Raw genomic sequence first — 52,474 nt, forward strand, 5'->3', positions numbered from 1 at the left:
CCCTTGCCCCGTCCCGCGCCCATGCCCAATTCCCGAAGTTGAATGATGGTTCAACTTTCATTATAGCAGCTGAAATGCCGCGGCAACAGGGCTGTCGATCCCATGCCGCAACAGGGGAGGAAATCATCATGAATCGCATTGCATATCGCTCGGTCCTTCTGGCCGGCATCGCGGGCACCGCCCTGCTCGCGCAACCCGCCTTCGCACAGGACAGTGTCCAAGAGGTGATCGAGGAGACCGATGCCGCCGAAGCCATGGCCCAGCAGGATGGCGAAATCGTCGTCACCGCTCGCCGCCGCGTCGAACGGCTCCAGGACGTGCCCATCTCGCTCACTGCCTACTCGGGCGACCAGCTCGAACGCGAAGGCGCGATCGACATCACCGACATCGCCGACACCACCCCCAACGTCACGCTTGAAGTGTCGCGCGGCACCAACTCGACGCTCACCGCCTTCATCCGCGGCGTGGGGCAGCAGGATCCGGTCGCCGGGTTCGAACAGGGGGTCGGCATCTATCTCGACGATGTCTATCTCAACCGCCCGCAGGGCGCGGTCCTCGACATTTACGATGTCGAACGGATCGAGGTGCTACGCGGCCCGCAGGGCACGCTCTATGGTCGCAACACCATCGGCGGCGCAGTCAAATATGTCACGCGCCGCCTGCCTACCGACACCAGCTTCTCGGCCAAGGGGGTCGTGGGCACCTATGGCCAGACCGACCTCGTGGCCAAGGCTTCCACGCCGCTCGGTGACCTGGTGCGTGTCGGCGTGGGCGCGGCGCGCCTCCACCGCAACGGTTTTGGCGAGAACCTCACCACCGGCCAGGAAAATTACGATAAGGACATCTTCGCGGTCCGCGCCAGCCTCGAAGCCGGGGGCGGAGTGGACGAACCTTTCTTCCGCTTAAGCGGCGACTATACCGAGGACAATAGCAATCCGCGCGGTGGCCATCGCCTCATCCCGGGTCTCGCTTCGGGCGCGCCGGTGCTCGATAATGTCTTCGACACGCGCGGCGGGCTGGTCGATCCCGAACAGCAGGTGACCGCCAAGGGCGTCTCGGCCTATCTCGAATGGCCGCTCGGCGAAATGCTCACCTTCAAGTCGATCAGCGCCTGGCGCGCCGACGACAGCGCGACGCCGATCGACTTCGACACGCTTCCCGCGGTCGATCTCGACGTCCCCGCGCTCTATGCCAACGAACAGTTCAGCCAGGAATTCCAGCTCGGCTTCTCGTCGAGCCGTCTGAACGGCGTGCTCGGCGCCTATTTCCTCGACGCCGATGCCGAAACCGTGTTCGACGTGCGCCTCTTCACCCTGTTCAACGGCCTGACCGCGCTCACCCAGGGCGAGGTCGAAACCAACAGCTGGGCACTGTTCGGCGATTTCACCTACGACCTCACCGACCGGATCAGCGTCTCGCTCGGTGGCCGCTATACCAATGACCAGCGCAACAGCCGGGTGTTCCGCGAAACCTATCTGGGCGGGGGCTCGCCGATCTTCGGCGGCGCCGGGATCGTCTTCGCCACCACTTCGGATTTCGAAGGCTCGCGCACCGACAAGGATTTCACTCCGCGCGCCTCGATCAGCTTCAAGCCCAATGACGATCACCATCTCTACGCCAGCTATGCCGAGGGCTTCAAAGGCGGCGGCTTCGATCCGCGCGGCCAGACCACGGCGACGCCCGATTTCAACAATGACGGATCGGTCACCCCCGACGAAGTCTATGATTTCCTCGCCTTCGATCCCGAAACGGTCAAAAGCTACGAGATCGGCTGGAAGGGCAGCCTCGGCGACCGGGTGAATGCCAGCCTTGCACTGTTCAACGCCGATTATGAGGATGTGCAGATCCCGGGCTCGGTCGGCGTCACCGATGTCAACGGCAACCAGAATTTCATCGGCATCACCACCAATGCCGCCAAGGCACGCATCCGCGGCCTCGAATTCGAAGGCGTTGCGCGCCTCCTTGGCACCGCATCGCCCTCGCGGCTCGACTTCGGCTGGTCGCTCGGCCTGCTCGATGCCGAATATCTGCGCTATATCGACAATCGCGGCATCGACGTCTCGGACAGCCGCAAGGTCCAGAACACTCCCGAGGTCACGGCGTCGGGCTCGCTCACCTATGGCACCCCGATGGGTGGCGGCTATCTCACCGCCAACACCACCGTCAGCTATCGCGGCGACAGCCAGCAGTTCGAACTCGCCAGCCCGCTCGACCAGGAAGGCTTCGCGCTCGTCGATGCCGGCCTCACCTGGGAACTGCCGGGCGACCATTGGACCATCGGCGCCTATGCGAAGAATCTGTTCGACAAGGAATATATCGTCGCGGGCTATAACTTCCTCGCGCAGGATCCTGACAGCGGGGAACTGGTGATGGTCGGCGGCCGTCCGGTGCCCACGCTCGGCACCGAAGGCACGCTGACGGCCTATTATGGCAATCCGCGCCAGCTGTTCCTGTCGGTGGGCTACCGCTTCTGAGCCGAAGGGCGGCGGCACCTTCCTCAAAATGGGATGGCCAGCCGCCGCCCCGCCCGCTAGCAGGGGCGCCATATGAAGAGCGGGACCGACATGGATGCAGCGCAGCCGGCCAAGGGTGCGATCGGCGGGCGGGGCGTGATGATGCTGATGCTCGTTATCGCCTATACGCTCAACTTCATCGACCGGCAGATCATCGGCATCCTCGCCGAACCGATCAAGGAAGACCTGGGCCTCAGCGACGGTCAGCTCGGCTGGATGGGCGGCCTCGCCTTCGCGCTTTTCTACACCGCGCTCGCAATTCCCTTGGCGATGCTCGCCGACCGCAAGAACCGCAGCTGGATCATCGCCATCGGCCTCACCTTGTGGAGCGGCGCGACCGCGATCTGCGGCCTTGCGCAGAATTTCTGGCAACTCTTCCTCGCCCGCATGAGCGTCGGGGTCGGCGAAGCCGCGGGCGTTGCACCTGCCTATTCGCTCATCTCCGATCTCTTCCCGCCCGAACGGCGCGCGCGGGCGCTGGCGATCTTCTCGCTCGGCATTCCCATCGGTTCGGCGCTCGGCGTCCTGTTCGGCGGGCTGATCGCCGCCGAGGTCGACTGGCGCGCCGCCTTCATCGTGATCGGCCTCGTCGGCATCGGCTTCGCCCCCATCTTCAAATATTATGTCCGCGATCCCGGCCATGGCCGCCATGAAGACGGTCCGCGCGGCCAGGCGCCGCGCTTCATGACGGTCTTCCGCCTGATCGCCTCCAAACCCAGCTTCTGGTTTCTCTCCTTCGGCGCGGGCATGTCCTCGATGGCGGGCTATGGCTTCGCCTTCTGGATCCCCAGCTTCCTTGCCCGCAGCTTCGACCTGTCGCTGGTCGACCGCAGCTGGATCATGGCGGGTATTGCCTTTTTCGGCGGCGCGGCGGGAATCTGGTTCGGCGGCGTGCTCGGCGACAAGCTCGGCTCGGCGCGCGCGGGCGGCTATGCCAAGCTGTGTGCTATCGCCTTCGCGATCACCCTGCCCACCTATCTTCTCGCTTTCTCTTCCGAGATCCTGTGGCTGAGCTTCATCCTCTTCCTCATTCCCTCGGCGCTCGCGCTGATGTGGCTGGGGCCGGTGGTCACCGCGATCACCAAGCTGGTCCCGCCCGAAATGCGCGCCACCGCTTCGGCGCTCTTCCTGTTCATCAACAATCTCATCGGCCTCGGTCTCGGTTCGCCGATGATCGGGGAGATTTCGGACGCGCTCACGCCGCTCTACGGCGACGAGGCGCTGCGCTATTCGGCGATGCTCACCACCATGGTCTATGCCGGCGCGGCGATCCTCATGCTGCTCGCCGCTCGCCGTCTCGACCGCGACGTGGTGCAGCCCGCACCCGCTCCGCAGCCCGCCTGATCGCGAAAGGTTCCGGGGCAACTTCCTCCGTTTCGGACCTATCGGCCCTGCCTGACCCTGCGTAAAGCGCGACAAGCGGCCAGCATGGAACCGCTTCGCCTTCGGATCGGCCCCGGCATGCCCCATTCCACCAAAGCACTCGCCGCAAAAGTCGCCCCGCCTAAGGCTCTTTTCCCTAGCCCTTGGCGAGGCGCGCGTTATAGTGCCTCCAACTTCATTTTCACGGGGGCATGAAACGCAATGAAAGCGACCATTGAACGGGCGGTTCTTCTCAAAAGCCTAGGCCATGTCCAATCGGTGGTTGAACGGCGCAATACCATTCCCATCCTCTCGAACGTGCTTCTCGAGGCCAGCGAGGAAGGCTCGCTCCGCTTGATGGCGACCGACCTTGATCTGCAGGTCGACGAAAGCGTTTCGGCAGAGGTCAGCCAGGCCGGTGCCACCACCGTGCCCGCGCACACTTTCTTCGACATCGTCCGTAAGCTTCCCGAGGGCAGCCAGGTGGAATTGAGCGCCGCCGACGGCAAGATGCAGGTCAATGCGGGCCGCGCGCGCTTCAACCTCCAGACCCTCCCGCGCGACGATTTCCCGGTGATCGCCGAAGGCGACCTGCCGACCCGTTTCGAACTGCCCGCGGCGACGCTGCGCCAGATCATCGACAAGACGCGTTTCGCGATCTCGAACGAGGAAACCCGCTATTATCTGATGGGCATCTTCCTCCATGTCGCCGACGACAAGCTCAAGGCCGCGGCCACCGACGGTCACCGCCTCGCGCGCGTCACGGTCGAAAAGCCCGAGGGCGCCGACGGCATGCCCGACATCATCATTCCCAAAAAATGCGTTGGCGAATTGCGCAAGCTGCTCGACGAGGTCGAGGGCACGGTCGAGGTCTCGCTGTCGGGCTCGAAGGTCCGCTTCGGACTCGGCGCGGCGGTGCTCACTTCCAAGCTCATCGACGGGACCTTCCCCGACTATAACCGCGTCATCCCGACCGCCAATGACAAGCTGCTGCGGATCGACCCCAAGAGCTTCATGGCAGGCGTCGATCGCGTCGCCACCATCGCCAGCGAAAAGACCCGTGCGGTCAAGATGGCGGTCGACAGCGACAAGGTCACTCTCTCGGTGACCAGCCCCGAAAATGGCGTCGCGGTCGAGGAAGTCCCCGCCAGCTACGGCTCGGACGGGCTAGAGATCGGATTCAACGCCCGCTATCTCATGGACATTCTCCATGAAATCGAAGGCGATACGGTCGAGGTGCATCTTGCCGACGCCGCCGCGCCCACGCTGCTGCGCGAAAGCGACGACAGCCCGGCGCTCTACGTGCTGATGCCGATGCGCGTCTGATCGGACGCGCTTCGCTCACTCGCTTGACGGGGCGGCGCGTGCCGCCCCCATTTTGCATCCCCCCGGGGCGGAAAACTGTGGCAAGAGGCGGGGCATGATCAGCCGCCTCGCCCTTACTGATTTCCGCAATCATGAAGATACGGCGATCGCGCCGGGCGCGGGCTTCGTCATGCTCTCGGGCAACAATGGCGCGGGCAAGACCAACATGCTCGAAGCCGTCTCGCTTTTCTCGCCGGGCCGGGGAATGCGCCGCGCTCCGCTCCGCGAGATGGCGCGGCAGGGCGGGCCCGGCAATTTCTCGATCGCCGCTTCGCTCGGCGACGGAGTGACGCTCGGTACCGGCACGCTCCCCGCCACCCCCGACCGGAGGCAATTGCGCATCAACGGCGCCGCCGCGCCGGTCTCGCAGCTGGGCGAATGGCTCTCGGTGCTCTGGCTCACTCCCGCGATGGACCGGCTGTTCACCGACAGCGCAGGGGGGCGCCGCCGCTTCCTCGACCGGCTGGTGCTCGCGCTCGAACCTTCGCACGCCCGCCACGCCAGCCGCTACGAAGCCGCGATGCGCGCGCGCAACAAGCTGCTGGCCGAACCGCAAGCCCCCGACCCTCAATGGCTCGCCGCGCTCGAAGCGGGGATGGCCGAACATGGCGAAGCGCTCGCCGAAGCGCGCGCCCACAGCGTCGCCCAACTCAACGAAGCGATCGCGGCGATGCCCGAAGGCGATTTTCCCCGCGCATCGCTGGCGCTCGATGGCTGGTCGGGCGGCGACCTTGCACGCGCACTCCAGGAGGGCAGGGGACGCGATGCCCGGGCGGGCCGCGCGCTCGCCGGCCCCCACCGGCAGGACCTTCTCGTCACCCATATCGCCAAGCAGCAGCCCGCCGCGCTGGGCTCGACCGGCGAACAGAAAGCGCTGCTCCTTGGCCTCGTCCTCGCCCATGCCGACGTGGTGGCCGAGCGGCGCGGTTCTCCACCCATCCTCCTTCTCGACGAAGTCGCTGCGCATCTCGATCCCGGCCGCCGCGCGGCGCTCTATGCGCGGCTCGAAGGCCGGGGCCAGACCTGGATGACCGCCACCGAAGGCGCGCTGTTCGAAGGCCTGTCCGGCAGCCACTACCGGCTCGACGGCGGAACGGTCGTCACGAATTAACTGGCCATTCATCGCCGGATCGCTATATCGGCGACCAACAATGGCGCGCCGACCAGCGGCGTGATGCCCCTTCAGACGGGGCGGCCCTGCGCGCCTCCGCCTTCACGGCTCTCCTATCACGCGGGGTGCTAAATTCCCCCGTTTTCATGCGACGTCCCTCATCCGGGGCGGCGCTTTTTCAGGATATTTATGACTTTCCAATCTCTCGGGCTCTCCAGCCCCATTCTCGCTGCGCTCGATGCGCAGGGATATAACAAGCCCACGCCCATCCAGGCGCAGGCCATTCCGCCCGTGCTCGCGGGCAAGGATCTCGTCGGCATCGCGCAGACGGGTACCGGCAAGACCGCGGCCTTCGTGCTGCCCACCATGCAGCGCCTTACCGAGGCGGCTCCCGGCCGCCCCGTGCCGGGCCGTGCCCGCATGCTCGTGCTTGCCCCGACCCGCGAACTGGCCGCCCAGATCGCGACCAGTGCGCGCAACTATGCGGCGGGCCAGCATGTCCGCGTCGGCGTGGTGTTCGGCGGCGTTCCGGTGCCGCGCTCGATCCGCGAAGTGAGCCGCGGGCTCGACATTCTCGTCGCCACCCCGGGCCGCCTGCTCGACCTCGTCGACCAGCGCGCGCTTGACCTGTCGGCGCTCGAGATCCTCGTGCTCGACGAAGCCGACCAGATGCTTGACCTGGGCTTCATCCACGACCTCAAGCGGATCGTGAAGATCATCCCCGAAAAGCGGCAGACCCTGTTCTTCTCGGCGACCATGCCCAAGCAGATCCGCCAGCTCGCCGATCGCTTCTGCCATCACCCGGTCGAAGTGAAGGTGACGCCCGTCGGCACCACCGCCGAGCGCGTCCGCCAGGCTGTGACCTTCGTCAACCAGCGCGAAAAGCAGGCGCTTCTCAATCTCTTCTTCCAGACCGAGACGATCGACCGCTCGCTCGTTTTCTCGCGCACCAAGCATGGCGCCGACCGCATCGTGCGCCGTCTTGGCAAGATCGGCATCGAGGCCGCGGCAATCCATGGCAACAAGAGCCAGCCGCAGCGCGAAAAGGCGCTCGCCGCCTTCCGCGAAGGCAGCATCCGCATCCTCGTGGCGACCGACATCGCGGCGCGCGGGATCGACATTCCGGGCGTGAGCCATGTCGTCAATTTCGACCTGCCCAATGTCGCCGACCAATATGTCCACCGCATCGGGCGCACCGCGCGCGCAGGCGCCGAAGGCATTGCCTACAGCTTCTGCGACGATGAGGAGCGCCCCTATCTGCGCGGCATCGAGAAGCTCATCCGCCAGCGCATCGGCGATGTGCCGCTGCCCGAAAATTTCAACGAAGCCGTCGCTGCGGTCGAGGATGCGGGCGAGGACCGCGGCCCGCGCCGTTCGCGTCGTCCGCGCCATCCGATCAAGCCCAAGGGCCAGCATGGCAAGCCCGCTAATGGCGCGAAGAAGCGCCGTCCGCGCCCCCAGCGCAAGGGTCAGCGCCGCCCCGCGAGCGCCTGACGCAAGGGATCAGGCCGGGATGTCGAAGGCTCTTCGATAGGCCCGGCCGAGCCGCTGCTTCTCCATCTCGTCGGCCATCGCCGCGCGGCTGCGCTCGAGGCAATGCTCGGCCATCTCGAGCAGCCATTTGCGCGCGCCCGGACAACGCCGGGCGAGCGAGCCGAGCAACTTCTGCACCTGCATCCCGACTTCGACCACACCTGCACCGTCGCGCGCGATGGGCAGGACAAGATCCTCGACCATTTCCTGAAGCGAAAGCGGCATATCGACCAGCCCCGGCAGCGGCGGCGACGGCGGCCGTTCGGGATCGATGAAATGGTCGAGCACCCGCTGCCCCGCCACCAGCGAGGCGATCGCGGTCCCGGGATCGTTGACCGCGGGCGACAGCGCCCGGCTCGCCACTTCGGCCAGCACCACCATCCCGAACCGCGGATCCTGGTCGAAATCGCGTGACCGCGCGATGCTGAAGGCGTCGCAGACCATTTCGTCGGTGAGCCCCTCGACAGGCGCATCGGCCCAGGCCACCGGCAGGCCGGGATCGACGAAATGTCCTGCCGCGCTGACGAGGTGCAACTGTGCACCCTCGTCCCGGACAAGGCTGCTCAGCTTGCCGCGATCGACATGCGCGACATAGCCCGTGCGGTCGCAGGAAAAGCTCTGCGCCGCCGCCTCGGGCGCATGGGTCTCGACCCGCCCCGCGAACAGCGTCGGCCCGGGATAGGCGTCGAGCGCGGCGATCGCCTGCCGCTCGACCCGCTTGATCGTGTCCCCGACCCGCCCGAAGGTCGACAGTTGCGCGATCCAGCGCAACAGCGTGATCGAGATCCACACGATCACCCCGATCGTCCCGATGAACAGCACGACGCGCCCCTGCGGCCCGTACAGCTGGCTCGACAGCGCCACCAGCCCGACGATCGCGAACAGGAAACCGCCGAGGAAGGTCGAGATGGCGTTCTGCGCCGCCGCGTCCTCGATCAGCAGTTCGGTCGCGCGCGGAGAGCCCATCTGCGCCGCGCCTGAAAAGGCCGCCACCATCGCGGTCAACGAGAAGGTCGTCACCGCCAGCATCGAGGATGCGAGGATGGTGAGGATGTCATCGACCGCATCGGCGCCCATGGTGACGCTGAATTCATAGGGAATGATCGGCGCGAGCCACGCCGCGGCGAGCGCGATCAGCACCGATCCCGCGCTGATTGCAGCCGCGCGAAACCAGATCCGCCGCACCAATTGTTGGATGAACCAGCGCCACCGCGGCACGGCAATCTCCTCTCCCTGTTTGCCCACCCAACGAGTGGCAGGCCAAGCGGTGCCATCGGCGCTCCCGGCGCCCTGCTGCGCAGCCCTCCAATCCGCCCCAAAAAGCTTGGCTTCAAGGGCCCGTTCTGCCATGGTCGGACCCATGGAAAATGCCGCCCGCGCTCCCTATATCCTCCGGGTGGAAGCGCGCCTTCCCATGGCGCGGCGCTGACTGCCTCAAATCACTGAAAGTGTTGAAGAAGTTTCATGGCTGACGAACAGAATAAGAATGAATATGGCGCCGACAGCATCAAGGTTCTGAAAGGCCTCGACGCGGTCCGCAAGCGTCCGGGCATGTATATCGGCGACACCGACGATGGTTCGGGTCTTCACCACATGGTTTTCGAAGTCAGCGACAATGCCATCGACGAGGCTCTGGCGGGCCATTGCGACCGGGTGCTGATCGTCCTCAATGCCGACGGTTCGGTCAGTGTCGAAGACAATGGTCGCGGCATTCCCACTGACATGCACAAGGAAGAGGGCGTGTCGGCCGCCGAGGTCATCATGACCCAGCTTCATGCCGGCGGTAAGTTCGAGAATACCTCCGATGAAAATGCCTACAAGGTGTCCGGCGGCCTGCACGGCGTCGGCGTGTCGGTGGTGAACGCGCTGTCCGAATGGCTCGAACTCACCATCTGGCGCGACGGCAAGGAACATTGGATGCGCTTCGAGCATGGCGAAGCGGTCGAAAGCCTCAAGGTCGTCGGCGATGCCGAAGGCAAGAAGGGCACCCGCGTCACCTTCCTGCCCAGCCCCCAGACCTTCAAGATCGTCGAATTCGATTTCGAACGGCTCGAACATCGCTTCCGCGAACTCGCCTTTCTCAACTCGGGCGTGCGCATCCAGCTCATGGACGCCCGCCATGACGAACCCCGCGAAGTCGAGATGTATTATGAAGGCGGCATCGCGGCCTTCGTCCAGTGGCTCGACCGCGCCAAGACCGCGCTCCTTCCCGATCCGATCGCGATCACCGGACAGCGCGACGACATCGGCATCGAGGTCGCGCTCGAATGGAACGACAGCTATTATGAAAATGTCCTCTGCTTCACCAACAACATCCCGCAGCGCGACGGCGGCACCCATCTCGCCGCTTTCCGCTCGGCGCTGACGCGCACGCTTAACAACTATGCCGACAAGAGCGGGCTTCTGAAAAAGCAGAAGGTCAGCCTGACCGGCGACGACATGCGCGAAGGCCTGACCGCGATCGTCTCGGTGAAGCTGCCCGATCCCAAATTCTCCTCGCAGACCAAAGATAAGCTGGTGTCCTCCGAGGTGCGCCAGCCCTTGGAAAGCCTGATGGCCGACAAGCTCGCCGAATGGCTCGAGGAAAATCCCAATCTCGCCAAGGACGTCATCCAGAAGGTGATCGACGCTGCCGCCGCGCGCGAAGCCGCGCGCAAGGCTCGCGAGATGACCCGCAAGGGCGCGATGACCGTGGCCTCGCTGCCCGGCAAGCTGGCCGACTGCCAGGAACGCGATCCCGCCAAGGCCGAACTCTTCCTCGTCGAGGGCGATTCGGCAGGCGGCTCGGCCAAGCAGGGCCGCGACCGCAAGACGCAGGCGATCCTTCCTTTGAAGGGCAAGATCCTCAACGTCGAACGCGCGCGCTTCGACCGCATGCTCGGCTCGAAGGAAATCGGCACGCTCATCCAGGCATTGGGCACCGGCATCGGCCGCGACGACTTCAACCTCGAGAAGCTGCGCTACCACAAGATCGTCATCATGACCGACGCCGACGTCGACGGCGCGCATATCCGCACGCTTCTTCTGACTTTCTTCTACCGGCAGATGCCCGAGCTGATCGAGGGCGGGCATCTCTACATCGCCCAGCCGCCGCTCTACAAAGTCGCGCGCGGGCGCAGCGAGGTCTATCTCAAGGACGATGCCGCGCTCGACGACTATCTGGTCGACGCGGGGCTCGAAGGGCTGCTGCTCGCCACCGACGATGGCGACCGCACCGGCGAGGATCTGCGCAGCCTCGTCAACCACGCCCGCCGCTTCCGCACGCTGATGGGCTATGCGCCGCGCAAATATGATCCCGCGATCATCGAGGCGCTGGCGATCAACGGCGCGCTCACGCCCGACGCCAGCGATGCCGAGCGGGCTTCGGCCGCCGCCGACACCGCCAAATGGCTTGGGATCAGCGACAGCGAGGCAAGCTGGTCGGGCGAAATGGCCGACGATGGCGACCTGGTGTTGCGCCGCGAATGGCGCGGGGTGACCGACGCGGTGCGCATCGGCCATAATTTCCTCGGCTCGACCGAGGCGCGCAAGCTGCACCGCCTCGCCGAGGAACAGTCGGACACCTATCGCACCCCCTCCAGCCTCAAGGCATTGAAGGCCGATGGCGAGGAATCCGACCGCAAGCCCATTCTCGTGACGCGGCCGAGCGAGCTTCTCGACGCGGTGCTCGCGGCGGGACGGCGCGGCCTCTCGATCCAGCGCTACAAGGGTCTGGGCGAAATGAATGCCGAACAATTGTGGGAAACCACGCTCGATCGGGAAAACCGTTCGCTCCTCAGGGTCGAGATCGACCAGGCCGACGTGGCCGACGAGATCTTCACCCGGCTGATGGGCGACGTGGTCGAACCGCGGCGCGAATTCATCCAGGACAATGCGCTGAGCGTGGCGAACCTCGACGTCTGATCCGGGCGAGATGACTCTCACCGTCGCTTCCTTCAACATCCGCAAGGCGATCGGGACCGATCGCAAGCGGCGCCCCGAACGGGTGCTGTCGGTGCTCGAGGAAATCGGTGCCGACATCATCGCGCTGCAGGAAGCCGACAAAAGAGTGGGAACGCGCGGCGCGGCGGTGCCGCACGAACTGATCGACGACCATGGCCATTGGCAGCCGGTGGATTTCGACGTCTCGCACGGCAAGCTGCTCGACATCCTGCCCGACCATCCGGTGACCGCGCCGATGATGGGGCGGCTCAACACCCGCAATCTCGGCTGGCACGGCAATGCCATCCTCGTCCGCAAGGGCACGCGCATTCTCGATGCCGAGGCGCTCGACCTGCCCACGCTCGAACCGCGCGGCGCGGTGATGGTCGAACTGGAAGTCGATAGCGGCCCGGTGCGCATCATCGGGATGCATCTCGATCTCTCGGGCCTCTATCGCAAGAAACAGGTCGATCGCATCGTCGCCCATATCGAGGCGCGCCATGCGCACATGCCCACCATCGTGATGGGCGACAGCAACGACTGGCGTCCCGACCCGCCCTGCTTCTCGGCTTTCTCGGGGCGCTTCCGCCTCGCCGACTGCGGGCCGAGCTTCCACAGCCGCAAGCCGATGGCCGCGCTCGACCGCATCATCGTCGACAAGGCATTCGAGATCGAACGATCGGGGGTCCACCGCAGCGCGGCGGCACGCAAGGCCTCGGACCATCTGCCCGTCTGGGCGCGGCTCAAGCGCTAGGCACCGCGCTCCATCTTGCGCTGGCGGCGGCGCTGCACCGATGAACCGATCCCCATCGCTTCGCGATATTTGGCGACCGTCCGCCGCGCGAGGTCGAATCCCTGCTCCTTCAGAAGCTTGACCAGCGCATCGTCGGAGAGGATCTTCTCCTCGTTGTCGATCAACTGCTTGATCGCCGCCTTGACCGCCTCGGCAGCCGCGCCTTCCTCGCCATCGGCCGAGGCTACCCCCGAGCCGAAGAAATATTTGAGCTCGTAGAGCCCGCGCTCGCACAGCAGATATTTGTTCGAGGTGACGCGGCTCACGGTCGATTCATGCATCTCGATCGCCTCGGCGACCTTGGCGAGCGTCAGCGGCTTCAATGCCGCCACGCCTTCGCGGAAAAAACCTTCCTGCTGCTTCACGATCTCGATCACCGTGCGCACGATCGTCTGCGCCCGCTGGTCGAGCGCCTTCACCAGCCAGTTGGCGCTGGCGAGATGATCGGCCAGCCAGGCCTTGCTCTGCTTGTCGCTCGCCCCCGCCTTCAAATCGGCATGATATTCGCGATTGACCAGCAGCCTCGGCAGCGCCGCCTGGTTGAGTTCGACGCTCCACCCCTTGCCGCTTTCGCGGACGAAAACGTCGGGCACGACATCCTCGGCGGGCCGCTCGGAAAACTGGCAACCGGGCTTGGGATCATAGCTGCGCAATTCGCGCACCATGTCGGCAAGATCCTCCTCGTCGACACGGCAGATGCGCTTCAGATCGGCCATCCGCCCCTTGGCGAGATAGTCGAGATTGTCGATCAGCCGCGCCATCGCGGGATCGTAGCGGTCGGCCGCCTTGGCCTGCAGCGCCAGGCATTCGGCCAGCGAGCGCGCTCCCACCCCCGGCGGATCGAGCGACTGCACCAGTTCGAGCGCTTTTTCGGCTTCCTCGATCTCGACCGAGAAAGCCGAGGCGATCTCGCGCAGCGGGGTTTCGAGATAGCCCGTTTCCCTGAGTTCGTTGACGATCGTCTCGGCGATCTGCCCCAGCCGCCCGGGCGTCCCCGCCAGTTGGTCGAGAAGATGTTCGGAAAGGCTGTGCGGCTTATATTCGAGCCGGTCGAAATCGAACGCCTCGGCTGCCTCGCCCATCGGCAGGTCGGGCAGGCTGTCGGTCTCGCGCGCGGCGGCCTCGGCATCCCAGTCGAGCGCCTCGTCGCCCTCGCCAAAATGCTCGACGCTATCGACCTGGTCGGGATCGCCTGGCTCTACCTCGGGCGCGGCGGGCTCCTCGTCGCGGTCGCCGCGCTCGACTTCGAGAAGCGGATTCTTCGCCAGCTCCTCGGCAATCACCTGCTCGACCTCGACGCTCGACAGCGCAAGCAGCTTGATCGCCTGCTGCAATTGCTGGGTCATGACCAGCGACTGGGTCTGACGGATATCGAGGCGTGGTCCGAGGGCCATGACCGTGCCTCTAGAGGGCGAAGCTTTCGCCCAGATAAAGACGCCGCACCTCGGCATCGGCGACCAGCGCCTGCGGGGTGCCCTGGAACAGCACCTGCCCGTCATAGATGATGCAGGCCCGATCGACGATATCGAGCGTCTCGCGCACATTATGGTCGGTGATCAGCACCCCGATATCGCGATTCTTGAGCTCGCGGATGAGGTCGCGGATATCGCTGATCGACAGGGGATCGATCCCCGCGAAGGGCTCGTCGAGCAGCATGATGGTGGGATCGGCCGCCAGCGCGCGCGCGATCTCGCAGCGCCGCCGCTCGCCCCCCGACAACGCCATCGCCGGACTGTCGCGAAGCCCCGTCAGCCCGAATTCATCGAGAAGCTGCTCGAGCCGCGCCTCGCGCGCATCGCGCACCGGCTCCGAAATCTCGAGCACCGAGAGGATATTCTGCTCGACCGTCAGCCCGCGAAAAATGCTCGTTTCCTGCGGCAGGTAACCCAGCCCCAGGATCGCGCGCCGGTACATGGGAAGATCGGTAATGTCGCGCCCGTCGAGAATGATGCGCCCGGCATCGGGGCGCACCAGCCCCATCACCGAATAGAAGCTCGTCGTCTTGCCCGCGCCATTGGGGCCGAGCAGCCCGACCACCTCGCCGCGCGCCACTGCCATCGACACGTCCTTGAGGACCACTTTCTTGTCATAGCTCTTGGCGATTGACTTGACCTGCAGTCCGCGGGTCTCGACTTCCTCGGGCACGTCCGACAGGTCGGTGCGCACCTGCTCCTCGACGTCGGCCATCAGTTGCGCTGCGGCACCGTGAAGCGTCCCCGCACACGGCCACCTTCCCGTTCGACGCCCGCAGGCCCGCCGTCCATCACCGCGCGCCCCGACTTGAGGTCGATGGTGAGTCGCGAACCCATCAGTTCGCTGCGCCCCTGCGCGAGCCGGACATTGCCGACCATGGTGATGATCGACCGGTCGAGATCATAAACGGCAAAATCGCCCCGCGCGGTTTCCTTGGCGCTGCGCACCGTCACCCCGCCCGAGGCGTCGAGCCGGTCGATCTCGATTCCCTGCCCGCTCGAATAAGCGATCCGCAGCCGCTCGGTCGTGAGCGTAAGGCCCGCTTGGCGAACCACCACATTGCCCACGAACAGCGCCCGGTCCTCGCGGTCCTGCACCTCGATCCGGTCGGCGGCGACATCGACGGGCGCGTTGATGTCATGCCCCGCCAGCGCGGACCCGCGTTCCTGCGTGGCGGCCATGGCCCCCGCACCCGCGACAAGGCTCAGCGCGGCGGCGGCCAGGAGAGATTTGGCATGCATATTGCTCATCTGACGCCCCCTTGCCGGATTTTCAAGGTCGCACGTCCCTCGAGACTGACCGTGCGCTCGCCGAGGTCGGCGGTCATTCCCCCGGCGCTGAACTCGCCGAGCCGCATCGCTCCGGTGACGCGATCCTGGCTCCACAGCCGCCGTTCGCCGAGATCGACGATCACGTCGCTGGTATCGAGCCGGTAGCCGTCGGGCCCGCGCACGCGGATGCCGCCGATGATTTTCACTCGCTTGGCGTCGATGTCGTAAAGCCCCTGGTCGGCGCGCACGACCAGCGGCCCGCGCTCGAGATTGAGCCGCGCCGCCATGCCCTCGATGGCGACGATCGGCACCTTGCTCGACTGCTGGAGCGCTTCGTCGGCGACGATGGTGAACAGCTGGCCCTTGTTGTCCTCGCCGGTATAGCGCGCTTTCTCGACTCGCATCCGCTCGGGCGCCTGCTCGACATCCTTCTTGTCGAGGATGAAGCTGACATCGCCGCGCTCGGACAAGGGCGCGAACAGCAGGATGGCGAGAAGGATCAGCCCCGCCGCGGGCAATCCCCATTTCATCAACCGCACGACATGGTCGTGGCGGCTGCCGGGCTCGGCCCAGCGCCGCTTGATCGCGCGTTCGCGGCGGGCGGTTTCGCTCATCTAGCTATGCGCGAAAATGTCGACCTCGTCCCACCCGGCAAGGTCGAGCCGCGCCCGGAAGGGCAGGAAGTCGAAACAGGCCTGCGCCAGCTCGGTGCGCTGTTCGCGCTCGAGCCGCTTTTCGAGTTCGGCCTTGAGTTCATGGAGAAAGCGCACGTCGCTCGCGGCATATTCGCGCTGCGCGTCAGAAAGCTCGGGCCCGCCCCAGTCGGAGCTCTGCTGCTGCTTGGAGATATCCTTGCCGAGGATTTCCTTGACCAGCTCCTTGAGGCCATGGCGATCGGTATAGGTGCGCACCAGCCGGCTCGCGGTGCGGGTGCAGAACAGGGGCGCCGCCATCACGCCCAGATAGGCTTCCATGATGGCGATGTCGAAACGCGCGAAATGGTAGAGCTTGAGGCGATTGGGATCGCCCAGCAGCGCTTTCAGATTGGGCGCATCATAGTCGCTGTCGGGCGAAAAGCGCACGAGGTGCTCGTCGGGCCCGCCGTCGGAAAGCTGCACCAGGCACAGCCGGTCGCGCCCCGGCAGCAGTCCCATCGCCTCGGTATCGACCGCGATCGGGCCGTCGCCGAACATGTCGGCCCGGGGCAGGTCTTCTTCGTGGAAATGGACGGCCATGGGTACTCCTTATGCTGATGCGCGTGCGAGGCCATAGCCTCTCGCCCCCTGCCTTGCCAGAAGCTGTCCGAGGAATCACTAGGATAACTCCGCTTTTTCCTGTATGACCACGCTGGTGCGCGCGGATTTTGCCGTGCCACGGGCGATTCTAGGGCTTTCGACTCCGGCCCGATCGCGCAATGGGTTTTAGGAGCGAAGAAGTTTGGACGGGCATGGGTTTCGATAGAGGGCGTAAAGGCGACCGCGGCGGTCGCGGTCGTGACAAGCGGGACGGGTTTTTCGGAGAAGACAGCTACCAGGATCGCGGCGGATTTTCGGATCGCGGCGGTTTCGGCGGCGGCGGTGGCGGCGGTTATGGTGACCGTGGCGGCCCCGGCGGCGGCGGCTATCAGGATCGTGGCGGCGACTATGGCGGCGGCGGTGGCGGTGGCTATCGCGGCGGCGGTGGCGGCGGCGGCGGTTATCGCGGCGGCGGCGGTGGATACCGCGGCGGCGGCGGTGGCGGAATGCCTCCGCAGGTCGTTGGCGAAGGCAAGGGCACCGTCAAATTCTTCAATCCGCAGAAGGGCTTCGGCTTCATCGTCCGTGACGATGGCGGCGAAGATGTCTTCGTGCACATCTCGGCGGTCGAAGCTGCGGGTCTCACCGATCTCGCCGACGGCCAGCCGGTCGAATTCACGCTCGTCGATCGCGGCGGTCGCGTGTCGGCCACCGATCTCCGGATCGAGGGTGAGCCGATGCAGGTCGAACGGGGCGGCGGCGCTCCTGCCGGCGGCGGCTTCAACAAGCGCGAGCTGACCGGCGAAACCGCGACCGGCACGGTCAAGTTCTTCAACGCGATGAAGGGCTTCGGCTTCATCCAGCGCGATGACGGACAGCCCGATGCCTTCGTGCATATCTCGGCAGTCGAACGTGCCGGCATCCCCACGATCAACGAGGGCGACCGGTTCGAATTCGATCTCGAAGTCGACCAGCGCGGCAAATATGCCGCGGTGAATCTCAAGCCGGCCAGCTAAGGCCGAGCGCGAATCACGCAAGGAGCCCGTCCGGCATTGCCGGGCGGGCTTTTGCTTGTCATGGACAAACGCGTGATCACCATCGACCCTGCCACTCCCGCCGATCGCGACTCGCTCCACGCGCTCATCGAATCGGCCTATCGGGGCGACAGCGCGCGGCGCGGCTGGACGCATGAAGCCGACCTGCTCGGCGGCCAGCGCACCGATCCCGAAGCCCTGGCCGACCTGCTTGCCGACCCCGCCCAGACCATGCTCGTCGCGCGCGACGGGCAGCGCCTGTGCGGCTGCATCGCGCTCGCCGACAAGGGCAGGGACCGCTTCTATTTCGGGATGCTCACGGTCGATCCCCGCATGCAGGGCGCGGGCCTTGGAAAGCAGTTGCTCGACGCCGCCGAGGATTTCGCGCGCCAACAGGGCGCCAAGGTGATGGAAATGCAGGTCATCGCCCAGCGCACCGACCTCATCGCCTGGTATGAACGGCGCGGCTATCGCGCCACCGGCGGGACCGCGCCTTTCCCGATGCATGATCCGCGCTTCGGCCTGCCCAAGCGCGACGATCTTGTCTTCGCCCTGTTCGAAAAGCCGCTCTAGGTCACCATCCGGCGCAAGGTCTCGATGCGGTCGGCTTCCTCGGCGGGCTTGTCGTCGCGGATGCGGCTGATGCGCGGAAAGCGCATCGCCAGTCCCGACTTGTGGCGCGCCGACAGGTGGATCGAATCGAACGCCACTTCGAGAACGAGGCTTTTCTCGACTTCGCGCACCGGCCCGAAGCGGTTGATGGTGTTGCGCCGGACGAAACGGTCGAGCCGCTTCAATTCCTCGTCGGTGAACCCGAAATAGGCCTTGCCCACGGGCAGAAGCTCGCCCTCCTCGGTCCAGCAGCCGAAGGTATAGTCGGAAAAATAGGAAGAGCGTTTGCCCGACCCGCGCTGGGCATACATCATCACGCAATCGGCATTGAGCGGATCGCGCTTCCATTTGTACCACAGCCCCGTTCGCCGCCCCGCGACATAGGGGCTGTCGCGCCGCTTGAGCATCAGTCCCTCGACGCCGCTGTCGCGCGCGGCATCGCGCATCTCGCCCAGCGCATCGAAACTGTCGGCCTCGATCAATTGCGACAGGTCGAACCGCGCATCGTCGAGCGTGGGAACGAATTTCTCGAGCCGTTCGCGCCGTCTTTCCCAGGCCTGCTCGCGCTGGTCCTCGCTGCCCTCGAACAAGATGTCGTAGAGCCGGACGAAGGCGGGAAAGTCGCGCTGCATCTTCGCGCTCACATTCTTGCGTCCCAGGCGCTGCTGGAGCGCATTGAAACTGCCGGCCTGCCCGCCCTGTTCGGCGCCGCGCACCAACAATTCGCCATCGACCACCCCGTCGCGGTCGAATGCCTCACAGACATCGGGAAAGCTGTGCCCGATATCGTCGCCCGTGCGGCTGTAGAGCCGGGTTTCCCCGCCCGCGCGCACGATCTGGACGCGGATCCCGTCCCATTTCCACTCGGCGGCATAGTCGCGAAGGTCGATGCGCTTCTCGTCCTCGAGCGGATGGGCCAGCATGAAGGGGCGGAACACCGGCAGTTCGGCGACATCGGGCGGCTCGGCGCGACCCTCGGCCCAGGCGAACAGGTCAGTGAAGGGCGGCTCCATCGCGTGCCACACTTCCTCGACCGCATCGACCTCCAGCCCGAAGGCATCGGCGAGTGCCTGCTTGGCGAGCCGAGCCGACACGCCCACGCGCAAGGCGCCGGTGGCGACCTTGATCAGCGCATAGCGCCCCGAGGCATCGAGATGGTCGAGCATCTCGGCAAGAAGGGCAGGGGCCTCGGACCGGCTCGCCGCTTTCAGCCGCTCGACCGCTTCGCCCAGCCCCAGCGTCCCATCGTCCACTTCGGGACGCCCGTCGGCAGCATCGTCCCAGAGAAGTGACAGCGTCTCGGCCGAATCGCCGACATAGTCGCGGCTCATCTTGTAGAGGACGGGATCGATCCGCTCCTCGGCGAGGCGGCGGATCACCGCGGGCTTCACATGGGGAATGTCGACTTGCCCCGTCAGCGCGGCGAGCGCGATTCCCCGGTCGGGATCGGGCGCCGACTTCAGATAATCGCCGATCAGCCGCAGCTTGGCGTTGCGCGACCGCGTGTAGGTGAGGTCGTCGAGAAGGCGGGAGAAGGCACGCATCGCCGCATCAACGGCTCGCCGGGCGCTTTGGCTCCCGCCCGCTTCTCACCGCTTCAGCCCTTCTGCGCGGCTTCGAACAGGAACCAGGCCCGCTCTTCGGCGGCATCGATCCATTCGTCGATCACCGCGCTGGTGGCATGGTCCCTCGCCTCGTCGGCAATGTCTTTCAGCTCGCGCAGCGATTCGACCATCGCCAGATTGTCGTCGCGCAGCTCGGCAAGCATGTCGGCGGCGCTCACATAATCCTTGTCATTGTCGCTGATCGTCTGGCGGCGCGAGACATCGCCGATCGACCGCAGCGTGGTGCCGCCGGTCTTGCGCACCCGCTCGGCGATCGCATCGGTGGTCCCGAGAATCGCCGCGGCCTGCTCGTCGAACAGCAGGTGATAGTCGCGAAAATGCGGTCCCGAGACGTGCCAGTGGAAATTCTTGGTCTTGAGATAGAGCGCATAGCTGTCGGCCAGCAGGCGGTTGAGCCCGTCGCCGACATCCTTGATGTCATTGCTCTTCAGATCGGTGGGGGTGGCCAGTTTCTCGGCAACGTCGGTCATGAAATCCTCTTGATTGCTGGGGTTCATCACCCCAACGAACCCCCGCCGCGATGGTTCGAGGCATTATCTTCATGGCTCTAATCGGCTCGCTGACTTGACAAAGCGCCCCTCCACCGCCAAAGAGCCGCCGACCGGGGCGGCTCCTTGCGTGCCGCTCTTCTTGTATTACCGCAATTTTGGGACCTGACCGATGGCCAAACCGGCAACCGTCAAGATCAAGCTCGTCAGCACCGCCGACACCGGCTTTTTCTACGTGACGAAGAAGAATCCGCGCAACATCACCGAAAAGATGGTGCAGCGCAAATATGATCCGGTCGTGCGCAAGCATGTGGATTTCAAGGAAGCGAAGATCAAGTAAGCCGGTCTTTCGACACCTTGGCCTCGGGCCGAATCGGCGGGACCCCTAGTGGGTCCCGTCTTCGTTCGGGGCTCCTGTTTCTTCCAACAGGCGCGCCACCGTCTCGGCAAAGCGCGCCACCGAGATCGGCTTTTCGAGATAGGCCGCCGCACCCGCATTGCGGATCCGCTCGTCATCGCCTTCGCCCGCATAGGCGGTCACCGCCATGATCGGCACATGGGCAAGCTTTTCCTCGCCCTTCAAGAGCCCCATCAGCTCGATCCCGTCGAGATAGGGAAGCTGGATGTCGGTGATGACGAGGTCGGGCTCGATCCTGAGCGCGGTTTCCATCGCCTCGCGGCTGTCCATCACCCCGGTGGCTTCATGGCCATGCGCAGTGAGCAAGTCGCAGAACAACTTGATGTTCAACGCGTTGTCCTCGACAACCATGATCTTGGCCATGGAATGCATTTCCCCTGCTCGATAAGGCGGCGAATAGGCGATGACGCGCGATAGTACAAATGATCCTCCGGTCCTGGCGCTCCGGGCGCTCGCCGCCACGCTCGCCGACGAGCGGCGCGCCGAGCGGCTGCTCGCGCTCACCGGCCTCGACGCCGAAGGCCTGCGCGCCCACCTGGGAGAGCCCGCGCTCCTCGCGCAGATGCTCGCTTTCCTCGAAAGCCACGAACCCGACCTTCTCGCGGTCGCCGCCGACCTCGACGTCGATCCCGCGCAGCTGGTCGCCGCGCGCCAGGCGCTCGAGGCATGAAGCGCCCGCTCCTCATCACCGACTGCGACGAAGTGCTTTTGCACATGGTCGCCCATTTCGATGCCTGGCTGTCCGAAGCCCATGGCATTCACTTCGCCTTCGAAACCGGCAGCTTCGGCGGCTCGATGACCTATCGCGCCACCGGCGAACCGGTCCCCGAAAGCGAGGTCTGGCCGCTGCTCGATCAATTCTTCCGCGGCGAGATGGACCGCCAGACCGTCGTGCCCGGCGCGGTCGAGGCGCTCGGCCGAATCGGGGAAGTCGCCGACATCGTCATCCTCACCAACATCGGCGATGAAGCGCATCCCTGGCGCGTGGCGCAGCTCGAACGCCATGGCATCCGCCACGAAGTGATCTGCAACCGCGGCGGCAAGGGCCGCCCCGCACGCGACATCATCGCCCGCCACGGCCCGCGCGCCACGGCCTTCGTCGACGATCTGCCGATCCACCATCGCTCGGTAGCGAAGCACGCTCCCGAGACCTGGCGGCTGCACATGGTCGCCGAACCCCGCCTCGCGCCCGCGGTCCCCGATGCCGAACATGCCCATGTCCGCATCGATCATTGGGACGGAGCGCTTCCATGGCTGCTCGAAAGACTGGAGACTGCATGACCCGCACCCTGTTCATCACCGGCGTCACCGCGGGCATCGGCGAAGCCACCGCAAGGCGCTTCCTCGAGGACGGCTGGCAAGTGGTCGGGACGGGCCGGCGGCAGGACCGTCTCGACGCGCTCGCAAGCGATCTCGGCGACCCCTTCCACCCGGTGACCAGCGACATGCGCGATCTTGCTGATCTCGGCCGCGTGGTGCGCCAGCTTCCCGAACGCTTCGCGGGCATCGACCTTCTCGTCAACAATGCCGGCCTCGCGCCCCCGATGGACGATTTCCAGGACGCGGATCTCGAAAAACAGCTCAACGCGATGCGCACCAACATGGACGGGCTGATCGTGCTCACCCGCCATCTCCTGCCCACCCTCATCGAGCGCAAGGGCGCGATCATCAATCTCGCTTCGGTGGCGGGCAGCTATCCCTATCGCGGCGGCGCGGTCTATGGCGCGACCAAGGCCTTCCTGACCCAGTTCAGCCTGTCGCTGCGCTCGGACCTGTCGGGCACCGGAGTGCGCGTCACCTCGATCGAGCCCGGCATGGTCGAGACCGAATTCACCCTCGTTCGCACCGAGGGCGACCGCCAGGCTTCCGAGGCGCTCTATGCCGACATGGAGCCGATGACCGCCGAGGACATCGCCGAGACGATCCACTGGGCCGCGACACGGCCCCCGCACCTCAATATCAACCGCCTCGAGCTCATGCCCACCAGCCAGAGTTTCGCGGGCTTCACGGTCCATCGCGGCGCTTGACGGCGACGGGGCTCCGCGCGCAGGACGAGCGCCATGACCATTGAAGAAAAACTCGCCGAACATGGCATCACCCTTCCGGCGCCCGCCGTGCCGGTCGCTTCCTATCTTCCCGCGGTCGAAGCGGGCGGCCTCCTCCACATCTCGGGCCAGATCTCGATGGACGAGGAAGGCAGTCTCATCACCGGCACGCTGGGCAAGGATCTCGACGTCGCCGAAGGCCAGGCCGCGGCCGAACGCTGCGGGGTGATGCTGATTGCCCAGATGAAGAAGGCGCTGGGCTCGCTCGACCGGGTCGAGCGCATCGTGAAGCTCGGCGGCTTCGTCAATTCCACGCCCGACTTCACTGACCAGCCCAAGGTGGTCAACGGCGCATCGGACCTCATGCAGCTGGCGTTCGGCGACGCGGGTCGCCACGCCCGTTCGGCGGTCGGCGTCAACACGCTGCCGCTGGGCGTCGCGGTCGAAGTCGATGCGATCGTCAAGGTCCGCGACTGATCCACTCGATCCCGGCCCCGGGGGTTTCTGCCACCGGGGCCTGCACGGGCCGGGTGTCCCGGAAAATTCGCTCGCTTCCTTCCGCGCCGCGATCGACCTGGGGCTTGGCATCGAATGCGATCTCCAATTGTCGGGCTGCGGCACCGCGATGGTCTTCCACGATCGCGATGGTCGCCGCCTGTGCGCGCGCCCCGACGTGGTGGCGAATTCGAGCGCGGAGGAAATGGCGGGCTGGTCGCTGCTCGGCACCGAGGAGACCGTTCCCACGCTGGCCGCGATGCTCGATCTGGTGGCGGGCCGCGTTCCGCTGCTTCTCGAAATGAAGGAGGAAGGCCGCAATGGCGAGCGGATCGCGGCGGCAACCCTCGCGGCGATGCGCGACTATGACGGCCCGGTCGGGCTGATGAGCTTTTCGGCCCGCGCGATGGCCTTCATCCGCAAGGTCGCGCCCGAGGTGCGGCGCGGACTGGTGCTTTCGGGGCGCGACGTGCCGCTCCGCCGCTGGGACAAGATCCGCCGCTCGCGACCCCAGTTCACCGCGGTAAAGGTGAGCGTCGCGCACCAGCCCTGGGCACAGAAAATGCGCGAAGATGCCCCGCTCTACGGCTGGACCGCGCGCACCGGCGCCGAGGCGCGGCGCCTTGCACGCCATGTCGATGCCACCATCTGGGAAGGCGATGGCCGACCAGGCCCCTGACATCCACGCCCGCCTCGAAGGCGCGATCGCCGATGTGGATGCGGACAGCTGGGACGCGCTCGCGGGAAAGGGCGATCCCTTCCTCTCGCACGCTTTCCTCCGGCTTCTCGAAGAATCGGGAAGCGTGGGCGGGACAAGCGGCTGGAGCCCGCTTCACCTCACGCTGCATCGCGGCGACCGGCTGATCGGCGCGGCGCCTGCCTATCTCAAGGCGCACAGCCAGGGCGAATATGTGTTCGACCATGGCTGGGCCGATGCCTGGCATCGCGCGGGCGGCGAATATTATCCCAAGCTTCTCGTCGCGATTCCCTTCACTCCCTGCCCGGGCCCGCGCCTCCTCGGAGAGAATCGCGCAATTCTCGTCGGGGCGATGGAAGGCGTCGCCCGGCAGAACGGGTTGAGTTCGGTGCACGCGACCTTTTGCGAGGAAGAGGATGTGCAGGTCTTCGAGGAGCGCGGCTGGCTGGTGCGCGAAGGGCTGCAATTCCATTGGCGCAACCATGGCTATCACAGCTTCGACGATTTCCTCGCCGCGCTCACCAGCCGCAAGCGCAAGGCGATCCGCAAGGAACGGCGGACCGCTTGCGAAGGGCTCGAGATCCGCACGCTGCGCGGCGATGAGATCGGCCCCGAAGCGGCGGATGCGATGTGGCGCTTCTACCAGGATACGGGCGCGCGCAAATGGGGGCATCCCTATCTCACCCGCGCCTTCTTCGACGCGATGGTCGAAAGGCTGGGCGACCGCTTGCTGATGTTTCTCGCCTGCCGCGACGGGGAGCCCATCGCGGGCGCGCTCAACCTCGTCGGCCAGGACACGCTTTATGGCCGCTATTGGGGGGCGCTCGAACATCGCCCCTTCCTCCATTTCGAGTTGAGCTACTATCGCGCGATCGAATGGGCGATCGAAAATGGCCTCCAGACCGTGCAGGCCGGCGCGCAGGGCGAACATAAGGTGGCGCGCGGCTATGAACCGGTGATCACCCGCTCGGCCCATTATCTCCCGCACCCCGACTTTGCCGAGGCGGTGGCCCGCTTCATCGAGGGCGAAAGGCGCGCGGTCGCCGCCGAGCGCCGCTATTATCTCGATCTTCTGCCCTACCGCTCCGAAGTGCTGTCGAACATCGCCACCTGACGCGTGCCGCGCGCATCGCAGCGCGCGCGATACATTCCGGGCGTGGTGAAGCTCCAGGCCGCTTCGCCCGAGGGGGCGACCGCGATCATGCCCCCGGTGCCCCCCATCGCGCCGATCTCGGCGAGCACCGCGTCGAGCGCGCTTTGCAGATCCTCGTTGCAGAACCGCATCCGCGCGCAGACCTCATGCGCGGCAGCCGCACGGATGAACACTTCGCCGAGGCCCGTCGCCGAAACCGCGGCGGCGCGGTCGTCGGCATAGGTGCCCGCTCCGATCAGCGGCGAATCGCCGATCCGGCCCCATCTCTTGGCGGTCAGCCCGCCGGTCGAGGTGGCAGCGGCGACATGGCCCGCCTCATCGACCGCGACTGCGCCGATGGTGCCATATTTGATCTCGGCGTCGAACGCCTCCGACCCGCGCGCGAGAAGCTCGTCGAGCTGGCGCCGCCGCTCGGGGGTGACGAACCAGGTGTTGGGCACCTGCTCCAGTCCCTGTTCGAGCGCGAATTCCTCGGCACCGCCACGTCCCATCAGGACATGGGGGCTCTTTTCCATCACCGCGCGCGCCGCGCTGATCGGCGCACGCGTGGTGCGCAGTCCGGCGACCGCCCCGGCGCGCCGCTCGGCGCCTTCCATGATTGCGGCGTCGCATTCGACATGGCCGTCATGCGCGAGCACGCTTCCGCGCCCGGCATTGAAGGCGGGATCCTCTTCCATCGCGCGCGCCGCGGCTTCGACCGCGTCGATCGCGCTCCCGCCCTTGGCAAGCACTTGCTCGCCCGCGTCGAGCGCATCGCCAAGGCCGTCATGCGCGGCCTTCTCCATCTCGGGATCGAGGCTTCCGGGGCGCATCGAACCGGCGCCGCCATGTATCATCAGGGACCACATGGCCTTGGCCCCTAGCCGATGGGGCATCCGAAATCCAATCCGCTTGACCCTGCGATCATAAAGATATAAATATGATATCAATTAAGGGAGAAAGTGAAATGACCGACACCCATGTCCTCGGTCTCGCGGCCAGCAAGGAACGCGAAGCCCATACCTATAGCGGCTATCCGATGCTGCTCGTCCTGCTGCTGCTCGCCGCGGTGCAGGTCTTCGGCGTGCTCCACCTCGTCCGCAATGGCGAGGGGGCGATGATCGCGCTGGTCATTGCGGTGCCGATCCTCCTCGTTCTGGTCGCGGCGGGTTTCTACATGCTCCAGCCCAACCAGGCCGCGGCGATCACCCTGTTCGGCGACTATCGCGGCACCGACCGCACCACGGGCCTGCGCTGGGTATGGCCGTGGATGATGCGCACCAAGGTCTCGGTGCGCGCCAACAATTTCATTTCCGACACGATCAAGGTGAACGATCTTCGCGGCAACCCGATCGAGATGGCGGCGCAGATCGTCTATCGCGTGGTCGATACCGCCCAGACCCTGTTCGACGTCGACGATTACAAGGAATTCGTCCGCGTCCAGGTCGAAGCCGCGATCCGCACCGTGGGCGCGCGCTACCCCTATGACGATTTCGACCAGGAAGACATCACCCTGCGCGGCCATCTCGAAGAGGTGGGCATCGAGTTGAAGCGCGAGATCCGCGCTCGCCTCGCGGTCGCCGGGATCACCGTCGACGAATGCGGCTTCACCCATCTGGCCTATGCCCGCGAGATCGCCGGCGCGATGCTCCGCCGCCAGCAGGCGCAGGCCGTGGTCGCCGCGCGCCAGACGCTCGTTCACGGCGCGGTCGGCATGGTCGAGATGGCTTTGGAGGAACTGTCCGAAAAGGATGTCGTTGAACTGGATGACGAACGGCGCGCCGCGATGGTATCGAACCTGATGGTGGTGCTGTGCGGGGAACGCGACACGCAACCCGTCGTCAACGCCGGCAGCCTCTACACCTGAGCGACAGGAGAAGATTTCCGATGGCCAAGGCCCGGAAAGCCTTTCCCCTCCGCGTCGATCCCGACCTCTGGTCGGCGGTCGAACGGCTCGCCGCGACCGAATTGCGCTCGGCCAATGCGCAGGTGGAGATCCTCCTTCGCGAAGCGCTCCACGATCGCGGCGTCAAGCTCAAGCCGCCCGGCGCCGCGCCGCGCCGCGGCCGCCCGCCGAAGGACAAGGAATGACCCACCACGAAGGCCCCGAATGGTTTCATGCCAAACGCTATGGCTGGGGCGCGGGCCTGCCCTGCGCCTGGCAGGGCTGGGCACTGCTCCTCGGCTATGCGCTGGTCGCGATCCTGTCGGGCATCTTCCTCGCCGAACGCTCGCTCATCGCCTTCCTCGCGATCCTCGTCCCGCTCACCTTGCTGTTCGTGCTGATCGCCTCGCGCACCACGAGGGGCGGCGCCTGGCGCTGGCGCTGGGGAAAGAACAAGGACAGCTGGTAGGAACGCCCTAGAAGCGGCGGAACGGCGGCGCCTTGCCCTCGACGATCGCTTCGTCAAGCAGCCGCGCCAGCCGCAGCCCGCCTTTCACTACCGATTCGCGCGCCACCGGGATCAGCCTATCGACATCCTCTTCGCTCAAGGTCGCCGCTTCCTCGACGTCCCCCGCGCAAGGATCGCGGTCGAGAAGGCTCGGATAGGCATGGTCGCGCGCCACCGCCCACATCTCGCGGCTCCAATCGACCACATTGCCACCTGCCATCGCCGCGATCTCTTCGGCGTGATAGCCCGACAGAAGACCCTCCGCCCCGCCCGGCGGCGTCGAGATCGCCCGCTCGGCAAGATAGCCGTCCCAGATGGCATGGAGATTGGTGCCCTTGATATGGCCATAATGGGCATCGACCCGGTTACCTCCAAGGTCGCCCTTGTCCCCGGCATGCATCGGCTGGTGCAGATCGCCCACGAAATGCAGGAGGAAGGCCAGCGCCTCCACCCGCGCCCGCGTCGGCAATTCCCGGTCGGCGAGCAGCCGGGCGTTGCGCTCGATCTGCGCCGCGACGCAATTGCCGTCCTTGCACGGCCCCGAAAGGTCGAACGGCTCGCAGATATTCACATTCTGATAGTGCCAGGAAAAGGCATAGGCATAGCGATCGCCCAGCCGCTTGATGCAGTCGGGCCAATAGGCCGCATCCTCGATGCTCGCGATCCGGCAGGTCGGCGTCTGCAAAAGTTCGTCCTGCGCCATCAGGCGGCGGATCTCGGCGCGGGTCTCGGGCCGGACATTGTCGAGGGCGATCCGCGCCACCACGCCATGCCCATATTCCCAATAGGCCGTCGCCGGCGCCGCGAAGGCCAAGCCCAGCGCGGCCAGCAATCCCGCCAGCCAGCGCATCATTCCTCGTCCCCGTAGATCGCGACCTGCCGCTGGCCGTCGCTCGTCGCCTTGCCGCGATACATTCCGGGCGTGTCGAAGGCCCAGACCGGCGTGCCGTCGGGCGCCAACAGGATGACGCCTCCCGATCCGCCCAGCTCGCCCACCTCGGTAATCGCCTTGTCGGCGGCCAGCTGCGCGACCTGTGCCGCAAGGCCCGGACGGCTCGCCATCGAGCCCGCTTCCTCGCTCACCTCGCGCTCGATGCGCTCCAATTGGCTGCACACCCGATAGGCGACCGCCAGCCGGATGAAATATTCGCCCGAGCCCGTCGCCGACAGCCCGCATTTCGCATTGGCATAGGTGCCCGCCCCGATGATCGGGCTGTCCCCGATGCGTCCCCAGCGCTTGCCGGTCATTCCCCCGGTCGAGGTACCCGCCGAGATCACGCCGTCGCGGTCGATCGCCACCGCGCCCACGGTGCCGAACTTGCCGTCATCGTCGAGCTGGCTGACCTTTTCGCGCCGCTTGGCGCGCGCCTTGTGCCGCTTGAGCGAATCGAAGCGGTGCTGGGTGAAGAAATAGTCGGGCTTCACCTGCTTCAGCCCCTGGTCCCGCGCGAACTGGTCCGCGCCTTCGCCCGACAGGAGGACATGGGGGCTCTCCTCCATCACCTTGCGCGCAAGCAGAATGGGATTGCGGGTCGTCGAGGCTCCCGCCACCGCCCCGGCTTCGAGCGTATCGCCGCGCATGATCGAGGCATCGAGCGAATTGGTCTCCTCCCAGGTGAAGACCGCGCCCTTGCCGGCGTTGAAATTGGGATCGTCCTCGAGAACCGTGATCGCGGCGGTCACCGCATCGAGCGAGGAACCGCCCGCCGCCAGAACTTCCGACCCGGCATCGAGCGCGCGGTCGAGCGCGGCGCGGATCTCGGCATCCTTCTCAGGCGTCATCGCGTCGCGCTTGATCGTCCCCGCACCGCCATGGATGACGATCGACCATTGCCCCTCCTCGGCAAGGGCGGTCTGGGGCAGGGTGGCAAGGGCGAAAAGCGCGGCAATCAGCCAGGACAGGATCTGCATGGTCTTCTTCTATCGCGATGCTCCCACCTTTGCACCCCGCCAAATGCCCTGTCCGGGCGCCCCCGCGAGGAACGGCTTTAGTTCCCGCCCAAGCCTCCCTATATTGGCCCCCATGTCCGCAATCCGTCCCTGGCGCACCATCGAGCGCCGCAAGAGCCGCCAGATCATGGTGGGCAATGTCGCCGTGGGCGGCGATGCCCCGATCAGCGTGCAGACCATGACCAACACGCCGACCAGCGATGCACCGGCGACCATCGACCAGATCCACCGCTGCGAGGAAGCGGGGGCGGACATCATCCGCGTCTCCTGCCCCGACACCGCCTCGACCGCGGCGCTGGGCCGCATCGTTCAGGCCGCCCATGTGCCGATCGTCGCCGACATCCATTTCCACTACAAGCGCGCGCTCGAGGCTGCCGATGCGGGCGCGGCCTGCCTGCGCATCAATCCCGGCAATATCGGCTCGGATGAGCGGGTGAAGGAAGTCGTCGCCGCGGCGCGCGCCAATGGCTGCGCGATCCGCATCGGGGTCAATGCCGGCAGCCTCGAAAAGGATCTGCTTGAAAAATATGGTGAACCCTGCCCCGAGGCGCTGGTCGAAAGCGCGATGGACCATATCCGCATCCTCGAGGATCATGGCTTCCGCGACTACAAGGTCGCGGTGAAGGCCAGCGACGTGTTCCTCGCGGTCGCGGCCTATTCCGAACTGGCCTCGCAGGTCGATTGCCCGCTCCATCTCGGCATCACCGAGGCAGGGGGCCTCATCGGCGGCACGGTCAAGAGCGCGGTGGGGATGGGCTCGCTGCTCTGGGCGGGGATCGGCGACACGATCCGCGTCTCGCTCTCGGCCGAACCCGAGGAAGAGGTGCGCGTCGGCTATGAAATCCTCAAGACGCTCGGCATCCGTGCGCGCGGTGTCCGCGTCGTCAGCTGCCCGAGCTGCGCGCGGCAGGGCTTCGATGTCATCCGCACCGTCCAGACGCTCGAGGAGCGGCTCCAGCATATCAAGACCCCGATGAGCCTCTCAGTGCTCGGCTGCGTGGTCAACGGGCCGGGCGAAGCGCGCGAAACCGACATCGGCATCACCGGCGGGGGCAATGGCAAGCATATGGTCTATCTGTCGGGCGTGACCGACCATCATGTGCAGGATGAGGACATGATCGACCATATCGTCCGACTGGTCGAGGCCAAGGCCGCCGAGATCGAGGCGGGCGAAGCCTCGGCCTTCGTCGCCGCCGAATGAACAATCTTCTTCCCACCGCGCTCGTCGCGCTGGTCGGGATCGGCGCGATCGATTGGGCGCTCACCCCCGCTTACGCGCCGCCGAAGGAAGCCCCGCCCGCAGCCGAAAGCCACGCGCCCGCGCATCCCGAGGCGCGCCCCTTCGACGCCCATGCCGACGCGATGGCCGCGGTCGATGCCGCGCTCGCCCGCGCGTCGCGGCGCGGCACCCATGTCCTTCTCGTGATGGGTGCCAATTGGTGCCACGACAGCCGCGGCCTCGCAGGACTGTTCGAAACCCCCGACATGGCCTCGTTGATCGAGGAGCATTTCGAATTGGTCTATGTCGATGCCGGTCGCCCGCGCGAGGAGGATGTCCACAATCTCCATGTCGCGCGCCGCTTCGGGGTCGAACGGCTCGAAGGCACCCCCAATCTCTTCATCCTCTCGGCGGAGGGCGAACTCTTGAACCCGCCCGAGGACGTCATCGGCTGGACCGATGCGGCCAGCCGCGATCCGGGCGACATCCGCGATTTTCTCCTCGCTCATCGCCTGCGCTGACACTCGACAGGGTGCAAGGGCCGGAGTAGCGGATGGCCATGCAGCGCATCTCGCCTCTCCTTGCCTATCTGGTCGCGATTCTCGCGGTCGGCTTCCTCTCGGGGATGGATGCCGCGATGAAGAAGGTCGGGCTCGAACATGGCGCACTCGCGGCGCTGTCGTGGCGCGCGCTCATCGCCGCTCCGCTCGTCGGCATGATCTATTTCTGGCTGCGCAAGGGCCCGCCCGGCCGCACCGCGCTTCGCTATCACTGGATGCGCGGGGTGCTGATGGTCCCGATGAGCATCGCTTTCTTCTGGGGTCTGAACCGCGTCCCGATGGCACAGGCGATCGCGCTGGCTTTCATCGCGCCGCTTCTCGCTCTGGTGCTGGCAGGCCCGATCCTCGGTGAACGGGTCGGCCCGCGCATCGTCGCGGGCTCGCTGCTCGCCTTCGCGGGCGTGCTCACCATTTTCGCAGGGCAGGCGCAGGCCGATCTCGGGCGCGACGCGATGCTCGGCAGCCTCTCGATCCTCGGCTCGGCCTGCCTCTATGCACTCAACATCCTTCTCATGCGACGCCAGTCGCAGTCGGCGGGGCCGTGGGAAATCGCCTTTTTCTATTTCGCGGTGGCGGGCCTCGGCTTCTGGATCGTCAATCTCTTCACCGGCCTGCCGCCCTTCCCGCAGGAATCGGCGGGAACGCTGGTCATCGCGACATTGCTCTCGATCGCCGGAATGCTCGGATTGGCCTGGGCCTATGCCCATGGCGAAGCCGCCTATCTTTCCTCGTCCGAATATTCGGGCTTCATCTGGGCGGCCTTCATCGGCTTCCTCGTCTTTGGCGAAATCCCCTCGCCCTGGACAATGGCGGGCGCGGTGGCAATCGTCACCGGCTGCTGGATCGCCGCGCGCACCCGCCGCGTCGATCATGCGATGGAAGCCGCCTGATCTTTCCTTGTGACAAGTTGTGACGCTTGCACCGCTTGTTTCCGGCGCGGCAGGCGGGCCACAAGATGCCTCTTTCCCATCCTTGCGGAGTGTAGCCATGTTCCCGCGTACCGTTCTTGCCCTGCTCGCCGGCACCGCGCTCGCCGCACCGCTCGCCGCGCAGCAGGCCGAACCTTCGCAGGACCCGACGCAGGCCGGCGACCAAGAGGTCATCATCGTCGAGGCCCAGCGACCGCGCGGCAGCGCGCTCGGCGACATCGACCCCGAATATGTGCTCGACCCGCGCGACATCGCCGCCACCGGTGCCAACAACATCGAGGAACTGCTCGATGCCCTCGCGCCCGAGATCGGCTCGGTGCGCGGTCGCGGCGGGGGCGGGGGACGCCCGGTGCTGCTCGTCAACGGCAAGCGCATCTCGGGCTTTCGCGAATTGCGCAACTTGCCTCCCGAAGCGATCGAGCGGATGGACATCCTGCCCGAGGAAACCGCGCTGCTCTACGGCTACAAGGCCGACCAGCGAGTGGTGAATTTCGTGCTGCGCGAGAATTTCCATTCGACCACGCTGGGTCTCGAAGGCCAATGGGCGACCGACGGCGGGCGCGAAGGCGGCGAACTGGATCTCGACCGGCTGATGCTGAAAGGCGGGGCGCGCACCAACATCTCGCTCGATGTGGAAGGCGATGCCCTGCTCCGCGAAAGCGAACGGGGCATCGCGCTCCAGCCGGTGCAGCTCGCCGACACCAGCCTCGATCCGCGCTCCTCGCGCAGCCTGCTGCCCGAACGGCGGATGGTGCGCCTCGATTTCAGCCATGCCCGCCCGATTGGCAATCTCAACGGCTCGGCCAGCCTCGAGGTCGAACAGAGTGAAAATGACAGCCTGCTCGGTCCTTCGTTCGCCGCCCTCACCCTGCCTGCCGACAGCCCCTATGCCCGCCAGCCCGAGGACGAGGACATCCTCCTCGCAAGCGGGCTTCCCGCGCTTGGCCGCGACAGCCGCACCCGCTCGGCCAATCTTGCCGCGGTCCTCAATGGCCCGCCCGCCGAATGGGGTTGGTCCACGACCCTGTCGGCGGCGCTCGCCGATCGGCGGACGCTCACCGATCGCGGCGCCGATGTCGCGGCTTTCCAGGACCGGCTCGACGCGCTCGATCCCGCTGCCGATCCCTTCGCTTCGCCGGGCTTCAACGCTCTGGCGGTGGAGGAAGCCACTTCGCTCACCCGCAGCCTCGCCGCCGATGGCGTCTTGAACGGCACGCTCGGCGCGGCGACGCTCACGCTGCGCGCCAATTCAAGCTGGATGGCGATCGAAAGCGAAGGTTTTCGCGACGGTCAGCCGCTCGCCACCGACCTCTCGCGCCGCCGCAACGCCGCGGCCTTCAGCGCCGATGCCCCGGTCTTCGACAATCTCGGCCTCAACGCCAATGGCGAGGTGGAACATGTCTCGGACTTCGGAACGCTCACCAGCATCGGCGCGGGCTTCAACTGGAAACCCACGCGAAAACTCGACCTGATCGGCAGCTGGACGCGCGAAGAAGGCGCCCCCGGCCTTGGCCAACTGGGCGATCCGCGCATCGCCAGCCCCGCCACCCGCTTCTTCGATTTCGTGACCGGCGAAAGCCTGCTTGTCACCGCCATCTCGGGCGGCAATCCCGATCTTCTCGCTGACCGGCGCAACGTCTGGAAACTCGCCGCGGGCTGGCGCCTTCCCACCCGCACCGACCTCAACCTGCGCACCGAATATGTGCGCGAACGGATCGACGATCCCGCCGCTTCCTTCCCCGCCGCCAGCGCCGCGATCGAAGCCGCCTTCCCCGACCGCTTCGTGCGCGACGGGGACGGCACGCTCCTGCTGGTCGATCTCACCCCCGTCAATTTCGATGACCAGCGCCGCGACACGCTCCGCACCAGCCTAAATTGGAGCAAGAGCAGCGGCGGCCCCCGCGGCCCGCGCCGCGGCCCGCCCGGCCGCGGACGCGGCGGCCGCATCTATGCCGCTCTCTTCCACACGCTCACCCTCACCGACGACGTGCGCATTGCCCCGGGCCTCCCCCGTCTCGACTATCTCGGCGGCGAAGCCAAGGGCGGCACCGGCGGCCAGCCCCGCCACGAAATCGAAGCCCGCGCGGGCATCTTCAAGAACGGCTTTGGCCTGCGCCTCTCGGGCGCCTGGCGCAGCGCCACCCGCGTCGACAGCGGCGATTCAAGCCTGCGCTTCGACGATTTCGCCACGATCGATCTGCGCGCCTTCGTCAATTTCAGCGACCGGCAGGGCCTCATCGAAAAGGCCCCCTGGCTCCGCGGAACCTCGCTCCGCCTCTCGGTCGACAATCTCTTCAACGCCCGCCCCGACGTGCGCGACGCGCAAGGCCTCGTGCCGACCCGCTACCAGCCCGCGCTCATCGAGCCCCTGGGCCGCACGGTCGGCATCGCGATCCGCAAGATTTTCGTCCCCAGCCGCTACACCCGGCCAAGCGGTCCCCCGCAAAGGGGCCGGGGCCAACGAGGCGACTAGCGCGCCTTGCAGCGAGCGATCGAATCCTCGATGATCTTGAGCGCATCCTCGCGCCCGCCCCACTTGCCGACCCGCACCCACTTCTCCTTCTCGAGATCCTTGTAGTGGGTGAAGAAATGCTCGATCTGCTCGACCACGATGGGCGGCAGGTCGCTATAATCCTCGACATTCTTGTAATAAGGCGAGACCTTGGTCACCGGCACGGCGAGCAGTTTCTCGTCGCCCCCCGCCTCGTCCTCGAGATGGAGCACGCCGACCGGCCGGGCGCGAATGACCGTCCCCGGCAACAGCGCCCAGCGCGTCATCACGAGGCAGTCGAGCGGATCGCCATCGTCGCACAGGGTCTGCGGCACGAAGCCGTAGTTGGCGGGATAGCGCATCGGGGTGTGGAGGATGCGGTCGACGAACATCGCCCCCGCTTCCTTGTCGAATTCATATTTCACCGGCTCGCCGCCGATCGGCACTTCGATGAAAACGTTCAGCTCGTGCGGGACATTGTCGCCCGCGGGAATCAGGTCGATGTTCATGGCCCCGCGCCTCTAACCCCTTCTTTTGCCAGCACAAGGGCTTTTTCGCCGGTTGCCTGCGCGGACGGGACGGTTCGCGCTCCATGTCGTGAGGGCTGGAAAGCGCGCCCGAGGCCAGCTAAGCGGCCCCTTTAGAGCCATGACCAGATCTTCGCCTCCCCGCCCGATCAAGGGCACGCAAAGCCTTTACGGCGAACCCGCCGAGCGCTTCCACCATGTCATCGACTGTTTCGACCGGGTGCGCCGTCTCTACGGCTTCCGCCGCGTCGAGGTGCCGGTGTTCGAGGCAACGGGCGTGTTCGCGCGCACCATGGGCGAGACCACCGATGTCGTCTCCAAGGAGATGTGGTCCTTCGAAAGCCGCTCCGAAGGCTCGGTCACGCTGCGCCCCGAATTTACCGCGGGCATCGCGCGCGCCTTCCTTTCCGAGGGCTGGCAGCAGCATGTCCCGATGAAGGTCGCGGTCCACGGCCCCGCCTTCCGCTACGAGCGCCCGCAGAAGGGCCGCTACCGCCAGTTCCATCAACTGGATGCCGAGGTGATCGGCAGCGACGATCCGCTGGTCGATGTCGAACTGCTCGCGTTCGGCGCCCAGCTGCTCGAGGAGTTGGGGATCGAGGGCGTGACCTTGCGCCTCAACACGCTCGGCGATGCGCAGAGCCGCGACAATTGGCGCGCCGCGCTCATCGAGCATTTCTCGGCGCATCGCGATGAATTGTCCGAGGACAGCCGCGACCGGCTCGAGCGCAATCCGCTGCGCATCCTCGATTCCAAGGACCCGCGCGACCGGCCGTTCGCGCAAAGCGCGCCGACCATGCAATTGTCGAGCGAGGCCGAGGATTTCTTCGGCCAGGTACGTGCGGGCCTCGACGCCGCGGGCATCGCCTATCAGCTCGACCCCCATCTCGTTCGCGGGCTCGACTATTATCGCCATACTGCCTTCGAATTCGTCACCGACAGGCTCGGCGCGCAAGGCACCGTGCTCGCGGGCGGGCGCTATGACGGACTCATCGAGGCTCTGGGCGGTCCCCATGTCCCGGCGGTCGGCTGGGCGGCAGGGATCGAACGGCTTGCCATGCTTCTCGACCGCGACGTGAGCGAGCGGATCGAGGCGGCGATCCTGCCGATGGGCGAGGAAGCGCGCCTCGCCGCGATCCACGCCGCGACGCGGCTGCGCGCCGAGGGCATCTCGGCCGAGATCTTCGCCAGCGGCAAGCTCGGCAAGCGGATGAGCCGTGCCGACCAGGCCGGTGCCCTGGCGGCAATCGTGATCGGCGAGGAAGAAGTGACCTCGGGCCAATATCAATATAAGCATCTCGCCAGCGGCGAGCAGCGCGCCCTCGACATGGAGGCGATCATCGACGCGCTCGTCGACGAAGCCGCCGAACGCGACCTTTCCTCCTTCGAAGCCGATCTTGGAGACCATGACTGATGCCCAGGGTTTCGGACGACCGTATCGCCGCGATCGAAGCGAAAAAGGCCGAGCTGTCGCAAGCGATGGCAGCAGGCGACCTCGCGCCCGAGGATTTCGTTCGCCTGTCGAAGGAATATGCCCAGATCGAACCCGTCGCCGCGGCCGCGCGCGAAGTGCGCCGCCTGCGCGCCGAACGGGCCTCGCTCCAGGAAATGACCCGCGATGCCGATGCCGAGATGCGCGCGATGGCCGAGGAAGAGCTCGAGGAAATCGACGAGCGCCTGCCGCGCGCCGAACAGAAGCTCGCGGTTCAATTGCTGCCCAAGGACGCCGCCGACGATCGCCCCGCGATGCTCGAAGTGCGCGCCGGCACTGGCGGTGACGAAGCCGCGCTGTTCGCGGGCGACTTGCTTCGCATGTATCAGCGCTTCGCCGAACTCGAAGGCTGGAAGTTCGAGATGATCTCGGCCTCGGCGTCCGACGTGGGCGGCTACAAGGAAGCGGTCGCCTCGATCAACGGCAAGGGCGTCTTCGCCAAGCTCAAGTTCGAAAGCGGGGTGCACCGCGTCCAGCGCGTCCCCGCGACCGAAAGCGGCGGGCGCATCCACACTTCGGCGGCGACCGTCGCGGTGCTTCCCGAAGCCGAGGAAGTCGATGTCCAGATCGACGAGAAGGATCTCAGGATCGACGTGTTCCGCGCCTCGGGGCCCGGCGGGCAATCGGTCAACACCACCGACAGCGCGGTGCGCATCACCCATCTTCCCACCGGTATCGTCGTTTCGCAGCAGGACGAGAAATCGCAGCACAAGAACAAGGCCAAGGCCCTGAAGGTGCTGCGCACGCGCATCTACGAACATGAACGCGCCAAGGCCGATGCCGAGCGCGCGGGCGAACGCAAGTCGATGGTCGGCTCGGGCGACCGCTCCGAACGCATCCGCACCTATAATTTCCCGCAGGGGCGCGTCACCGATCACCGCATCAACCTCACCCTGCACAAGCTCGATGCCATTCTCGAAGGCTCGGGGCTTGCCGAACTCACCGAGGCCTTGATCGCCGAGGACGAGGCGCAGCGGCTCGCAGGGCTGGAAGAGGAAGCGTGATCGGCGCGGCGCTCGCCGCCGCTGCCGAACGGCTGGACGGCGTGGCCGACGACCCGCGCCGCGAAGCGCGGATGCTGATGGCGGCGGCGCTCGGCGTCCCGCTTCCCGCTCTCGGCGCCGTTTCGCCCGACGATCCCGTTCCCGACAATTTCGAAGGGCTGGTCGAACGGCGCGCGGGCGGCGAACCCATGGCCTATGTGCTCGGCGAACGCGGCTTCTGGACGATCGACCTCAAGGTCGGGCCGGGCGTCCTCATTCCCCGCCCCGACAGCGAGACGCTGATCGAGGCCGCGGTCGAACATTTCGAGGGCGGTGCCGATCCCGACCGCATCCTCGATCTCGGCACCGGGCCGGGCACGCTGCTGCTCGCCGCGCTCGACCAGTTTCCCCGCGCGCGGGGGCTGGGGATCGACGCGTCGGAGGTGGCGCTCGAATATGCGCGCGACAATGCGGCACGCCTCGGGCTCGCCGACCGCGCGGCCTTCCGCAAGGGCGACTGGGCCGAAGGCGTGACCGGATCGTTCGATCTCATCCTCTGTAACCCGCCCTATGTCGCCCTGGCCGACGAACTGGGTCCCGGGGTGCGCGAACATGAACCGCACGAAGCGCTGTTCGCGGGCGAAGAAGGGCTCGACGACTATCGGCGGATCATTCCCCAGATCGGTCCTCTCCTTGCTCCCGAAGGCGTGGCATTGTTGGAAATCGGCCACACCCAGGCCGAAGCGGTCCGCGCGCTGGTCGAGGCCAGCGGGACAAAAGCCTTTATGAAGAAGGACTTGGCCGGACGACCTCGTCTCATCGGCTTTACGGGCTAAATATCAAAAAAGGCTTGGTTTTTTGCCTTGCCACCGTTACAGGAAGGTAAGGGATGGAACCGACCGGCGCCAGAACGGCCTCGCCGCTTCCAAAATCCCTTCTCCCGATCGATTGATGGTTCGCCCCGCATCTTTGCGGCGGTGCATCGCCAACAAGGATTGGGTTCGCTGGGCCGGAGGCCCCTTGCCCCGGCCGTTCAGGGCGCGCTTGCGCGTCAGGTAACAAGGGACGGATTTTCTTGATCAACAATCGTCAGAGCCGCCGTCGCGGCCGTGGTGGCCAGCCAAATCGCGGTGGACCGCGCGGAGACAATCGCCAGCGCGGCAACGCCGCCCAGCTTCTCGAGAAATATAAGGGCCTGGCGCGCGACGCGCAGATGTCGGGCGACCGGGTGCAGGCCGAATATTATCTCCAGTTCGCCGACCATTATTTCCGCGTGCTCGAAGATCATAAGGCCAAGCAGGAAGACCAGCAGCCGCCGCGCCAGAAAGGCCGTCGCCAGGATAGCGATGCCGAGGATGGCGAAGGCGAAAACAAGGCCGAGGGCGAAACCAAGCCCAAGTCGCGCCGCCGCGCTTCGGAGGACAATGTCGAGGCCAAGCCCAAGCCGCGCCGCCGCACCGTCCGCAAGGACGAGGATGATGGCGATGCGGGCGAAGCCAATGCGATTGCCGCCGACGCTTTGCCGCCCGCGATCAAGGCCGACGACAGCGGCGAGGAAGCGCCCAAGCCGCGCCGGACCCGCCGCAAGCCTTCGGACGATGGCGATACCGCTTCGGCGGCCTAGAGGATGACGACCCTGCTGGCCTCGGCGGCCAGCAGGAGAAATCCCGCGACGCCCAATGCGCTGCCGAGCGGATGCTCGCGCTCACGCTCGCCCGCGACTCCGCTCAGAAGCGCATAGGCGAGCAGGCCTGCTGCCGCGCCGAGCAGGACGAGCGGCAGCCCCGCCCAGCCGCACCAGCAGCCCAGCGCTCCGAACAATTTGGGATCGCCTTCGCCCATCCCCTCGCGCCCGCGCCAGCGGCGATAGAGGAAGGCAATGCCCCACAGGCTCGCGAAGCCCGCCGCACCGCCGATGAGGCGGTCGATCAGCGGCAGGCCATTGGCCAGCCCGGCAAGCGGCAGTCCGCTCGCCGCGAGAATGGCGACCAGCCGGTCAGGCAGCCACAGATGCCGCCAGTCGAGAATGACCAGCGGCAGCAGGATCCAGCCCATCAGCGCCAGCACCGCTCCCGCCACGCCGGGGGACAGCGCCATCGCTCCCGCGCCGATCGCCGCGCCGCTTGCCTCGACGAGGAAATGCGTGGCGTCGATGGGTTGTCCGCAGGCGCGGCAGCGCCCGCGCCGCAAAAGATGGCTCAGGATCGGAACGAGGTCGGCGGGTCGGATCGTCACGCCGCAATGGTCGCAGGCCGACCGGCCTCGGCTCGCGCCCTCGCCGCGCGGCCAGCGCAGGACGAGGGTGGCGAGATAGCTGCCGACGATCGCGCCCGTCACGCCTCCTGCCGCGACGAGCAGGCCCGACAGGGGCATCAGCGAAGGCGTCCCGACTGGCGCAGGACGACGCTCGTTCCCTCTTCGGCAAATCCCGCGCGCGACAGGGCATCGCGCAGGATCGGCGGCGCGCCCTCGATGGCCAGGTCGGCTTCATAGCCGCCCTCGGCATCGACGATGATGGTCAGCCGCTCGGCCCCGCGCGGTCCCTTGAGTTCGGCCATTCCGCGCCCGTCCTCGCGGCAGCTCACCGGCCCCGACATGTCGCGCGACAGGCCGGCAATTCCCAGCGATGCCTGCAACTGCACGCTTCCTGCGGCTTCGCGGCAGCGCCCGCCCTTGAACAGCATGCGCACATCCTCGAACCGCATCGCTCCGCTCGGCAGCGGCGACAGCAGCCGCGACAGCGTCATCCGGCCATTGAGATCCTTCACCCCCTCGCTCGCGCCGCCGAGCGCAAGCACTCCCGTCAACGGCCCTTCGGGATCGTCGAGCCGCTCGATCGCTACCTCGAACCTCCCGAGGGGCAAGGTAAGGGGATTGAGCGCGACATCGAAGGTGCCGAGCCGCTCGGGCCCCGCCATCATCTCTCCCACGCGCCCCGACCAGACGGTCCCCGCGACCTGACGCGCGGTCAGCAGGCTCTCGGGGCCGGTCGCCGCCCCGATCGCCACCCGCAGGGGGAAGAGCGCAACGAGGCACACCGCGAAGATCGACGCCGCCCAGACATACCAGCGCGCTCTCACGACCCGCTCCTCGCCACCGTCGCACCGATCGACACATTGCCCGACCCCGCAGGCTCGATCCGCAGCGCGCTCACCCGCAACCCCTCGGCTTCCAGCCGGTCGATCCACGCCAGCGCCGCCGGGCCGCTCGCTTCGGGAATCGCGATCCGCAGCCGGTCGGGCCCCTCGGCCACGCTTTCCTCGAGCGTCAGTCCGATCTCGGCGGCGCTATTTCCTACAAAGGCCTCCAGCGACCCCTCGAAGCTATCCGCTCCACTCTCCGGCCCCCCGACCATCGCGCTCACCCGGCCCTGCCGGTCCAGCGCCATCAGATACTCCTCCCGCGCCCGGTTTTCCCAATCGAGCAATGGCTTCAGGACCAGGAAATAGCCGATGACCGGCACCGCGATCAGCGCCATGATGCCCAGCATCACCTGTTCGCGCTGGCTTCGCGCCTGCCACCACTCGTTCATCGCGTGGCCCCCATCGTCACCACGACCCGCGCCCGCCCGTCGTTCGAGGGCTGGCCATCAGCGGTTACCGCCCAACCATCGCGCTGCAACGCGGCGAGCAGGCGGTTGATCGCGGGGGCATCGGGACCGACCAGCGTCGCGGTCAGTTGCCCGTCACCCTGCCAGCCGATCGCCGAAGCGCGCACCAGTCCTTCATTTTCGAGCGCGCCGAGCAGCGCCGCGAGCATGTCGCTTTCGCGGATCGCGCTCCCGCCGCCTGCGGCCAGCGCGTGCTCGGCTTCGTCAGCGGTTACGGGGCGCCCGAGCGCATCCGAGGCAAGCTGCTCGGTGCGCGCATCCATCCGGTCGGCAGCGGCTTCCCAGCGAAGCGCATGGACGAGCGGGATGAGCAAGGCGAGCAAGGCGATCAGCGCGGCCAGAACCGCAAATTCGCGCAGCCGCGAGGGATCGAGCCGCCAGGGGCGGCGATAGGCATAGGGTCCGCTCCTCAGGTCGACGGTCGGCGCCCCCGCTTCGCGCAGCAAAGCATGCTCGATTGCCGCTTCATCCATGGGGCTGACGGGCTGGTCCCCGACCAGGGCCGCCTGCATCGCCGGATCGGCGGCAAAGGCCAGCCCGTCGCGCCCGAACACTTCTTCGCCCCCGAGGCCGCCTCGATGCCATTCCCCGTCGACCGGAAGCAGCAGCGCGGCGGGGATGATGTGGCGCAGGTCGAGATCCTGCCGCCGCGCCCAACCGAGCCAATCCTCCATCCGGTCCTTGTCGGCGAGCGCGACCGCGCCGCGCCCGTCGGGCAGCAGCCCGATCGCCGAATGCAGCCGTTCGACCCCGCCGATCGACCGGCTCGTCACCGCAAGCCTTGCGGCGGTCTGTTTCTGCGGAGTGTCGACTTCCCCGGCAGGCAGGATCTCCACGCGGGCCGCACCGGCGGGAAGGATGCCGATCACTTGCGGATCATCGATCAACGCCGCGCGCCAGTCGTCCCCCTTTCCGCTCTGGCCGAGGGTGCCATCCTCGATGCACCACCAGGCGCAGTCCATTCCATGCTCGTCGGGGCGTTCGGGCAGGAGGAGGAGAAGCTGTCTCAAAGCTCCGTCCCCCAGCGCCGCGCCACGCGCCGTGCCTTGCCGTCCTCGACTTCGATCAAAGCGGTCTGGCGCACCGCCGGACCCTCGGCATCGACGCTGCTCTCCAACCGGAAATATCGACTTTCCACCTGCACCTGCTCGCTTGCCTGCCTCGCGATGTCGAGGCCCCGCAGCGGGCCTTCGTTCCAGAATTTATAGATGCTGCCATACCCTCCCCTCGGGCGGCCCGCCAGATGGCTGCGCGCCGCTTCGATTCCGATCTTTTCGGGATCGAGCATCGCGAGGAGCACCGCCTGGTCGGGGCGCAGCGTCTCGACGTTGAGCGCGCTCAACCGCGTGTCGGGATGGGCGCACAGCCAGGGACTGACCGCCGCGTAAATCTGCTTGTCGACGCCGTCGATCCGGCTCCATTCGCTGACCGCGACCATCGGCCGGTTGGGGAAGGTAGCCGCCCCGAGATCGCCGGGTTCGCGCCCCGCTTCGGCGCCACGCAGATTGGCGCGCTCGTCGCTGTCGATATAGTCGGCACTCGCTTCGGCGATGCGCTCGGCAGTCGACCGGTCGACACCGAGGAGGACCATCAGGTCGCGCAGCTGGCCGATCGCGCGTGGATCGGAAGTCAGCCGTCCGCCGCGCCGCTCGCGCGCGAGACTGTTGAGGTTGAAGCAGTTCGATGCATCCGAGAGAGTGGCGCGGACGATCATGCCGTCGGGCAGGGTGATGCTGCGCTCGACATCGAGCTGGCTGGCCAGGGCCGCGCTCTCGACTTCCTGTTCGAGCCGGACCATCGCCAGTTCCTCGGCCATGCCCAACCAATGGCGCGCCTGCGCGGCGGTGGCGGCATTGCCCGCGAGGCGCGTCGCCAGTCCGAGGCGGTCAAGCGCGGTCGCTGCCACCGCCGCCATCACCGCGACCAGCAGCAGCACCGACAGCAACGCGGTTCCCTTCTCGCTCGGCTTCATGAGCGGCCCCCCGGCAGAGGTTCCTCGGGCTCGAGCGCGCGAATCTCATCATCGGCGGCAGGCAGTGCCATGACCATCTCGACGGCGGGCCCTTCCGAGGCAATCGTCATCCGCACCGCGCGGGGCAGCGCCAGCCCGCTGCCATCGGGCCAGGCCGACACCCAGCCGCCCGCACCGTCGCGATAGCTGAGGCGGAATTCGCTGACCCCCTCTTCCAGTTCGGCGTCGAGCGCGGGCTCGTCTCCGCCGTCGAGCCGGCCGAACTGGCGCCGGACGAGCCGCCCGCCCGCGAGCAGCCAGCGCACCCGCGCGATGGTCGGCTCGGGAGCGTCGCTGACCGGCTCGAACCCGCCGCGAACGAATTGCATCGACTGGGCGTCGCCCGAAAATGCCGGCCGCGCCGCCCCGTCGCCGCCCCGCGTGGGACGCGGCACTGCCTGCCCCAGGTCGGAAGCGAGGAGGAGGCGCAGCCGCTCGGTCGAGGAAAGCGCGGCAAGCTGGCGATCGACCGCGCCTTGCGTGTTCGCGCTTCCGCGCAGGAGCAGCACGCCGCCCGCCGACAGGATCGCGAAGATCGACAAGGCGACCATCATCTCGATGAGAGTGAAGCCGTTCCTCACCGGTCGGTCCGCCGCACAAGGGTGAGCCGGGCGGGGCTGCCCCCGCTCATCGGCGTGACGAGGATGTCGATGCGGCGAAGGCGCGGGTCGGGGGTCGCGCTAGCGCTTCGCGACACCATGAAGAGCTGTCCGCCGTTGCGCCGTTCGAATTGCTCGTCTCCGCTATCGGGAGCGCGCGGCGCGCTGATGACCAGCGCCGCCTCATTCTCGGCGACAAGACGCGCCATGCTATTGTCGCGAAGCTGGGCAGTGGTCGAGACGGTGAAGGCATCGAGCCGCGCGAGCGCGAGCGCGGCAATCGCGAACAGGCTCAACGCCACGAGCATCTCGATGAGGGTGAAGCCGTTTCGCGTCACGGCAGCGCCTTCACATCACCATTGGCGGCGACTTCGACCGCGGCATAGACGGGCGGGTCGCCTTGCTCTTCGAGATGGATGACCGCAGGCGCGGCGGGCATTCCCACGCTGTTGAAACGGACGAGGATGCGCTCGGCATTGCCGGTCGCCGCGACGACCCCTCCGCGCCACGGGGCGGCATCGTCGAAGGGCGGGCGCGTGACCGGCTCCCAGCCGTCCTCGCCGCGCGCCTCGAAACCGAAGCCGGTGGGCGCGATCCAGATGCCGAGAGGCCGGCCCTCGACGATTGCCCGGTCGCGCAGCGCGGCGATCCGGCCCGCCAGCATGGTGGCTTCCCCCCGCACCTTGTCGCCGCCGCTCGGCAGCATGAGCGCCACCGCGCCCGCGGCGAGGCCGAGAATGACCAGCACCACGAGCAGTTCGACGAGGGTAAAGCCGTTCTTCCTCATACCATCCTATTCGCCATAGATGTCGGCGGCATTGTCCTCGCCGCCCGGCGCTCCGTCGGCGCCCAGCGAATAGATGTCATAAGGACCGTTCCGGCCCGGCACCGAATAGCGATAGGGATTGCCCCAGGGATCGTCGGGAAGCCGCTTGATATAGCCCTGGCTGCGCCCCGGCGGGTTGACCAGCGCGGCAAGGCCCGCGCCCTGGTCGGGATAATTGAAATGGTCGAGCCGATACATCTCCATCGCCTGTCCCAGCGTGGCGATGTCGGTCTGCGCCTTGGTCACCAGCGCCTTGTCCTGGCTGGGGAGGACGTTGATGACCACCACCGTGCCGAGAAGGCCGATGATCACGATCACGACCATCAGTTCGATGAGGGTGAAACCATTCTTGCGCGGCTGGCGCGGGCGGCGGCGGGGAGAGAAAATGCGTTTCACAGGATCAAGGCTCCGATCAGCGACTGGAGTTGGAGGATGGGCATGAGGATCGACAGCACGATGGCGGCGACAACCGCGCCCATGGCGATGATGATGGCAGGTTCGAGCAGCGAGAGCACGCTCGAGGTGAAGGTATCGAACTCGGCCTCGAGATAATCGGCGGCCTGGCCGAGCATCGCCCCGAGCTGGCCCGCGCTTTCCCCGCTCGCCGCGAGATGGACGAGCAGCGGGGGAAAGAGCGCGGTGCGGCCAAGCGCGCCCGACAGGCTGCCCCCGCCGCGGATCTCGGCGACCATCTTCTCGATCGCTGCGCGCTGCGCGCGGTTGCGGACGGTGGGCGCGGTGAGCTTGAGCCCCTCGACCAGGGGAAGGCGGCTGTCGACCATGGTCGCGAGCGTCCGCGCGGTGCGCGCGGCGTTGAGATCGCGCAGCAGCCGCCCGAACAGCGGCAGGCGAAGGAGAATGCGGTCGAAGCGCATGCGAAAGCCCTCGCGCCGCAGGAGGACGAGAAATCCGAGCACGAGCGCGGCAAAGAGGCCGAGAAGGGCCAGCCACCAGGCCGCGAGAAAATCGGAAATGGCGATAACCACCCGGGTGATGAGCGGCAATTGCTGCCCGACATCCTCGAACTGTTCGACGACCTTGGGGACCACCGTGATCATCAGTGCGGTAACCACGCCGATCGCGACGATGGTGAGCACCGCGGGATAGGCGAGCGCGCTGATGAGCTTGCCGCGCATCGCGGCCTGCCGCTCCATCAGCGCGGCGAGGCGCTGGAGCTGTTCGGGAAGCGTGCCCGACCGTTCGCCCGCGCCGATCATCGCGCGGTAGAGAGGATCGAAGCTGGCGGGCTCGCGCGCCAGCGCATCGGCGAGGCGGCGGCCTTCGACCACCCCGTCGGCGACGCGGTTGACGATCGCCCTCGTTTCTTCCTTCTCGCTCTGGCGGGCGATGGTGCGCAGCGCTTCCTCGATGGGCGACACCTTGATGAGCGTGGCGAGCTGGCGGGTGAAGAGCGTACGCTGCTTCACCGACAGCCTGGGCTTTCGCGAGAAGAGGCCGGGCGCGCGCGCCTTGCCGACCTCGGCCACGCTGGCGACGCTCACCGGCACCCAGTGGCGCGCCGTCAGCTTGGCGCGTGCCGCCTCGGGATCGGCCGCGGCGATGCGGCCGCGCTTCTCGCGTCCCTTGGCGTCCACCGCCAGATAGGCAAATTCAGACGGCATGGTCCTCGTCCTCGCCGTCATGGCGCGAAATGCGGATCGCTTCCTCGGCGCTCGTCTCGCCCGTGCGCACCAGCGCACGTGCCGCCGATCCCAGCGTGGGCGCATTGGCGAAGGCATGGCGGGCAATCACCGCCTCGTCGCCCCCGTCCGAAATCAGCCGGCGGAGGGCGGGGTCGATCCGCACTGCCTCGAACACCCCGATCCGCCCCTTGAAGCCGGTGCGTCCGCAGGCATCGCAGCCGACCGCGCGGTAGATGGTCTCGCCTTCGGAAAAGCCGAGCAGCGCGGCAACGCCCCGGTCGGCTTCAATGGGCTCGCGGCACTCCTGGCAGAGTCGCCGGACGAGCCGCTGCGCGATTACGGCGCGAAGGCTCGAGGCGATGAGGAAAGGCTCGATCCGCATGTCGCGCAGGCGAGTGATCGCGCCGATCGCGTCATTGGTATGCACGGTGGACAGGACGAGATGGCCGGTCAGCGAGGACTGGATCGCGATGTCGGCGGTCTCGCGGTCGCGGATCTCGCCGACCATCACCACGTCGGGATCCTGCCGCAGGATCGCGCGAAGGCCGTTGGCAAAGGTCATCCCCACCTTCGAATCGACCTGCGTCTGGCCGATCCCGTCGATGGAATATTCGACGGGGTCCTCGACGGTGAGGATGTTGCGCTCGCCATCGTTGAGCTGCTGGAGGCAGGCATAAAGGGTGGTGGTCTTGCCCGACCCTGTGGGGCCGGTGACGAGGATGATGCCATTGGGCTCGCCCAACGCTTCGCGAAGCACCGTTTCGGCGGCGCCCGAAATGCCCAGCAGGTCGATCGACAGCCCCGCCTGCTCCTTGTCGAGGATGCGCATCACCACCCGTTCGCCCGCGCGGCTGGGCAAGGTTGAGACGCGCACGTCGAGCTGCTTTCCGCCCAGCTTGAGCGAGATGCGCCCGTCCTGCGGCACGCGCCGCTCGGCAATGTCGAGGCGCGCCATCACCTTGATTCGGCTCACCACCACCGGCGCGACATGCGCGGGCATCCGCAGATGCTCCTTGAGCACGCCGTCGACGCGCAGCCGGACGATGAGGTTCTGCTCATAGGGCTCGATATGGATGTCCGACACACCCAGTCTCACCGCTTCGGCGATGATTCCGTTGATGAGGCGGATCGCGGGCGCATCGTCGGCACTTTCGAGAAGGTCCTCGGCGGTCGGAATCCCATCGGCGAGCGCGTCGAGCCCGTCGCTTCCGATCTCGCCGGCCAGTCCCTCGCTGCCATCGACCGCATAGCGCGAGTGGAGAAGCTGGTTGAATTCGCCGTCGGCGACGAACTGGATGTCGAATGGGCGCCTCAAGTGGCGGCGTACCTCGACCAGCACGGCGGGGTCGGCGCTTTGCCGCACCGCTACCAAAGGCTCTCCCGATCCGCCGGTGCGCAGCACCACGCCATGTTCGCGCGCGAAGGCATAAGGAATGTCGAAGATCGCGGGCCGGACGGGATCGATGGCAGGCGCGTCGAGCGCGGCTTCGCCTTGCGCCGCTTCGGGCGGGAGGGGCGGCACCTCGGCTTCGGCATCGCCGCGCCGGATCATCATTGCCCCTCGTCGAGGATCGCGCCCGGCCGGTAGACCTGGTCGCCGGGAGCGAGCGGTCGCGGCGCGGGCGGAACCGCGCCGAGATAGTCGCGCACGAGGCTGTCGATGCTCGGCTCGACATCGGGATCGCGGGCCAGTTGCGCGCCACGGATATAGCCATAGCGCTGCGCGGTCATCGAAGCGGCATCGTCGCGGTCGCGGATGATGCGCGGGCGGATGAACACCATCAGATTGGTCTTGGAACGCGAGCGCGAGCGCGACTTGAACAGTTCGCCGAGCAGCGGAATGTCGCCGAGCAGCGGGATCTTCTCGATGGTGCGCCGCTCGGCATCGTCGAGCAGCCCGCCGATCGCGATGAGATCGCCGTCATCGACGGTGAGCACGGTCTTGAACTCGCGCTTGTTGATGATGAGGTCGGACGAACCGCGCGACACCGGCCCCGCGACGCTCGACACCTCCTGGCGGAGGAAGAGCTTGATCGAGCCCGAGCTGTTGACCTGCGGCTTCACGTCGAGCTGGATGCCGACATTCTGCCGCTCGACGGTGCGGAAGGCATTGTCGAAATTGGTCGACAGCGCTTCGCCCGTGGTCACCGGCACTTCCTGCCCGACCAGCAATTTGGCTTCCTGGTTGTCGAGCGTCATGATCGACGGGGTCGAAAGGATGTTGCTCTCGGTATCCGACTGCACCGCATTGACGATCGCCCCGAAGATGCCGTCCTTGCCGATGTCGACGATCCCGCCGGCGAGCGCGCCGGTGACGCCCAGAACCGACTGCACCGCGACATCGGTCACTGCATCGCCGAGCGGGCTGTCGATGGTGGTGGTGACCACCCCGTCGTCGGTCACCGCGGTCTCGCGGCCCAGTTCGTAATTGGCCACCGCCCCGGCCACCGCGAGGATGTTGGGCTGGGCATTGCTGTAATTGGCGGCGGCAAAACCGCCATTCTGGTCGGCAAGCAGGAACTGCACCCCCAGTTCGCGCGCGGCATTGTTGCCGATCTCGACGATGATCGCTTCGACCAGCACCTGTTCGCGCCGCGTGTCGAGCTGGCGGATCACTTCGCCCAGCTGGCGCTGCGCTTCGGCATTGGCGGCGATGATCACCGCATTGGTGCCGGGATAGCGGGTCACCACCGCGGGGCCGTAGCGCACGATCCCGGTGGCGCCCGCGCCGCCCGCGGCGGCGGGCATCGACATGGGAGCGGGAGGCCGTGCGGGACCGGCCCCGGTGCCTTCGCCTTCCTGCCCGCGGATGAAGCCTGGCTCGCTGTTGCCGAAGGTGGCGGGCTGTCCGACCAGCTGCTGGAGGACGGGAAGCAATTGTTCGGCATCGGCATGGTCGAGCCAGTAGACCCGCACTTCCGAGCCGCCCTGTGCCGCGGCATCGAGCTGGCGCGCGGTCGCGGCAAAGCGCGCGACCGACTGCGGATCGCCGCGAAGGAGGAGCGCATTGGAACTGTCGATCGCGCTTACCGTGAGGGGAGCCGCCGCGCCTTCTCCCTGCGCCCCGACCAGCTGCTGGAGCGAGGTTGCGATCTCGCGTGCGCCGCTATTCTTCAGATAGACGATATCACTTGCGCTATTGTCGCGGTCGATGCGCTGGAGAAGCTGGCGGACCCGCCCGATATTGTCGGCGAAATCGACCACCACGAGACTGTTGGCATTGCGGTTGGCGGTAATCGACCCCTGCGCCGAGATGAGCGGGCGGAGCGTCTCGACCGCGCCTGCCGCATCGACCGAGCGCAAGCGGAAGATCTCGGTGACGAACTGGTCGCCCGCCACCCGCCCGGGGCTCACCCGCGTCGGCTCGGTCGCTGCGCCGGTGACCGGCTGGATGCGATAGCCCCCCTGGATGGGGATGGCGACCAGGCCATTGGCGCGCAGGGTCGAAAGAAAGACCTCGAAATATTCGGAGCGCGACAGCGGGCGCGAGGTGACGACGCTGATCTTCTGGTTGACCCGACCGTCGACGATGAAGGTCATGCCCGTCACACGGGCGGCCTCGTCGACGAAAGCGCGCACCTCGGCATCGCGCATGTTGATCATATATTGCGCGCTCACGCTGGCGGTCATCGTCATCGACAGGGGCGCCACGACCATCATGATGGCGGTCATCCAGGTTGCGCTTCTTTTCATGCTGCTACTCGGTCCTCAAAAACTGATGGCGATGGGCAGGCGCTCGGCGCCACGCTCCACGGTCAGGTTGATGCGCGCGCCGGGCTTCAATTCCCGGCGCAACATTTCGATGTCGGTGGTGTCGGCGATGCTGGTGCCATTGACCTCGACGACGATATCGCCGGGCGAAAGGCCGGTCTCGTCGAACAGGGCGCGGTCGGGGCCGGGCGTCAGGCGCACTCCGGTAATCTTGCCGCCGCGCATGCGCGGCGCGATGGCGAAGGCACGCGAGGGATCGCGCCCCTCGGTTCCCACCGGCCCGGCGGTCGGCGTCATCTCGGGCTGAGCGATGTCGGCAGGCTGCGATTCGTCGAGATAGAGTCGTTCGCGAATCCCGCCCCGGTCGATCACGATATAGTTGAAGCCCACTTCGGCAAGGCTCGCGCCGGGCAGGATTTCCTCGCCCACCGCGATGCTTTGCTGGGTGCCGTCGGGAAAGCCGATGATCGCGCTTCCGGTACCCGCGCCCTGGTTTACGGTGACTCCGAACAGTTCGAGATCGAGGCTCGTGACCTGGTTGGTATCCACGCTCGCGGGCTGGCCCGAGAAGGGATCGACGGTCGAGAGGATCGCGGTACGCGTCGCGGGCGCGGCGATGCGCGGCGGGGCAGGGCGCCAGTCGCCCAGCGGCCCGACCGGAGTGACCAGCACCCAGAGGAGGCGGGCAAGCAGGAATGCGAGAAGCGCGAGAAGGACGGCACGGGCAAGCAGGTGCAGCTGAGCCGCGCCCAGCCGGTCCCGCCACCACGGGCGATTCAAAATTCCAAGCCGCTTCTCGATGGCTCGACCCTCCGTCCCTTGCGACTTGGTAGCAGCGATTGGCCCGTTGGGGACTCTTTTCTTTCATCGGCGCGGCGACGGGCCATTGGCTGTGGGCCGTCGGCAACAGATTGAACTTGTTGCCTATTCTCCGGTGACGGCTGCGTCGGCGTTCCGCTCCGGCTTTGCTGCCGGTCTGTCATTTTGGCGTAACAGTCGCGCTCTAGGGGAGCTTGCAACACCTCCCGATGACGGGCCGATGGTGGGCAGAAGAAGGATTTGTTGGAAAATGCATAAGCTGATGATGCCGATCTTGCTCGGCGCCACTGCGCTTACGGCCGTTCCCGCCCATGCGCAGGAAAAGGACCCCCAGGTCGACGCACTGATCGCCGAGATCCAGGCGCTGCGTGCCGAGGTCGCCGAGTTGCGCGGCGAAGTCGAGGCCGGCAAGGCCGCCAAGGCCGACACCGCGATCAAGTTCAAGGCCACGCCCGAGCTTTCGACCGACGACGGCTGGAAGTTCAAGGTGCGCGGCCGGATGATGTATGATGCCGCGACCGTCGATGCGCCCGATGCCATCGACGATGCGGGTCTCGGTTTCTCTAACGAGATGCGCCGCGGTCGTCTCGGCGTCGAAGGCGATATGCCGGGCGGCTTCGGCTACAAGGCCGAGCTCGAATTCGCGGGCGGCGATGCCGAATTCACCGACGCCTATGTCTCCTATGAAAAAGGCGACATGGAATTCATCGTCGGCCAGCATAACAATTTCCAGGGCCTGGCCGAGCTGACCAGCTCGCTCCACACCCAGTTCTTCGAGCGCGCCGCCTTTACCGACGCCTTCGGATTCGAGCGCCGCGTCGGCGTGTCGGCCCAGTATAAAGGCGACAATCTTCTCGTGCAGGGTGGCCTCTTCACCGATGCCATCGGCGATCTGGACGAGAATAACAATTCGAACGGCGTCGATGGCCGCATCGTGTTCATGCCCGAGATGGGCGGCAACCAGCTGCACTTCGGCGGCTCGGCGCATTATCGCGCGCTCAACGATGCCGCTTCCTCGGTGCGCTACCGGGTGCGCCCGGCGGTGCATTCGACCGACGTGCGCTTCATCAACACCGGCGCGATCGGCGCGACCAGCGAAACCGGTCTCGGCCTCGAGGCAGCGGGCATCTTCGGCCCGCTCTATGTCGCGGGCGAGACCTTCTGGCAGAAGGTGGGTGGCAGCCCGGCGGGCGATCCGACCTTCTTCGGCGCCTATCTCGAAGGCGGCTATTTCCTCACGGGCGAAAGCCGCGGCTACAAGGGCGGCAAGTTCGACCGGGTGAAGGTCGCGAACGGCTTCGACAAGGGCGGCATCGGCTCGATCGGCATCAACGCTCGCTGGGATTATCTCGATCTCAACGACGCGGGCATCGTCGGCGGCACCCAGAATGCCTATCAGGCCTCGCTCAACTGGAAGCCGGTGGATTATGTACTGTTCGGGCTGAACTTCGCGCATATCGTCTATGGCGATGCGGCGATCCCGGCGGCAGGCGACCGCGACTATTCGGTCAACGTCCTCGGCCTGCGCGGACAGGTCGACTTCTAGGCTTCCCGCCGATCGGCGAAAAAGAAGGGGCGGTGCGCAACC

Annotated in this window: 55 protein-coding genes (1 of these 55 only partly in view); 28 read left to right on the forward strand and 27 right to left on the reverse strand. The window is 66.5% G+C overall.

Annotated elements, in window-relative coordinates:
• A protein-coding gene (locus tag FHS50_RS09560; RefSeq protein ID WP_183934212.1) for a TetR/AcrR family transcriptional regulator crosses the window boundary here: on the reverse strand, window positions 1-23 show its start. The gene continues 625 nt to the left of window position 1, outside the view; 23 of the gene's 648 nt are visible here — the first part of the coding sequence; it begins with the start codon at window positions 21-23; its stop codon lies off the left edge, out of view.
• Between the two features lie 105 nt (window positions 24-128).
• On the opposite strand from FHS50_RS09560, the gene FHS50_RS09565 reads away from it, so the two are divergent.
• From FHS50_RS09565 to FHS50_RS09585, 5 genes are all read left to right on the forward strand, one after another.
• On the forward strand, window positions 129-2,474 hold the full coding sequence (locus FHS50_RS09565) for a TonB-dependent receptor (RefSeq protein ID WP_183934213.1): 2,346 nt from the start codon (window positions 129-131) through the stop codon (window positions 2,472-2,474).
• A gap of 138 nt (window positions 2,475-2,612) precedes the next feature.
• Window positions 2,613-3,857, forward strand: coding sequence for a spinster family MFS transporter (locus FHS50_RS09570; RefSeq protein WP_183934417.1), 1,245 nt, complete (start codon window positions 2,613-2,615; stop codon window positions 3,855-3,857).
• 240 nt (window positions 3,858-4,097) lie between these two features.
• On the forward strand, window positions 4,098-5,201 hold the full coding sequence (dnaN, locus tag FHS50_RS09575) for a DNA polymerase III subunit beta (protein WP_183934214.1): 1,104 nt from the start codon (window positions 4,098-4,100) through the stop codon (window positions 5,199-5,201).
• 94 nt (window positions 5,202-5,295) lie between these two features.
• The gene (gene recF, locus FHS50_RS09580; protein ID WP_183934215.1) at window positions 5,296-6,351 is read left to right on the forward strand and encodes a DNA replication/repair protein RecF; all 1,056 of its coding nucleotides are present in this window, start codon (window positions 5,296-5,298) and stop codon (window positions 6,349-6,351) included.
• 189 nt (window positions 6,352-6,540) lie between these two features.
• On the forward strand, window positions 6,541-7,845 hold the full coding sequence (locus FHS50_RS09585) for a DEAD/DEAH box helicase (protein WP_183934216.1): 1,305 nt from the start codon (window positions 6,541-6,543) through the stop codon (window positions 7,843-7,845).
• Window positions 7,846-7,854: 9 nt separating this feature from the next.
• Here FHS50_RS09585 and FHS50_RS09590 read toward each other — a convergent pair whose 3' ends face one another.
• The gene (locus tag FHS50_RS09590; protein WP_183934217.1) at window positions 7,855-9,102 is read right to left on the reverse strand and encodes a DUF2254 domain-containing protein; all 1,248 of its coding nucleotides are present in this window, start codon (window positions 9,100-9,102) and stop codon (window positions 7,855-7,857) included.
• Between the two features lie 246 nt (window positions 9,103-9,348).
• On the opposite strand from FHS50_RS09590, the gene gyrB reads away from it, so the two are divergent.
• Window positions 9,349-11,787, forward strand: coding sequence for a DNA topoisomerase (ATP-hydrolyzing) subunit B (gene gyrB, locus FHS50_RS09595; RefSeq protein WP_183934218.1), 2,439 nt, complete (start codon window positions 9,349-9,351; stop codon window positions 11,785-11,787).
• Window positions 11,788-11,797: 10 nt separating this feature from the next.
• Window positions 11,798-12,559, forward strand: coding sequence for an endonuclease/exonuclease/phosphatase family protein (locus tag FHS50_RS09600; RefSeq protein ID WP_183934219.1), 762 nt, complete (start codon window positions 11,798-11,800; stop codon window positions 12,557-12,559).
• On the opposite strand, the gene rpoN is transcribed toward FHS50_RS09600, so the two are convergent.
• The 5 genes from rpoN to FHS50_RS09625 are packed head-to-tail and all read right to left on the reverse strand — an operon-like array spanning window position 12,556 to window position 16,577.
• On the reverse strand, window positions 12,556-13,992 hold the full coding sequence (rpoN, locus tag FHS50_RS09605; RefSeq protein ID WP_183934220.1) for an RNA polymerase factor sigma-54: 1,437 nt from the start codon (window positions 13,990-13,992) through the stop codon (window positions 12,556-12,558). The two genes, FHS50_RS09600 and rpoN, sit on opposite strands and share 4 nt — an antisense overlap.
• A 10-nt stretch (window positions 13,993-14,002) precedes the next feature.
• A complete protein-coding gene (gene lptB / locus FHS50_RS09610; protein WP_183934221.1) occupies window positions 14,003-14,785 on the reverse strand; it encodes an LPS export ABC transporter ATP-binding protein in 783 nt (260 codons plus the stop codon).
• On the reverse strand, window positions 14,785-15,321 hold the full coding sequence (locus FHS50_RS09615; RefSeq protein ID WP_246333115.1) for an LptA/OstA family protein: 537 nt from the start codon (window positions 15,319-15,321) through the stop codon (window positions 14,785-14,787). Before FHS50_RS09615 ends, lptB begins: the two co-directional genes overlap by 1 nt.
• Window positions 15,318-15,956: an LPS export ABC transporter periplasmic protein LptC gene (gene lptC / locus FHS50_RS09620; protein ID WP_183934222.1), complete on the reverse strand. Its 639-nt coding sequence runs from the start codon at window positions 15,954-15,956 to the stop codon at window positions 15,318-15,320. Before lptC ends, FHS50_RS09615 begins: the two co-directional genes overlap by 4 nt.
• Complete coding sequence (locus FHS50_RS09625) at window positions 15,957-16,577, reverse strand: ribonuclease D (RefSeq protein ID WP_183934223.1); 621 nt, start codon at window positions 16,575-16,577, stop codon at window positions 15,957-15,959. It lies immediately after the preceding gene.
• A gap of 212 nt (window positions 16,578-16,789) precedes the next feature.
• On the opposite strand from FHS50_RS09625, the gene FHS50_RS10800 reads away from it, so the two are divergent.
• Together FHS50_RS10800 and FHS50_RS09635 are read left to right on the forward strand one after the other, a co-directional pair.
• Window positions 16,790-17,593, forward strand: a complete 804-nt coding sequence (locus FHS50_RS10800; protein WP_183934224.1) for a cold-shock protein — start codon at window positions 16,790-16,792, stop codon at window positions 17,591-17,593.
• A 60-nt stretch (window positions 17,594-17,653) separates the two neighbouring features.
• Window positions 17,654-18,184, forward strand: coding sequence for a GNAT family N-acetyltransferase (locus tag FHS50_RS09635; RefSeq protein ID WP_183934225.1), 531 nt, complete (start codon window positions 17,654-17,656; stop codon window positions 18,182-18,184).
• On the opposite strand, the gene FHS50_RS09640 is transcribed toward FHS50_RS09635, so the two are convergent.
• Together FHS50_RS09640 and FHS50_RS09645 are read right to left on the reverse strand one after the other, a co-directional pair.
• On the reverse strand, window positions 18,181-19,767 hold the full coding sequence (locus FHS50_RS09640; protein ID WP_183934226.1) for a cisplatin damage response ATP-dependent DNA ligase: 1,587 nt from the start codon (window positions 19,765-19,767) through the stop codon (window positions 18,181-18,183). The genes FHS50_RS09635 and FHS50_RS09640 overlap by 4 nt on opposite strands.
• A 53-nt stretch (window positions 19,768-19,820) precedes the next feature.
• Window positions 19,821-20,318 (reverse strand): Dps family protein, encoded by a 498-nt coding sequence (locus FHS50_RS09645; protein WP_183934227.1) that lies wholly within the window; start codon window positions 20,316-20,318, stop codon window positions 19,821-19,823.
• 190 nt (window positions 20,319-20,508) lie between these two features.
• On the opposite strand from FHS50_RS09645, the gene rpmG reads away from it, so the two are divergent.
• Window positions 20,509-20,676, forward strand: coding sequence for a 50S ribosomal protein L33 (gene rpmG, locus FHS50_RS09650; protein WP_183934228.1), 168 nt, complete (start codon window positions 20,509-20,511; stop codon window positions 20,674-20,676).
• Window positions 20,677-20,721: 45 nt separating this feature from the next.
• Here rpmG and FHS50_RS09655 read toward each other — a convergent pair whose 3' ends face one another.
• Complete coding sequence (locus FHS50_RS09655) at window positions 20,722-21,117, reverse strand: response regulator (RefSeq protein WP_183934229.1); 396 nt, start codon at window positions 21,115-21,117, stop codon at window positions 20,722-20,724.
• Between the two features lie 40 nt (window positions 21,118-21,157).
• On the opposite strand from FHS50_RS09655, the gene FHS50_RS09660 reads away from it, so the two are divergent.
• Genes FHS50_RS09660 through FHS50_RS09685 form a run of 6 tightly spaced genes read left to right on the forward strand, consistent with a single transcriptional unit; the run spans window position 21,158 to window position 25,105 of the window.
• Window positions 21,158-21,424, forward strand: coding sequence for a DUF3572 family protein (locus FHS50_RS09660; protein WP_183934230.1), 267 nt, complete (start codon window positions 21,158-21,160; stop codon window positions 21,422-21,424).
• Window positions 21,421-22,035, forward strand: coding sequence for an HAD family hydrolase (locus FHS50_RS09665; protein ID WP_183934231.1), 615 nt, complete (start codon window positions 21,421-21,423; stop codon window positions 22,033-22,035). The genes FHS50_RS09660 and FHS50_RS09665 overlap by 4 nt, the downstream gene beginning before the upstream one ends.
• The gene (locus tag FHS50_RS09670) at window positions 22,032-22,781 is read left to right on the forward strand and encodes an SDR family NAD(P)-dependent oxidoreductase (RefSeq protein ID WP_183934232.1); all 750 of its coding nucleotides are present in this window, start codon (window positions 22,032-22,034) and stop codon (window positions 22,779-22,781) included. The genes FHS50_RS09665 and FHS50_RS09670 overlap by 4 nt, the downstream gene beginning before the upstream one ends.
• Before the next feature lie 33 nt (window positions 22,782-22,814).
• Complete coding sequence (locus tag FHS50_RS09675; protein WP_183934233.1) at window positions 22,815-23,276, forward strand: RidA family protein; 462 nt, start codon at window positions 22,815-22,817, stop codon at window positions 23,274-23,276.
• Complete coding sequence (locus FHS50_RS09680; RefSeq protein ID WP_183934234.1) at window positions 23,251-23,973, forward strand: glycerophosphodiester phosphodiesterase family protein; 723 nt, start codon at window positions 23,251-23,253, stop codon at window positions 23,971-23,973. Before FHS50_RS09675 ends, FHS50_RS09680 begins: the two co-directional genes overlap by 26 nt.
• The gene (locus tag FHS50_RS09685) at window positions 23,954-25,105 is read left to right on the forward strand and encodes a GNAT family N-acetyltransferase (RefSeq protein WP_183934235.1); all 1,152 of its coding nucleotides are present in this window, start codon (window positions 23,954-23,956) and stop codon (window positions 25,103-25,105) included. Before FHS50_RS09680 ends, FHS50_RS09685 begins: the two co-directional genes overlap by 20 nt.
• Here FHS50_RS09685 and FHS50_RS09690 read toward each other — a convergent pair.
• A complete protein-coding gene (locus FHS50_RS09690; RefSeq protein WP_246333116.1) occupies window positions 25,069-25,980 on the reverse strand; it encodes an isoaspartyl peptidase/L-asparaginase family protein in 912 nt (303 codons plus the stop codon). The two genes, FHS50_RS09685 and FHS50_RS09690, sit on opposite strands and share 37 nt — an antisense overlap.
• Window positions 25,981-26,090: 110 nt before the next feature.
• On the opposite strand from FHS50_RS09690, the gene FHS50_RS09695 reads away from it, so the two are divergent.
• The 3 genes from FHS50_RS09695 to FHS50_RS09705 are packed head-to-tail and all read left to right on the forward strand — an operon-like array spanning window position 26,091 to window position 27,477.
• A complete protein-coding gene (locus FHS50_RS09695) occupies window positions 26,091-26,990 on the forward strand; it encodes an SPFH domain-containing protein (protein WP_183934237.1) in 900 nt (299 codons plus the stop codon).
• Window positions 26,991-27,010: 20 nt separating this feature from the next.
• Entirely contained in the window at window positions 27,011-27,214 is a 204-nt protein-coding gene (locus tag FHS50_RS09700; protein ID WP_183934238.1) for a type II toxin-antitoxin system antitoxin, read from the forward strand.
• A complete protein-coding gene (locus FHS50_RS09705) occupies window positions 27,211-27,477 on the forward strand; it encodes a hypothetical protein (protein WP_183934239.1) in 267 nt (88 codons plus the stop codon). Before FHS50_RS09700 ends, FHS50_RS09705 begins: the two co-directional genes overlap by 4 nt.
• A gap of 7 nt (window positions 27,478-27,484) precedes the next feature.
• On the opposite strand, the gene FHS50_RS09710 is transcribed toward FHS50_RS09705, so the two are convergent.
• Together FHS50_RS09710 and FHS50_RS09715 are read right to left on the reverse strand one after the other, a co-directional pair.
• Complete coding sequence (locus FHS50_RS09710) at window positions 27,485-28,369, reverse strand: S1/P1 nuclease (RefSeq protein WP_183934240.1); 885 nt, start codon at window positions 28,367-28,369, stop codon at window positions 27,485-27,487.
• Window positions 28,366-29,427 (reverse strand): isoaspartyl peptidase/L-asparaginase family protein, encoded by a 1,062-nt coding sequence (locus tag FHS50_RS09715; RefSeq protein WP_183934241.1) that lies wholly within the window; start codon window positions 29,425-29,427, stop codon window positions 28,366-28,368. The genes FHS50_RS09710 and FHS50_RS09715 overlap by 4 nt, the downstream gene beginning before the upstream one ends.
• Window positions 29,428-29,539: 112 nt before the next feature.
• Between FHS50_RS09715 and ispG the strand changes: the two genes are divergently transcribed.
• From ispG to FHS50_RS09735, 4 genes are all read left to right on the forward strand, one after another.
• The gene (ispG, locus tag FHS50_RS09720) at window positions 29,540-30,667 is read left to right on the forward strand and encodes a flavodoxin-dependent (E)-4-hydroxy-3-methylbut-2-enyl-diphosphate synthase (RefSeq protein ID WP_183934242.1); all 1,128 of its coding nucleotides are present in this window, start codon (window positions 29,540-29,542) and stop codon (window positions 30,665-30,667) included.
• The gene (locus FHS50_RS09725) at window positions 30,664-31,206 is read left to right on the forward strand and encodes a thioredoxin family protein (RefSeq protein ID WP_183934243.1); all 543 of its coding nucleotides are present in this window, start codon (window positions 30,664-30,666) and stop codon (window positions 31,204-31,206) included. The genes ispG and FHS50_RS09725 overlap by 4 nt, the downstream gene beginning before the upstream one ends.
• A 32-nt stretch (window positions 31,207-31,238) precedes the next feature.
• Complete coding sequence (locus FHS50_RS09730) at window positions 31,239-32,135, forward strand: DMT family transporter (RefSeq protein ID WP_183934244.1); 897 nt, start codon at window positions 31,239-31,241, stop codon at window positions 32,133-32,135.
• A gap of 97 nt (window positions 32,136-32,232) precedes the next feature.
• Window positions 32,233-34,647, forward strand: coding sequence for a TonB-dependent receptor domain-containing protein (locus FHS50_RS09735; RefSeq protein WP_183934245.1), 2,415 nt, complete (start codon window positions 32,233-32,235; stop codon window positions 34,645-34,647).
• Here the strand turns inward: FHS50_RS09735 and ppa are convergent.
• On the reverse strand, window positions 34,644-35,174 hold the full coding sequence (gene ppa / locus FHS50_RS09740; protein ID WP_183934246.1) for an inorganic diphosphatase: 531 nt from the start codon (window positions 35,172-35,174) through the stop codon (window positions 34,644-34,646). The two genes, FHS50_RS09735 and ppa, sit on opposite strands and share 4 nt — an antisense overlap.
• Before the next feature lie 139 nt (window positions 35,175-35,313).
• Between ppa and hisS the strand changes: the two genes are divergently transcribed.
• The 4 genes from hisS (at window position 35,314) to FHS50_RS09760 (ending at window position 39,291) form a co-directional block, all read left to right on the forward strand.
• Entirely contained in the window at window positions 35,314-36,606 is a 1,293-nt protein-coding gene (gene hisS, locus FHS50_RS09745) for a histidine--tRNA ligase (protein ID WP_183934247.1), read from the forward strand.
• A complete protein-coding gene (prfA, locus tag FHS50_RS09750) occupies window positions 36,606-37,688 on the forward strand; it encodes a peptide chain release factor 1 (protein ID WP_183934248.1) in 1,083 nt (360 codons plus the stop codon). The genes hisS and prfA overlap by 1 nt, the downstream gene beginning before the upstream one ends.
• A complete protein-coding gene (prmC, locus tag FHS50_RS09755) occupies window positions 37,685-38,503 on the forward strand; it encodes a peptide chain release factor N(5)-glutamine methyltransferase (RefSeq protein WP_183934249.1) in 819 nt (272 codons plus the stop codon). Before prfA ends, prmC begins: the two co-directional genes overlap by 4 nt.
• 239 nt (window positions 38,504-38,742) lie before the next feature.
• Window positions 38,743-39,291, forward strand: coding sequence for a DUF4167 domain-containing protein (locus FHS50_RS09760; RefSeq protein WP_183934250.1), 549 nt, complete (start codon window positions 38,743-38,745; stop codon window positions 39,289-39,291).
• Here the strand turns inward: FHS50_RS09760 and FHS50_RS09765 are convergent.
• From FHS50_RS09765 to FHS50_RS09825, 13 genes are read right to left on the reverse strand one after another with little or no spacing between them, the layout of a single operon-like run.
• Window positions 39,288-40,040, reverse strand: a complete 753-nt coding sequence (locus FHS50_RS09765) for a prepilin peptidase (protein WP_183934251.1) — start codon at window positions 40,038-40,040, stop codon at window positions 39,288-39,290. The two genes, FHS50_RS09760 and FHS50_RS09765, sit on opposite strands and share 4 nt — an antisense overlap.
• Entirely contained in the window at window positions 40,040-40,747 is a 708-nt protein-coding gene (gspN, locus tag FHS50_RS09770) for a type II secretion system protein N (protein WP_183934252.1), read from the reverse strand. The genes FHS50_RS09765 and gspN overlap by 1 nt, the downstream gene beginning before the upstream one ends.
• Entirely contained in the window at window positions 40,744-41,199 is a 456-nt protein-coding gene (gene gspM, locus FHS50_RS09775) for a type II secretion system protein GspM (RefSeq protein WP_183934253.1), read from the reverse strand. The genes gspN and gspM overlap by 4 nt, the downstream gene beginning before the upstream one ends.
• Window positions 41,196-42,287, reverse strand: coding sequence for a type II secretion system protein GspL (gene gspL, locus FHS50_RS09780; protein ID WP_183934254.1), 1,092 nt, complete (start codon window positions 42,285-42,287; stop codon window positions 41,196-41,198). The genes gspM and gspL overlap by 4 nt, the downstream gene beginning before the upstream one ends.
• Complete coding sequence (gene gspK / locus FHS50_RS09785) at window positions 42,284-43,249, reverse strand: type II secretion system minor pseudopilin GspK (protein ID WP_183934255.1); 966 nt, start codon at window positions 43,247-43,249, stop codon at window positions 42,284-42,286. Before gspK ends, gspL begins: the two co-directional genes overlap by 4 nt.
• Window positions 43,246-43,869, reverse strand: a complete 624-nt coding sequence (gene gspJ / locus FHS50_RS09790) for a type II secretion system minor pseudopilin GspJ (RefSeq protein ID WP_183934256.1) — start codon at window positions 43,867-43,869, stop codon at window positions 43,246-43,248. Before gspJ ends, gspK begins: the two co-directional genes overlap by 4 nt.
• The gene (gene gspI, locus FHS50_RS09795; RefSeq protein ID WP_183934257.1) at window positions 43,866-44,225 is read right to left on the reverse strand and encodes a type II secretion system minor pseudopilin GspI; all 360 of its coding nucleotides are present in this window, start codon (window positions 44,223-44,225) and stop codon (window positions 43,866-43,868) included. The genes gspJ and gspI overlap by 4 nt, the downstream gene beginning before the upstream one ends.
• The gene (locus FHS50_RS09800) at window positions 44,222-44,674 is read right to left on the reverse strand and encodes a GspH/FimT family protein (protein ID WP_183934419.1); all 453 of its coding nucleotides are present in this window, start codon (window positions 44,672-44,674) and stop codon (window positions 44,222-44,224) included. Before FHS50_RS09800 ends, gspI begins: the two co-directional genes overlap by 4 nt.
• A 6-nt stretch (window positions 44,675-44,680) precedes the next feature.
• Entirely contained in the window at window positions 44,681-45,109 is a 429-nt protein-coding gene (gene gspG / locus FHS50_RS09805) for a type II secretion system major pseudopilin GspG (protein ID WP_322597118.1), read from the reverse strand.
• Complete coding sequence (gspF, locus tag FHS50_RS09810) at window positions 45,106-46,335, reverse strand: type II secretion system inner membrane protein GspF (protein ID WP_183934258.1); 1,230 nt, start codon at window positions 46,333-46,335, stop codon at window positions 45,106-45,108. The genes gspG and gspF overlap by 4 nt, the downstream gene beginning before the upstream one ends.
• Window positions 46,325-47,911 carry a type II secretion system ATPase GspE gene (gspE, locus tag FHS50_RS09815; protein WP_183934259.1) on the reverse strand — a complete coding sequence of 529 codons (1,587 nt, stop codon included), beginning with the start codon at window positions 47,909-47,911 and terminating at the stop codon, window positions 46,325-46,327. The genes gspF and gspE overlap by 11 nt, the downstream gene beginning before the upstream one ends.
• A complete protein-coding gene (gene gspD, locus FHS50_RS09820) occupies window positions 47,908-50,049 on the reverse strand; it encodes a type II secretion system secretin GspD (RefSeq protein WP_407696064.1) in 2,142 nt (713 codons plus the stop codon). Before gspD ends, gspE begins: the two co-directional genes overlap by 4 nt.
• Before the next feature lie 15 nt (window positions 50,050-50,064).
• Entirely contained in the window at window positions 50,065-50,847 is a 783-nt protein-coding gene (locus tag FHS50_RS09825) for a type II secretion system protein N (protein ID WP_183934260.1), read from the reverse strand.
• 289 nt (window positions 50,848-51,136) lie between these two features.
• Here FHS50_RS09825 and FHS50_RS09830 point away from each other — a divergent pair, with 289 nt between their 5' ends.
• Complete coding sequence (locus FHS50_RS09830; RefSeq protein WP_246333117.1) at window positions 51,137-52,432, forward strand: OprO/OprP family phosphate-selective porin; 1,296 nt, start codon at window positions 51,137-51,139, stop codon at window positions 52,430-52,432.
• Window positions 52,433-52,474 lie beyond the last annotated feature (42 nt).

It is taken from the genome of Sphingomicrobium lutaoense (assembly GCF_014195685.1).
In the GTDB taxonomy this organism is placed as follows: Bacteria; Pseudomonadota; Alphaproteobacteria; order Sphingomonadales; family Sphingomonadaceae; genus Sphingomicrobium; species Sphingomicrobium lutaoense.

Coding starts and splice junctions, on each gene's coding strand:
- FHS50_RS09565 (WP_183934213.1), top strand. CDS start 129: ATGAATCGCATTGCATATCGCTCGGTCCTTCTGGCCGGCATCGCGGGC.
- FHS50_RS09570 (WP_183934417.1), top strand. CDS start 2,613: ATGATGCTGATGCTCGTTATCGCCTATACGCTCAACTTCATCGACCGG.
- dnaN (WP_183934214.1), top strand. CDS start 4,098: ATGAAAGCGACCATTGAACGGGCGGTTCTTCTCAAAAGCCTAGGCCAT.
- recF (WP_183934215.1), top strand. CDS start 5,296: ATGATCAGCCGCCTCGCCCTTACTGATTTCCGCAATCATGAAGATACG.
- FHS50_RS09585 (WP_183934216.1), top strand. CDS start 6,541: ATGACTTTCCAATCTCTCGGGCTCTCCAGCCCCATTCTCGCTGCGCTC.
- gyrB (WP_183934218.1), top strand. CDS start 9,349: ATGGCTGACGAACAGAATAAGAATGAATATGGCGCCGACAGCATCAAG.
- FHS50_RS09600 (WP_183934219.1), top strand. CDS start 11,798: ATGACTCTCACCGTCGCTTCCTTCAACATCCGCAAGGCGATCGGGACC.
- rpoN (WP_183934220.1), bottom strand. CDS start 13,992: ATGGCCCTCGGACCACGCCTCGATATCCGTCAGACCCAGTCGCTGGTC.
- lptB (WP_183934221.1), bottom strand. CDS start 14,785: ATGGCCGACGTCGAGGAGCAGGTGCGCACCGACCTGTCGGACGTGCCC.
- FHS50_RS09615 (WP_246333115.1), bottom strand. CDS start 15,321: ATGAGCAATATGCATGCCAAATCTCTCCTGGCCGCCGCCGCGCTGAGC.
- lptC (WP_183934222.1), bottom strand. CDS start 15,956: ATGAGCGAAACCGCCCGCCGCGAACGCGCGATCAAGCGGCGCTGGGCC.
- FHS50_RS09625 (WP_183934223.1), bottom strand. CDS start 16,577: ATGGCCGTCCATTTCCACGAAGAAGACCTGCCCCGGGCCGACATGTTC.
- FHS50_RS10800 (WP_183934224.1), top strand. CDS start 16,790: ATGGGTTTCGATAGAGGGCGTAAAGGCGACCGCGGCGGTCGCGGTCGT.
- FHS50_RS09635 (WP_183934225.1), top strand. CDS start 17,654: ATGGACAAACGCGTGATCACCATCGACCCTGCCACTCCCGCCGATCGC.
- FHS50_RS09640 (WP_183934226.1), bottom strand. CDS start 19,767: ATGCGTGCCTTCTCCCGCCTTCTCGACGACCTCACCTACACGCGGTCG.
- FHS50_RS09645 (WP_183934227.1), bottom strand. CDS start 20,318: ATGACCGACGTTGCCGAGAAACTGGCCACCCCCACCGATCTGAAGAGC.
- rpmG (WP_183934228.1), top strand. CDS start 20,509: ATGGCCAAACCGGCAACCGTCAAGATCAAGCTCGTCAGCACCGCCGAC.
- FHS50_RS09655 (WP_183934229.1), bottom strand. CDS start 21,117: ATGGCCAAGATCATGGTTGTCGAGGACAACGCGTTGAACATCAAGTTG.
- FHS50_RS09660 (WP_183934230.1), top strand. CDS start 21,158: ATGACGCGCGATAGTACAAATGATCCTCCGGTCCTGGCGCTCCGGGCG.
- FHS50_RS09665 (WP_183934231.1), top strand. CDS start 21,421: ATGAAGCGCCCGCTCCTCATCACCGACTGCGACGAAGTGCTTTTGCAC.
- FHS50_RS09670 (WP_183934232.1), top strand. CDS start 22,032: ATGACCCGCACCCTGTTCATCACCGGCGTCACCGCGGGCATCGGCGAA.
- FHS50_RS09675 (WP_183934233.1), top strand. CDS start 22,815: ATGACCATTGAAGAAAAACTCGCCGAACATGGCATCACCCTTCCGGCG.
- FHS50_RS09680 (WP_183934234.1), top strand. CDS start 23,251: ATGCGATCGTCAAGGTCCGCGACTGATCCACTCGATCCCGGCCCCGGG.
- FHS50_RS09685 (WP_183934235.1), top strand. CDS start 23,954: ATGGCCGACCAGGCCCCTGACATCCACGCCCGCCTCGAAGGCGCGATC.
- FHS50_RS09690 (WP_246333116.1), bottom strand. CDS start 25,980: ATGATACATGGCGGCGCCGGTTCGATGCGCCCCGGAAGCCTCGATCCC.
- FHS50_RS09695 (WP_183934237.1), top strand. CDS start 26,091: ATGACCGACACCCATGTCCTCGGTCTCGCGGCCAGCAAGGAACGCGAA.
- FHS50_RS09700 (WP_183934238.1), top strand. CDS start 27,011: ATGGCCAAGGCCCGGAAAGCCTTTCCCCTCCGCGTCGATCCCGACCTC.
- FHS50_RS09705 (WP_183934239.1), top strand. CDS start 27,211: ATGACCCACCACGAAGGCCCCGAATGGTTTCATGCCAAACGCTATGGC.
- FHS50_RS09710 (WP_183934240.1), bottom strand. CDS start 28,369: ATGATGCGCTGGCTGGCGGGATTGCTGGCCGCGCTGGGCTTGGCCTTC.
- FHS50_RS09715 (WP_183934241.1), bottom strand. CDS start 29,427: ATGCAGATCCTGTCCTGGCTGATTGCCGCGCTTTTCGCCCTTGCCACC.
- ispG (WP_183934242.1), top strand. CDS start 29,540: ATGTCCGCAATCCGTCCCTGGCGCACCATCGAGCGCCGCAAGAGCCGC.
- FHS50_RS09725 (WP_183934243.1), top strand. CDS start 30,664: ATGAACAATCTTCTTCCCACCGCGCTCGTCGCGCTGGTCGGGATCGGC.
- FHS50_RS09730 (WP_183934244.1), top strand. CDS start 31,239: ATGGCCATGCAGCGCATCTCGCCTCTCCTTGCCTATCTGGTCGCGATT.
- FHS50_RS09735 (WP_183934245.1), top strand. CDS start 32,233: ATGTTCCCGCGTACCGTTCTTGCCCTGCTCGCCGGCACCGCGCTCGCC.
- ppa (WP_183934246.1), bottom strand. CDS start 35,174: ATGAACATCGACCTGATTCCCGCGGGCGACAATGTCCCGCACGAGCTG.
- hisS (WP_183934247.1), top strand. CDS start 35,314: ATGACCAGATCTTCGCCTCCCCGCCCGATCAAGGGCACGCAAAGCCTT.
- prfA (WP_183934248.1), top strand. CDS start 36,606: ATGCCCAGGGTTTCGGACGACCGTATCGCCGCGATCGAAGCGAAAAAG.
- FHS50_RS09765 (WP_183934251.1), bottom strand. CDS start 40,040: ATGCCCCTGTCGGGCCTGCTCGTCGCGGCAGGAGGCGTGACGGGCGCG.
- gspM (WP_183934253.1), bottom strand. CDS start 41,199: ATGAACGAGTGGTGGCAGGCGCGAAGCCAGCGCGAACAGGTGATGCTG.
- gspK (WP_183934255.1), bottom strand. CDS start 43,249: ATGAAGCCGAGCGAGAAGGGAACCGCGTTGCTGTCGGTGCTGCTGCTG.
- FHS50_RS09800 (WP_183934419.1), bottom strand. CDS start 44,674: ATGAGGAAGAACGGCTTTACCCTCGTCGAACTGCTCGTGGTGCTGGTC.
- gspF (WP_183934258.1), bottom strand. CDS start 46,335: ATGCCGTCTGAATTTGCCTATCTGGCGGTGGACGCCAAGGGACGCGAG.
- gspE (WP_183934259.1), bottom strand. CDS start 47,911: ATGATGATCCGGCGCGGCGATGCCGAAGCCGAGGTGCCGCCCCTCCCG.
- gspD (WP_407696064.1), bottom strand. CDS start 50,049: ATGAAAAGAAGCGCAACCTGGATGACCGCCATCATGATGGTCGTGGCG.
- FHS50_RS09830 (WP_246333117.1), top strand. CDS start 51,137: ATGCATAAGCTGATGATGCCGATCTTGCTCGGCGCCACTGCGCTTACG.